This window comes from Rhodanobacter sp. BL-MT-08 (assembly GCF_054161255.1).
Window position 1 is genome coordinate 571379 of record NZ_CP167872.1, and the last position, 57671, is coordinate 629049.

Sequence of the window (57671 nt, forward strand, 5' to 3'; positions counted from 1 at the left end):
ATTTCTTGCCGCTCGCGCTGCCGCCCGAGGCGCTACGCAGCGCCTTCAGCAGCGCCTCGCCGTTCGGGCTGCCCAGGCCTGTGCAGGCATCCCAGCCGGCGGCCGCCTTGTACGTACCATTGTTGCCCTGGGTGATGTCGTGAAAGGCGGCCTTGCCGGCGCGATACAGCGCCGCGTGGCCATCGCCCAGCGTGGTGCCGAGCGCCTGATTGAGCCGCGCCACCAGCGCTGCCCACAGCGGCGCCACGGCGCTGGTGCCGCCGTACACCACGTCCTTGCCGTCGACGCGTATCTTGTAGCCCGTCAGCGGGTCGGCGTCGCCGGCCACGTCGGGCACCCCGCGCCCATTGAAGCTGGCCGCACCGGTTGGCACCTTCGATGAGGCTTGCCACGTGGGCAGCGGATAGACAGCACTCACGCCGCCCCCAGTCGCGCCGTTGCCGGTGGCGGTTTCGTTCCACACGACTTCGCTGGCTATCTTGCTGCCGCTGGCGGTGAGCCTGGTGCCGCCGCAGGCCAGCACGCTGGGACTGGAGGAGGGAAAGTCCACGTGCGGCTTGCCGTCGGTTTCGCCATCGGTAGAGCCGGCGTCGCCGGCGGCCACGGTCACGGTAATGCCGAGCGCGATGGCGTCCTGCAGCGCCGATTCCAGCGCATCGCGGCCCTGCGGTGCCCAGCTGTCCTCCGGGCCACCCCAGCTGATCGAGATTACCGTGGGCTTGTTGGTGGCGTCGTGCGCGGCCTGGGCGATGGCGTTGTAGAAGCCCTGATCCGTATTGGCTGCGAAGTAGACGACAAATTTCGCACCGGGCGCCAGCGCGCCGGCCACCTCGATATCCAGCATCACCTCGCCATCGGCATCGCCGCCGGGCGTATTGCTGGCGCCGTCGACCGACACGCTCGTCACCGTCGGCCCCTTGATGCCCAAGCCGGAAAAATACGTGTCCAGATCGGCCTGCTGATAGCCGCCGCCTAGCTCGATGATCGCAATGGTCTGACCGCTGCCATCGGTGCCGGCAGGAAACTGGTACAGCTCGCCCAGCTGCAGCGGCGTAAAGCCGTTGATCGGCTGCGCCAGCGGCTTGCGGAAGTGCGCGGTGGCGACCGGACGCTTGTCCAGGCCGAGCACCGCAATGATCGCCGGATCGGGCAGGGTGGGCTCCTGCGCACAGCCGACGAAGTGCGCGCCACTGCTGCCTATCGCGTACTGGCCCAGGTCCACGCCGAAGGCGTCCTTCATGCTCTGCGCGGTGCCGCTGAGATGCAGCGTGCGCCGATCCATGTGGCAATCCAGCTCGCGCATGCCGTGTTTCTTGCTGAGCGCACGCACGCGCTCCACGTCGGCCGGGTCCGCGCCGTGCTGGGCAGCGTAATCCGCGCGGGACATCGCGGCGTGTGGCCACGCGGCGGCGGGCGGCGCGGCGCGATGGCGAAAAACCAGGGTCACGTCGACAGTGGCGTTCGGATCATGCGGCCCGATGTAGCGGACGTCGGCGGGCAGGCTGGAGCGGGTCGTGGCATTCATGAACTTACCTCGGAGCAGTGGCGATCGATGGTGGACATGTCGAGCATGCGCAAGACTGCGCTCATGTGGCGAGATGCACGACACGTTCGGGTTCCGGCGTTCAGCGCCCGGTGAGGTCCGTGCAAGCCACGCATGCTGCGACCACTGCGGCCTGCCGTCGCGCATGTGTTGGCGCGATCTGGCCTAAAATGAGGACCTTATTCAAAGTCAGGATTCGCGATGAGCTTTCCCGCCATCCGCATGCGCCGCATGCGTCGCGATGCGTTTTCCCGCGCGCTGATGCGCGAGCACACCTTGCACAGCAGCGATCTGATCATGGTTGCCTTCGTGATCGAGGGCGAAAACCGGCGCGTTGCCGTGCCGTCGATGCCGGGCGTCGAACGGCTCTCGATCGATCTGCTGCTGGAGTTGGCTGGCGAATGCGTGCGGCTGGGTATTCCGGCGCTGGCGCTGTTTCCGATCACCGACGCGCCGAAAACCGAGGACGCCGCCGAAGCGTGGAATCCCGATGGCCTGATGCAACGCGCCACCCGCGCGCTGAAAGCGAAATACCCCGAGCTGGGCCTGATCGGCGATGTGGCGCTCGACCCGTACACCTCGCACGGCCAGGACGGCCTGATCGACGAAAACGGCTACGTCGTCAACGACGCCACCGTCGAGGCGCTGATCAAGATGTCGCTGGCGCAGGCTGAAGCCGGCATGGATTTTGTTGCGCCGTCGGACATGATGGACGGCCGCATCGGCGCCATCCGCGACGCACTCGAAGAAGCCGGCTACATCCACACGCGCATTCTCGCCTACTCGGCGAAATACGCCTCGGCGTTCTACGGCCCGTTCCGCGACGCCGTCGGTTCGTCCGCGAATCTCGGCAAGGGCAACAAGCACACCTATCAGATGGACGTGGCCAACAGCGACGAAGCTCTGCGCGAAGTCGAACTGGATATCCAGGAAGGTGCCGACGCCGTCATGGTCAAACCCGGCCTGCCGTATCTCGACATCGTACGCCGCGTAAAAGACGCCTTCGGCGTGCCGACCTTCGTCTATCAGGTCAGCGGCGAATACGCGATGCTCAAAGCCGCCACGCAAAATGGATGGCTAGATGAGAAGGCCGTGGTGCTGGAATCGCTGACGGCGATGAAGCGCGCGGGGGCGGATGCGATTCTTACGTATTTTGCGATTGATGCGGCGCGGTGGATTCGGGGGGAGTAGCTTTCAAATTTTATTGATGCTGCGTCGATTGCAGCGTTTGGGAAGGTCTGATCAACCCAACTTCGTAGGCGTCGTCAGTCTTCGGCTCGACGCACGGCCTCGGTGAGTGGCGTCCATGCGGTTAAACAGCCAATGCTCGCCGCGTTTTGGCCGCGTTTCGCTGCCAAAACGCGGCCTTCAGGCGCACCTATCTTGTCTTTGCAAGCAAATACTCGCGGGACATCCACAGGTTGCTCAACGCGAACAGCGTCAGCACCTGTGCACCGTTCTTGGCCAGACCACGATAGCGCGCCTTGACGTGACCGAATTGCCGCTTGATCACGCGGAAGGGGTGTTCGACGACAGCGCGGATCGATGCCTTGATGTGCTCGATCTGTTCGGTCAACTCGCGCAAGGTCTCATCCTCGATCGCCTTGACCTTGCTCCGCTTGGCGGCGATATACCACTGGCGCCCACGCTTGGCCTTGGCGTGGTTCTGCGCGCCGACGTAGCCGGCGTCGCCAAACACGGCGTGCTCTTTGCCGTGTAGCAGATCGCCCACCTGGGTGACATCGCCTACGTTGGCCGCTGTCGTCACCACGCTGTGAACCAGGCCAGTGGCTTCGTCCACACCAATGTGGGCCTTCATGCCGAAGTACCACTGATTCCCTTTCTTGGTCTGGTGCATCTGCGGGTCGCGCGCCTTGTCCCGATTCTTCGTCGACGACGGCGCGCCGAGAATCGTCGCGTCCACGATCGTGCCCTGCGAGAGCTTCAGCCCTTGATGGTGCAGATGCCGGTTCACCGCCTCGAAGAGCGTCTTGGCCAGCCCGTGCTTTTCCAGCAGGTGGCGGAACTTGCACACCGTCGTTTCATCCGGCGCCGGCTCGCGCCCCAGATCGATGCCCACAAACCGCCGCATCGACGCCGAGTCGTACAACGCTTCCTCCACCGCCGGATCGCTCAGCGCGTACCACTGCTGCAGAAAGTGGATGCGCAGCATGCGCTCCAAACCCACGGCCGGTCGGCCGCCGCCATCGGCGCGTGGCTTGGGGTAGAACGGCTCGATCACCGCGCACAGCTGCGACCACGGCACGACCTTGTCCATCTCCGCCAAGAACACATCGCGTCGTGTCGCCTTGCGGTGAGCTTCAAATCCTCCGTCGACTTGTGTCGCCAAGGTCAGCTGATCGGTCATCGTCTACACTCTCTCGCATCGGGTGCACGCTTCGACAACGAAGCAAAATCAGAGTTTCCTTTGCTCCATTGCGTAGGTTGGGTTGAGCCCGCGAAACCCAACTTGTTCGGAGCCTGCTATTGGGCATCGCTTTGCTCAGCCCAACCTACATGACGGCGCAATTCGAGGCGAGGTGTCTTCAGAAAATAGCAGCGGGCCTGGACTGAAAGATGACTAAAAGAAAGAGGCTGACCTTCTGGGGAGCCGACGAGAACGACGACAGTCTTCCGCGCAGCGTCATGGAAGGACGCAAGACGGTCACCGCCGAAACTGTCGAGGATTATTACAAGCCGTACGGCGACTATGGCGACGGGAGTTACGAACCAGGCGATATCATTGAAGTTTACGATCTGAAGTAGCGGCTTCGTTGCATCATCAGGGCGACCAAGGTCTACATCATTGAATTCGGCAACGTTCCGGAAGAAGTCTGGCGAGGCGAAACATTTTCGAGTGCAGAAGAGTTTCGGGAGTGCCATATTCGCTGCATGCCGAACGTTGATCTGCATGACCGCTTCGAGCTGGTGATACTTCACTTTGAACTGGTCGAGGTCATTGCGCGGGAAGTTGCCGACTGAGTTTTATTACAAGGTTGGTTGAGCCTGCTACCGTGGAGGCAGGATGCCGAAACGAACATTCGCGCGGCGAATGGCCCGCAGGGCGGCTCGCTGAGGCGAGCCGTCAACCCAACATGTTCGAAGCCTGATGTTGGGCATCGCTTTGCTCAGCCCAACCTACGACGATCCTTTCCGCTATTCACTACCTGAGTTTTGCCATGACACCCACGCGCCTTGAAATTACCCGCCCCGACGACTGGCATCTGCATCTTCGCGATGGCGATGCGCTGGCTTCGGTGATTGGCCATACCGCGCAGCGATTCGCGCGCGCGATTGTGATGCCCAACCTGAAACCGCCGGTGACCACGGTGGCGAAGGCTGAGGATTATCGTGGGCGGATTCTGGCGAGCCTGCCGGCCGGTATGCGCTTCGAGCCGCTGATGACGCTGTACCTCACCGAGAACACTTTGGCCCAAGAGATCGTGCGGGCCAAGGAGAGTAGCAGCGTGTTTGCGGTGAAGTATTACCCGGCGGGGGCCACGACCAATTCGCAGTCCGGCGTGCGCGAGCTGTCGCGGGTGTATCCCGTGCTCGAAGCGATGGAGCGGCACGATCTGCCGCTGCTGTTGCATGGCGAGGTCACCGATCCGGATATCGACATCTTCGATCGCGAACGCGTTTTCATCGAGCGTCATTTGCTGCTGCTGCAGGCCAGGTTTCCGGCGCTGCGCATGGTGCTTGAACACATCACGACGCGCGATGCGGTCGAGTTCGTGAGCGGTGCCCCGGCGAATGTAGCGGCCACGATCACGGCGCATCATCTGCTGCTGAATCGCAATGCGCTGTTCGAAGGCGGCATGCGGCCGCACAACTACTGCGCGCCGATCCTCAAGCGGGAGACGCATCGCACGGCCTTGCTGCAGGCGGCGACCAGCGGCGACACGCATTTTTTCCTGGGCACCGACAGCGCACCGCATCCGCGCGAAGCGAAGGAAACGGACTGCGGCTGCGCGGGGCTCTACACGGCGCACGCGGCGCTGGAGTTTTACGCCGAAGCGTTCGAGCAGGTGGGCAAGCTTGATCGGCTGGAAGCTTTTGCCAGCTTTCATGGCCCGGATTTTTATCGCCTGCCGCGCAATAAAGAACGCATCACCCTTGAGCGCACGCCGTGGATCGTGCCGGGCGAATATCCGTTGGCGGGATCGACCTGCAAGCCGATGCGTGCTGGTGAGTCAGTCGCCTGGTCCATCGCGAGGTAGGTTGGGGTGAGCGCAAGCGAACCCCAACGTCGCGGGAACGTTGGGCATCGCTGCGCTCAACCCAACCTTGTATTGTGATTTTGCCCGAGTCGCTCTTGGGCAAAGCGTGTCCGGATGCCGTGCCCAACCTTGGCTCCACGCCGCGGCGTAGATTGCGCACCGGACACGCGTTTCACCCTTGCTCGACCTCGAACAGTATCTTCGGCCCGGCCGTTGCCGGCAGCCTGCATTCACAAGGTGGAGGACGCAAGCGATGAGTAGCTCGATGGTTCCCCTGGGTATCGATGTGGCCAAGGCCAAACTGGATGTTGCCTTACGTATGGGAGACAAATACCGCACCAAGGTTTTTGCCAACACCCCGGCCGGCTTCGCCGAGCTGATTCGTTGGCTGGATCATCACGGTGTCTTGCACGCGCATGCATGCATGGAGGCGACCGGTATGTATTGGGAGGCTATAGCGGCGGATCTGGCCGATGCCGGTCATCGGGTGTCGGTGATCAACCCGGCGCTAGCCAAAGCGCATGCCAAATCCATGGGCTTGCGCAGCAAGACCGACCTCATCGATGCCAAGGTGTTGGCGGACTTTTGCCTGCACCAGCAACCCCCTGCGTGGACGCCACCGTCGGCGGCTGAGCGACGGCTGCGCGCGCTGGTTCTTCGCCATCAGGCCCTGATGGACATGCAGACGCAGGAAAAGAACCGCTGCGAAAGCCTGCGCGAGGAAACCCAGGCGAGCGTGCACGCGCATCTGGACTGGCTGGCTGCCGAGCTCAAGCGTATCGAGACGGCCATCGGGCAATCGTTGGACGATGATCCAGACCTGCGCGGCAAGCGCGATCTGCTGGCCTCAGTGCCCGGGCTGGGCAAGCGCACGATCGCGGTGCTGCTGGCTTATGGCGTGAGCAGCCAGCGCCTTGACACCGCCCGCCAGTTCGTCGCATTCGCCGGACTCAGTCCGCGGCTACACGAGTCCGGCAGCAGCGTGCGTGCTCGCCCGCGGCTATCCAAGATCGGCCACGCCGTCTTACGCCACGCGCTGTACATGCCCGCGATGGTCACCCTCTATCGTACCCACTGGGGCAGGCGCTTCCGCGAACGCCTCAGTGCCCGCGGCAAGCCCGCTAAACTCATCATCGGCGCCATGATGCGAAAGCTCGCCAACGTCGCTTTCGGCGTCATCAAGTCGGGAAAAATGTTTGATCCGAACCTGCACGGCGCTTGACGGGCGTAACAGTATCTACGCGATCTACAGCTAATCAGTACGCGAACTCGCGGAACACCGGGTCGACGCTGCCGTTCCAGGGGCCGTGAAAGAGCTCGAGCTTGCGTTCGGCCGGGGTCTGGTTGGCCTGCACGATTTCGATCATCGGTTCGAGGAAGATGCTTTCGTCAGCGCCGTGCTGATTAAGCATGGCGCGGCGCTTGAGGCCTTGGCTGGCGATCTTCAACGCTTCTTCGGACAGGTCGCGCACGGTGCCGTTGCGGAACGGCAGCTTGAGGCCATATTTCGGCACGCCGTCGCGCAAGGCGTGACGTTCTTCGCGGCTGAAGTCCTTGACCAGATCCCACGCAGCGTCCAGCGCCTCGTCGTCGTACAGCAGGCCGACCCACAGCGCGGGCAGGGCGCATAGCCGGTTCCACGGGCCGCCGTCGGCACCGCGCATTTCCAGGTACTGCTTGAGGCGCACTTCCGGAAACGCGGTGGTGAGGTGGTCGGCGAAGTCCTTCATGGTCGCCTTGGTGCCCGGCAGCTGCGCCAGTTCGCCGGCCATGAACTTTTTGAAGTCCTGCCCGGCCAGATCGATGTACTGGCCGTCCTGAAAACTGAAGTACATCGGCACGTCGAGGATGTAATCGACGTAGCGCTCGTAGCCAAAGCTGTCGTCGAAGACGAAGTCGAGCATGCCGGTGCGATCCTTGTCGGTATCGGTCCAGATGTGCGAGCGATACGACAGATAGCCGTTTGGACGTCCTTCCGTAAACGGCGAATCGGCGAACAGCGCGGTGGCAATGGGCTGCAGTGCCAGGCTCACGCGGAATTTCTTGATCATGTCCGCCTGGCTGGAAAAATCCAGGTTCACCTGCACCGTGCAGGTGCGCGTCATCATGTCCAGGCCGAGCGAGCCGACCTTGGGCATGTATTCGCGCATGATCTTGTAGCGGCCTTTCGGCATCCACGGCATCTCGTCACGCTTCCACTTGGGCTGAAAGCCCATGCCGAGAAAGCCCAGGCCCATGCCGTCGGCGATCGAGCGCACTTCTTCCAGGTGCGTGTTCACTTCGGTGCAGGTCTGGTGGATGGTTTCCAGCGGCGCGCCGGACAGCTCCAGCTGGCCGGCGGGCTCCAGCGTGATCGATGCCATGTCTCGCGACAGTGCCACCGGGTTCTCGCCCTCGCGCGTCACGTCCCAGCCGTAGCGGGTGGCGATGGTTTCCAGCAGATGCTTGATGCCGCGCTCGCCCTCGAAGGTGGGCGCGCGCAGGTCGTCGGTGCGGAAGCCGAACTTTTCGTGCTCGGTACCGATGCGCCACGCCTCGCGCGGCTTTTCGCCGGCGGCAAGGTAGTCGGTGAGCTGCTGGCGGCCCTGAATCGGCGTGTTCTTAACGGCGCTGGGTATGGACACGGGGACTCGCCTTGCTTGGATATGCACAGACTAATGGGGGTGCGACATGACAACAAAAGGGCATGCCGGCGGATAATTGTACGCGAGAGTTCAGATGATGCTCGCGCTCGAGGCGGAGCGGATTGGCGCAGCCACCCGCGCGCCCCGGCGGGCGATCGCCAGAAACCGAAAAGGCCGGCAAATCTGCCGGCCTCTCCGTCTAACGCCTGTGTCAGGCGATCAGCGCTTCATCGAATTGAAGAACTCGTCGTTCGACTTGGTGTTCTTCATCTTGTCCAGCATGAACTCGATGGCGCTGAGTTCGTCCATCGGGTGCAGCAGCTTGCGAAGGATCCAGATCTTCGCCAGCAGGTCGGGATCGATCAGCAGATCCTCGCGGCGGGTGCCGGAGCGGTTGATGTCGATCGCCGGGTACACGCGCTTCTCGGAAATGCGGCGGCTCAGGTGCACTTCCATGTTGCCGGTGCCCTTGAACTCCTCGTAGATCACCTCGTCCATCTTGCTGCCGGTTTCGGTCAGCGCGGTGGCGATGATGGTGAGGCTGCCGCCTTCCTCGACGTTGCGCGCGGCGCCGAAGAAGCGCTTGGGCCGCTGCAGCGCATTGGCGTCGACGCCGCCAGTCAGCACCTTGCCGGAGCTGGGGATCACGGTGTTGTAGGCGCGGGCCAGACGCGTAATCGAGTCGAGCAGGATGATCACGTCCTTCTTGTGCTCGACCAGGCGCTTGGCCCGCTCGATCACCATCTCGGCAACCTGCACGTGGCGTACGGCCGGCTCGTCGAAGGTCGAGCTGATGACTTCGGCGCGCACGGTGCGGGCGATTTCGGTCACTTCCTCGGGACGCTCGTCGATCAGCAGCATGATCAGGTGCGCTTCGGGATGGTTGTACTGGATGGCCTGCGCGATGTTCTGCAGCATCATCGTTTTACCGGACTTCGGCTGCGACACGATCAGGCCGCGCTGGCCCTTGCCGATCGGCGCGATCAGATCGAGCACGCGGCCGGTGATGTCTTCGCTGGAGCCGTTGCCGCGTTCGAGCTTGAACGCCTTGCGCGGAAACAGCGGCGTCAGGTTCTCGAACAGCATCTTGTTCTTCGACGCTTCCGGCGGATCGCCGTTGATGTCATCGACGCGCAGCATGGCGAAGTAGCGCTCGCCTTCCTTCGGATGACGCACGCGGCCGGTGATGTAGTCGCCGGTGCGCAGGTTGAAGCGACGGATCTGGCTGGGCGACACGTAGATGTCGTCGGGACCGGCCAGGTAGGACTCATCGGCCGAGCGCAGGAAGCCGAAGCCGTCCTGCAGGATTTCCAGCACGCCTTCGGCCCAGATGCCGCCGCCGGAGCGGGCGTGCGCCTTGAGCACGTTGAAGATCACGTCCTGCTTGCGCGCGCGCGCCACGCCTTCGTAGACACCCAGCGACTCGGCGAATTCCAGCAGCTGCGGCGCCTTCATGCGCTTCAGTTCGGTGAGGTTGATAACGCGGTCGTTGCTGCCCGGATCGGCGTTGTCGTCGTCCACCGGCAGGCCGTTGGGATTCGGCCGCGGATTGTTCTGCGGACGCTGCGAACCCTGCTGCGGACCGCGCTCGTTGCGCTCGTTGCGACGGCGGCGGCCGCGCGGGTCGCGGTCGCGCGGGTTGTTGGGGTTATTCGGGTTATTGCCCTGGTTCGGGTTACTGCCCTGGTTCGGGTGCTGCCCGGCGTTCTGGCCGCCGTTGGAGCCGCCGTTCGGATTCTGACCCGGGCCGCCGTTGGGCTGGCCAGCGTTTGAGCCATGCTGGCTGGGCTGGCCCTGGTTCGACGAAGGCGGCGTCGACGATGGCTGGCCGGACGAGGGCTGATTCGAAGACGCCGGTGAAGCGCCCTGATTCGATGAGCCCTGGTTGGATGACGCCTGGTTTGATGAATTCTGGTTGGCGCTGGAAGCGTGCGGCTGCGCCTGATTGCCATCGCGCGGAGTCGCGTTCGGGTTCGGCGCCTGCGCCGTATTGCCCGGCTGGGCGGACTCGTTGCCGTTGCCGTTGCCGTGAGACGGTGCCGATTCGCGCGGCTCATGCGAGGCGCGCGGCAAAGGCAGCGGCGGTTGGTGGGAAGACGATGCTGCAGGCGGGGGGTTTGCCGGTGCCGACGCCGGTGGTGCGGAGCGCTCTACGTTCGGCTGCTGGGCCGGCGGTGCGTGCGCTGCACCGGACTTTTCAGCCGCCGCGGCCCGCGCGGCAGCCATCTCCGCCGCGGTGCGGCGCGGCGCGCGCTGGCGCGGCTCGGGCTTGCCTTCGGATGCAGGCTTGGTATCGGCGCTTTTGGCGTCGTTGGGGTTTTTATTTTCGTTATCAGACACGGGCTATCCTCGCGGGGCGCCGTTGAACTTCAGGAGGGGTGTTTGTGCGTCGCGCAGAGGGCGCTCGGGGAACAGGACTGTTCCGACGGACTGATTGAATCTAGCACCCGTCAGGTGCCGGCGTAAAGCCTCATGCGCCTGCCGGACTCGGCCAGGCAGGCGCGGTAAAGCGGTTTGGCGCTGGGCTAGCTCAGATGGCCTTGTCGATCATCTGGGTCAGCTGACCCTTGCTGACGGCGCCGATCTGGGTCGCTTCGACCTTGCCGTTCTTGAACACCATCAGGGTGGGGATGCCGCGCACACCGTAGTTACGCGGCGTCTGCTGGTTCTGGTCGATGTTCACCTTGACCACGCGCAGCTTGCCTTCGTACTGCTTGGCCAGCTCGTCCAGCATGGGCGCGATGGCCTTGCAGGGGCCGCACCATTCGGCCCAGAAATCGAGCAGCACGGGCGTTTCGGATTTGAGCACCTGCTGTTCGAAGGCGTCGTCAGTTACATGGGTAATCAGGTCGCTCACGGGAATCTCCGAGGCTGTGGGGCGAAAAATCGCAGAAGGGATAAATGGGGCGGCGGGCGAATAAATGCAAGGAGTGACGGCGGCAGGCCTTCATCAGCTACACTCACGTGCCCATGAAGCCAGAGTTGGGGCTGAATAGAGGCATCGCCGAACCGGCGAAGCTTCATTGCAGCGTAACTCCGGGCACGATTCAAGGGCGGCCTTGCAAACCGCCCGTCGGACCGCCGTCAAACCCGGCGTCGCCAGCCGCGGCGCGACCTTGCCGACTATTCGACAGTGAACCAAGGCTTCACTGCGCCCCGCGCACCCGTCCTGCACCGCCATGCGCCGATACCGGCGAATGAAGCGGGTGCAGCGCATCACGTCGCCACGACGGCAAACTGCCGTTGCGGCCAAGGCCCTTATTCCACTTATGTCACAGACCGTACTCACCGATACCTTTTTCACCAACTTCGATCTTCATCCGCTGCTGCAGCAGGGCCTCGACGACAGCGGCTTCACCCGCTGCACGCCGATCCAGGAAATGACCCTGCCGCTGGCGCTTGGCGGGCGCGACGTCGCCGGCCAGGCCCAGACCGGCACCGGCAAGACCTGCGCCTTCCTGGTCGCGATGATGAATCGCCTGCTCACCACGCCCGCCGTGGCCGAGCGCAAGGACAGCGATCCGCGCGCGCTGATCATCGCACCGACCCGCGAGCTGGCCATCCAGATCGACAAGGACGCCAAGGCGATTGGCCGCCACACCGGCCTGCGCAGCGCGCTGATCTACGGCGGCGTCGATTACGACAAGCAGCGCCAGCAGCTGAAGGACGGCTGCGACATCATCATCGCCACGCCCGGCCGCCTGCTCGATTATCACAAGCAGGACGTGTTCGGCCTCAATGGCGTCGAGGTGATGGTGATCGACGAAGCCGATCGCATGTTCGATCTGGGCTTCATTGCCGACGTGCGGTTCATCTTCCGCCGCCTGCCGGCGCGCGAGCAGCGCCAGGTGCTGCTGTTCTCCGCCACGCTGAGCCATCGCGTGCTGGAGCTGGCCTACGAGCACATGCACAACGCCGAGAAACTCGTTGTCGAGAGCGACAATGTCACCGCCGACAAGGTGCGCCAGCTGGTCTACTTCCCGGCCAAGGAAGAAAAGCTGCCGCTGCTGCTCAACCTGCTCGAGCGCACCGCGGCCGAGCGCAGCATCATTTTCGTCAACACCAAGGCCGCGGCCGAACGCGTCACCGACCGCGTGAAGCGCCAGGGTTACCGCGCCGGCGCCATCTCCGGCGACGTGCCGCAGCTGAAGCGGCAAAAGCTGCTGCAGCGTTTCCAGGAAGGCCAGCTGGATATCCTGGTGGCGACCGATGTGGCCGCGCGCGGCCTGCACATTCCCGCCGTCAGCCACGTCTTCAACTACGACCTGCCGCATGACGCCGAAGACTACGTGCACCGCATCGGGCGCACCGCGCGTCTGGGTGCCGAGGGCGATGCGATCAGCTTCGCTTGCGACCTGTACGCGATGTCGCTGCCGGATATCGAAACCTATATCGGCCAGAGCATTCCGGTCGCCAGCATGGACGCCGATCTGCTGATCATGCCCAAGCCGAAGGCGATGGACGCCGAGTTCGCCGCTAACGCGGCCGCCGACAGCGCCGAGTTCGGCGACATCGTGCCGCCGCGTCCGGGCGAAAAGCCGCGCCGTCCCGGCGGCGCTGGTGGCAGCAGCCGCGACGGCAGCCGTGGCGCAGGCGGTAGCCGCAGCGCCGGCGGTTCGCGCTCGTCTTCCTCCGCGTCGCGTCCGCCGCGCGAGCGCCGGGCAGAAGTGGCGGCAGCGGCCGTTGAATCCGCGCCGATCGACGTGCCGGTGCATGCGACCGAAGGCGTCGCGGTTTCGACTTCCGCCACTGCGCCAACGCCCGTTGGCGAGGCAGGCGATGCGGCGCGCAAGCCGCGCCGTCGTCGCGGCGGCCGCAACCGCCGCCGCGAAGGCGGGGCGGAAACCGTCGGTGCAGCCGGCCCGAGCGGCGATGCTCAGACATCGGCCGTTGCGAAAGAAGGCAGCCGCGCCCCGCGCGGCGAGCGCCGTCCGCCGCGCGAGCGCAGTGGTGCAGAAGCTTCGTCGAACGGCAGCCGCCCGTCGCGGCAGGTCGCGGTGACCTCGGGCAACGCTTCGGGCAAGCCCGCCGGCGAAGCGCCGAGTGCGAAAAAGCCGGGCCTGTTCAGCCGGCTGACGCGGCTGTTCACCGGCCGCTGATGGCTGAATCTCCTTCGCGCTTCATTTCGCGAAGGGGACAAGAAACATCGTGAGCAGGATCGCAGTCGTCGCGGCTGAAGCTGCGGCGACTGCAACGCATGCAGGCCAGCCATTGGCCGCGCGCTTCCCTTATCCTTGCCGCTGGCAACACGACACGCAGGTTCGGGGACGCTCGGTGATCCATTTTGATCAAGTCAGCAAACGCTACGACGGCGGGCACGAAGCGCTGTCGCAGCTTTCCTTTGAGGTGCCTACGGGCGAAATGGCTTTCGTCACCGGCCATTCCGGCGCGGGCAAGAGCACCTTGCTCAACCTGCTCGGACTGATCGAACGGCCGTCGCACGGCGTGATCATGCTGGACGGACAGAACCTGGCGAAAGTTCGCGGCGGCGGCGTGCCCAAGCTGCGCCGGCGAATCGGCATGGTGTTTCAGGATCACCGCCTGCTGATGGAGCGCACGGTGTTCGCCAATGTCGAGCTGCCACTGACTATCGGCGGCGTTGCCCGCCCCGAGCGCGCCCGCCGCGTGCGCGCCGCGCTGGAGAAAGTCGGCCTGCTGGCCTATGAGCGTCAGCTGCCGGCGACCCTCTCTGCCGGCGAGCGCCAGCGCGTCGGTATCGCCCGCGCCATCGTGGCGCGGCCGACCCTGCTGATCGCCGACGAGCCCACCGGCAATCTCGATCCGCAGCTGGCGATGGAAATCATGGGTCTGTTCGGCGAATTCCAGCAGGTCGGCACCACGGTGTTGATCGCCAGCCACGATCTGCCGCTGATCAAGCGCATGAAGAAGCGCGTGATCGTGCTGGACCACGGACGCCTGGTGGCCGATCTGGCTGCGCAGGAGGTGCTGTGAGCATGCCGCCGGAGAACGTCCCCGTCGATCAGGCCTCATCGCCGCGCGCCGAAAAAACCCAGGGCCGACGCTTCGCCAGCTGGCGCGAACACCACGGCTGGAGCGCGGCCGCCAGCCTGCGCCGGCTCGGCTCGCGACCGCTGGGCAGTCTGCTGACGATCGCCGTGATGGGTCTGGCGCTGGCGCTGCCGCTGGCTTTCTATCTTTTGCTCGGCAACGTGCAGAAGCTGGGTGAAACCCTGGGCCAGAGTCAGGCCATCAGCGTGTTCCTGCAGCCCGATCAGAGCGCGCAGCAGGCGCAGCTGCTGGCCAAGCAGCTCGGCGAGCGGCCGGAAGTCGCCTCGGTCAGCGTCAAGACGCCGCAGCAGGGCATGGACGAGCTGGCCAAGATGCAGGGCTTCACTGGCGCACTGAAAACGCTGGACAGCAACCCGCTGCCCTACGTGCTGCAGCTGCAGCCGCACGAAGAGTTTGGCGCCGCGGCTATCGGGCAGCTGGTCACAGACATCCGCGCCATGCACAGCGTTGACATGGTGCAGGACAGCGGCATCTGGCGGCAGCGCCTCGATGCGCTGCTGGCGGTCGGCAATCGCGCGGTGCTGGTGCTGGCTTCGCTGCTGATCCTGGCGGCGCTGCTGGTGGTGGGCAATACGGTGCGCGTCGATATCGCCAGTCGCCATGAAGAGATCGGCGTGCTGCTGCTCATCGGCGCCAGCGGCGCCTTCGTGCGCAGGCCGTATCTTTATGCCGGCATCTGGTACGGCCTGTTCAGCGGCATGCTCGCGGCCCTTCTGGCGATCGGCATCGAATTTGCCCTGGCCGACCCTGTGGCCCAGCTCAGTCAGGCCTACAACGGCAAGCTGCAGGTCGGCGGCCTGCCGCTGTGGCTGCTGCTGGCCGTGCCGCTGGCCGCGGCCTTGCTGGGCTGGTTCGGCGCGCGGCTGGTCAGTGCCTGGCAGTTGCGCAAGGCGGCATGAGCGGCAGTCGGCTGGCACAGTGACGCCCGTCGCAGGTACGGCCGGGCGTTCCGGGCACTATCAAGTCCAAACGGCGGTTCAGGCCGCGCATGCTGGCGGTTCGTTCGCGTGCATGCTGAGATAGTCATGCTGAGATAGCAGGGTTGAAGAGTAACGTGGCACGTACGGCATCGAGCAAGGCAAGTTGAATAACGCAATGAGCGCGACCAACAGCAATCGTCTCACCACGGCAGCGCCTCGCGTGCTGGTTGTCGACGGCTCGCGCGTGGTGCGCCAGCTGCTGACCCGCGTGCTGCTGGCCGAACTGCCCGAGGTCGAAGTCATCGGCAGCGGCAGCGGCGCCGATGCGTTGAAGTTGCTGGAAGAGGGCGCCTTCGACTTCATCACCATTGCGCTGCGCCTGCCCGATATGGATGGGCTGGAGCTGGCGCGATCCGTGCGCGAAACCGCGTCGCAGACCTATGTACCCATCGTGGTGGTTTCCGGCGATGTCGACGATCGCCTGCTGCGCCGCTCGCTCGGCGAGGACGTCACCGATTATTTCGATAAGGCGCTGGGGCTGCAGGCGCTGGCCGAATTCATTCGCGGCTACGTCAGCCCGCAGATGCAGGCCGAGGGCACCGTGCTGTATGTCGAGGACAGCCGTGTCGTCGCGCTTGCCACGCGCCGCATGCTCGAAAAGATCGGCCTCACCGTGCGTCACGTGGTCAGCGTGGAAGACGCGCTGGCCATGCTCGAAACCGACAGGGCGCTGGGTTGGACCGGTGCCGACGTGGTGCTGACCGACGTGAGCCTGAAGGGCGAGCTCACCGGCGGCGATCTGCTCAAGCGCATCCGCAACGAGTTCGGCTACGGCAAGGGCCGGCTGCCCGTGCTGGTGATGACGGGCGATGAAAACCCGGCGAACCAGGCCGCACTGATCAAGGCCGGCGCCAACGATCTGGTCGAAAAACCGGTCGAGGAAAAACTGCTGGTGACCAAGCTGCTGTTTCAGCTGCGCGTGGCCCAGCATTTGCGCGCCCGCGCCAGCGGCGCCTGAGTTCGACCGCTTGAGCGACGCGCAGGCCAGACCCGATCAGACGAAACCTGATCAAATCAAACTTGATCAGGCCAAACTCGATCAGATCAGGCTGGAGCCTTCGTGGAAGGCGCGCATCGGCGACGCCCTGCTCGGTCCGAAGATGCAGTCGCTCGCGGCTTTTCTGCGCAGCGAAAAACAGGCCGGCAAGAAAATCTATCCGCCCGGTCCGGAGATTTTTGCCGCCTTCGATCACACGCCCTTCGACCAGGTGCGCGTGGTGATACTTGGGCAGGATCCGTATCACGGCCCCGGCCAGGCACACGGCCTGTGTTTTTCCGTGCGGCCGGGCGTGCGCGTGCCGCCGTCGCTGGAAAATATCTTCAAGGAGATCCAGCGCGATCTCGCCATCCCGCGCCCCGACCACGGCTGCCTCACCTCGTGGGCCGACCAGGGCGTGCTGCTGCTCAACAGCGTGCTCACTGTGGAGGAAGGGCAGGCCAACGCACACCAGGGCAAAGGCTGGGAAGACTTTACCGACCGCGCCATCGACGCACTCAACCGCGAGCGCGAAGGTGTGGTGTTTCTGCTGTGGGGTTCCTACGCGCAGAAGAAGGGGCAGCTGATCGATGCTACGCGTCACTGCGTACTGAAGTCGGTCCATCCCTCGCCGCTATCCGCCCATCGCGGCTTCATCGGCTGCGGACATTGCTCCGCGGCCAACCGCTATCTGGAAGAGCGCGGAAGTGTACCCATCGACTGGTCGTTGCCGCGCGTAGCGCGCTCATAGATATCGAAAATGGCGCGCTCGACGCATGGGAGTCTGCCTCAAGAACTTCAAGGAGCTAACAGCTTCCGCATCGCCCGACACACGCGGCTACGGTTCGCCGAAGGCGTGGCCGTGTTCGGTCATAGTGCTCAGAGCACAAAGGGCGTGGGGCTGTTCGGTAATGCTTTTCGTGATCTGTCCACCCTCTTCTGATGGAGTACATGCCTCATGTTGAAAACGCTACGGGCAGCATCGGTACTGTTTTTGGGTGTGACAACACTTTATTTTCATGCGCCGGACGTCCATGCGGCCCATGCCACTACCTCGAATGATCAGACCAGGGCTCAAGCCAGCGAGCCGGCGAAAGCCACGGCGTTGAAGTCAGGGGCCAATGGTGCGGCGTCGATGAACACATACAGGGACATCTTCGGCAAGAGCGTGCAGACCGATGTCGCAGTGTTCACCGACGCCGATCAAAAGACGGTCACTCCGGCGGTTTTCAAGGGTTACGAGCAGTACAACACATACTGCTCGCGCTGCCATGGTAAGGATGCGGTGGGTGGTTCGTTCGCGCCGAATCTGCGCAAGTCGATGGCCAACGGCATGCCGTACCCGCAGTTTCTCGCCACGGTGCTGGCCGGCAGGTCGGCCAAGGGCATGCCGTCATGGGCAGGAGTGTTGGAGGAAAAGGACATCCATGCCATCTACGACTACATCAAGGCACGCCAGCTCGATCTGATTCGCGGCGGACGTCCACCGTCCGACTGATGGATGGACGTCCAGACGTCCAAAAGCGGTTATGATGTTTCATTGAATTATCCATTGTTTGGTAAGGATATGTACCCATGAAGTCACGAGCCGCGGTTGCCTGGGAAGCGGGCAAGCCCCTGAGCATCGAAGAGGTGGATGTCGCCGCACCGAAGGCGGGCGAGGTGCTGGTGCGCATCGTCGCCACGGGCGTATGCCACACCGACGCCTTCACCCTGTCCGGCGCCGACCCCGAAGGCCTGTTCCCGGTCATCCTCGGCCACGAGGGCGGCGGCATTGTCGAGGAGGTGGGTGCGGGCGTGACGTCGCTGAAAGTGGGCGACCACGTGATTCCTCTCTACACGCCCGAGTGCGGCGAGTGTGAATACTGCCTTTCCGGCAAGACCAACCTGTGCCAGAAGATCCGCATCACACAGGGCAAGGGCCTGATGCCCGACGGCACCAGCCGCTTCTCGATGAACGGCAAGCCGATCCTGCACTACATGGGTTGCAGCACCTTCAGCGAATACACCGTGCTGCCGGAGATCTCGCTGGCCAAGATCAATCCGGCCGCGCCGCTGGAGAAGGTCTGCCTGCTCGGCTGCGGCATCACCACCGGCATCGGCGCGGTGCTGAATACGGCCAAGGTGGAGGCGGGCGCCACGGTGGCTGTGTTCGGCATGGGCGGCATCGGCCTGTCGGTGGTGCAGGGCGCGGTGATGGCAAAAGCCTCGCGCATCGTCTGTGTCGACATGAACCCCGACAAGTTCGAGATGGCCAAGCTGCTCGGCGCGACCGACTTCATCAACCCGAAGGATTACCCCGATACGCCGATCCAGCAGGTGATCGTGGATCTCACCAACGGCGGCGTGGACTATTCGTTCGAGTGCATCGGCAACGTGCATGTGATGCGCTCGGCGCTGGAGTGCTGCCACAAGGGCTGGGGCGAGTCGGTCATCATCGGCGTGGCCGGCGCGGGGCAGGAGATCAGCACGCGCCCTTTCCAGCTGGTGACCGGCCGCGTGTGGCGCGGCAGCGCGTTCGGTGGCGTGAAAGGCCGCAGCCAGCTGCCGGGCTACGTCGATCGCTACATGAAGGGCGAGATCAAGATCGACGAGATGATCACCGAAGTACTGCCGCTGGAGCGCATCAACGACGCCTTCGAGCTGATGCACGCTGGCAAGGTTATCCGCTCCGTCATCGTGTATTGAGGGATTTGGAGCGAGCCTCAACGCTGGCGCAAGAACGATACCAGGCATCCGCTGACGGCACGCCGCCTGGGTCGGCCCATGTCGTGCGCACTCAAGACCGGCGCCACGCTGGGCTTGGTCGATCATCGGCAGTAACCGGTAACAGGCTCGACGCCTTGATGATTTCCGGCCGCTTCTGTCGGCCCAGGCTTCAGTAACCACCCGGTCCGCAGGGCTGCTTGATTCGCTCATGCGGTTGCGCCCTGGCGTTCCCCACACGCTGGTTGGCCCTGCGCCCTCGCCGAGCACGCCACCGCCAGCTCCGGTGGAAGGTCGCCGCCGCGAGGTTTCTCGCCTTGCGCACGATTCGGCGGCATGACGGCGAAGGACGCCCGGGTGGCCTTCGCCCCGTCGCGTAGCGCCTGCTTGTGTTCCGAACGGTGAGCATTCCCTGACGGTGGTCAGCATTTTTCGAGGCGACCAGCGAGGGCGATCTGCGGATCGGCATTCGAACTGCCGCCGCGCTTTCGATTGTCATGTGGCCGGTACAGCGATGTACCGGATTCGTGACACCCATCGTGACAACCCCGGGATGGTGTCTCCAATGCATTGAATCTACTAGTTATTTCGATACTGGAATCTGGCACGCAATCTGCAGTTACCCAGCTCAGCAACGCAGCGGCTGCGTGCTGGCTGCCGGGTACGGCCTGCAGATAGCCGTGAGGTCGGTGCGCTACACAGAAGCAAAACCGGTGTGCGGCTATCCCTGGATCAACATCCAGAATGATTTTCAGTGACATGCAGAGGAGAGGAAATCACCATGAGTTCTCAAAACAGTAGCCGTTCGCGGCGGGTCAGGTGGGGCGTCGTCTTGCTGGCCAGCCTGGGGTTGGTTGTCGGCGCAACGGCGGCGGCCCAGACAGGCGAGATGAGCGCGACGTCAAGCATCGCCAAGACCGCAGCAAACCCGGATCTGTGGCCCGCGCCGGGTCGCAACAACGAGTTGACGCGTTTCAGCCCGCTCACCCAGATCAACGCCGGCAACGCGGGCAACATGCAGTACATGTGGAGCCAGTCGCTCAGTTCCATGCGTGGCCAGGAAGGCCAGCCGATCGTCGTGGACGTGGGCGGCAAGCCGATGATGTTCCTCGTCAGCGGCTGGCCGAACGTCGTGCAGGCGCTGGATCTGTCCGACCCGGACAACCCGGTGACGGTCTGGAATTACGTCAAGAAGGACGGCCGTGACGACAGCGCCGTCGCCATCGCGTGCTGCGATACCGTCAACCGCGGCCTCAACTATGCCGACGGCAAGGTGATCTTCCACACCCTGGACGGTTACCTGATCGCGCTGGATGCCTTGACGGGCAAGGTGGACTGGAGCGACAAGCTCGCCTCCCCGGAAAAGGGTCAGACCATGACCGGTGCGGGCACGATCGCCGGCAAGAACATCATCATCGGCTACGGCGGTGCGGAGCTTGCGGCGCGCGGCAGCATCGCGGCCTACTCGATCGACGACGGCAAGAAGGTCTGGGGGTTCTTCAACAACGGCACGGCCAAGGATGTCGGCATGACGGCAGACACCAACAAGGCCGTACCGAAGCATGGCACGCTGAAGACCTTTCGCGGCGTCGATGAGTATCCGGGGGATGAGCATACGCGCGGCGGTGCGACTGTCTGGGGCTGGATCAGCTACGACGCAAAGCTCAACCTGATCTATTACGGCACCAGCAATCCCGGCACGTGGAGCCCCTCGTATCGCTGCAAGTACGACACGTGGGAAAAGTGCAACGACGGCACTCAGGACAACAAGTGGTCGCTTTCGCTCATCGCGCGCAACGCTTCCACGGGTGAAATGGTGTGGGCGTATCAGCTGACGCCGTTCGACGAGTGGGACTACGACGCTGTCAACGAAAGTGTGCTCGTCAACATGGATATTGATGGCCAGAAGAACCGCCCGGTGCTGGTGCATTTCGACCGCAACGGCTTTGCGTACGTGCTGGATCGCCGTACCGGGCAGCTGCTGCGCGCGCACAACTTCGTTCCGGTGAACTGGGCCGAGAAGATCGACGTCGGCGGCACGGATCGCCCGATCAAGGTCAAGGCGCACTCGCCGTTTGCCGTAGATAAAGCCGTACAGGCCTGCCCGACGGCCATGGGCGGCAAGGACGAGCAGCCGGTGGCGGTGGATCCGAGCAATCCGCAGGTGTTCTACGTCCCCACCAACCAGTGGTGCATGGAAGATACGCCGCTGAAGCGCACCAGCACGCAGCAGGGCTCGGGTTACGCGTTTGCCAATGTGTACATGTACGAGCCTACACCGGGCCTTGCGGGCCAGTTCCAGGCGTTCGATGTCGACACCGGCAAAATCGTCTGGAAGAACCCCAACAAGTACCAGACCTGGAGCGGTGCGCTGGCCACCGCTGGCGGCGTGGTCTTCTATGGCGACATGCTGGGTGACTTCCGGGCCGTGGATGCCAAGACCGGCAAGGTGCTGTGGATGCGCAAACTGGGCTCGGGCATCATCGGCAACCCGATCAGCTACAAGATCAACGGCCAGCAGTATGTGTCGGTGTTCGCCGGCATCGGTGGCTGGAGCGGCCTGCCGGTTACCGCGGGTCTGAACTTCAGCGACAAGTACGGCGCGATCGGTGCAACCGCCATGGCCAAGTCCACCAACCTCAACCTCGTGCCGCAGGGCGGCACCCTGTACACGTTCCGCCTGGGCGGACCGGAGCATCAGGCCGTTGCGGACGCCGATACCGCAAAGTGACAGCCTGTGCACAGCTGGGTTGTAGAAGTTTACAGGCCACTGTTGCATCGTGAAGTCTGCCGGGGTTGCCTTGTGCAACCCCGGCTTCGATGCGGAAACGTCGCGTGTCGGCAACGAACGTGTGAGGTTCTTTCAAAGTGCGGTCGATGACATGAAATTCGCAATGGCAATATCCGCTGGATGCCTCGCGCTGATGGTGGCCGGGTTGGCATCGGCGCAGGAAAAAACCTATTACAACCTCGACCAGAATTTCAGCGAAATGACGGCGGCCGAACAGAACGCCGCAAAACAGGCCGCCCTGCATCAGCAGATGCGGCCGCTGACCGCGTGTGCGGACCCTGCCAACATGCCGTTTTCGGACCGCAATGGCGACGGCATCGACAACCAGATCGTCAAGGTGCTGGCCGCGGCCATGCATACGACGATCGGGTTCTACTGGATGTCCTACGTCAATTCAGGATTTCTGAAACGGGCGTTCGGCAACGCGGTCGAGCCGCTCGGCAACTGCGATCTGGTGATCGATATTCCGGACAGCGTTTCGGGCGTATTGATGACCGATCCGATCTACCGCTCGACCTACGTTTTCGCGTCCGGCGAGAACAGCGGCATTCATATCAAGAGCTTCAGCGACCCCGCGCTCAAAAAACTCCGCGTGGGCGTGTACCAGACCTCCGCCGTGCGCCAGGCGCTCGCCGACAACGGGATGAAGAACGATGTCCACGTGCTTACGGTCAGCTACGACACCGAAAGTAACCACGGCGCCCTGCAGCAGTGGCGGCAGGTTGAACAGATAGCGAACGGCCAGCTCGACGTGGTCGGAATATGGGGACCGTTTGCCGGTTACGCCAAGGCCAAGAAGCATGTGCCTATCGTGCTGCAGCCGGTGAACCTGATGTCCAACGACGTGCAGCTGGAATACGCCATGGCCATCGGCGTGCGCGAAAACGACGTCGTTCTCAAATATGCGTTGGACAACGCCCTGAATGCATCGGCAGACAAGATCAAGGCGATTCTCGACGACTTCGGCGTCCCGCTGGTCCAGTGCAGCGAATGCCTCGTCCAGGGCACCTTGCCCTCGCATGGTCCCTATTCCAAGGGAGCCAGCGCCTACGCGCGCTACCAGCAGCCGCTGGACGCGGACCTGATCCACATCGACTCATCGCAAACGACGCCAGGCGAAGTCGTCACCCTGCGTGACGTCAAGAAATCGGTTGCCGCGGGCGCCAGCCTGAACGCCGAACTGGCGCAAGCCGTGGTGGCCTCCGACGCCGCGCGCATCACGTTTCTGGCCTCCCACGGCGCGGATCTCAACGCACGTGACTCCATGGGCTCCACGCCACTGACCAGTGCAGCCAGCGCTCGCGATTCCGATACCGTCAAGCTGCTGCTTCAACTGGGCGCGGACGCCAACGCACGCAACGGGGATGACTTAACGCCGCTGATGGCGGCGGCTTATCGCGATCACGTGCCGTCGGTGGAGGCGTTGCTGCAGCACGGCGCCAGCCTCACCGTGAAAGATCCCAAAGGACTGACGCCGCTATGCCTTGCGATCGACAACCGCAGCTTTCTGGCTGCCACGGCACTGCTCAATGCCGGGGCCTCGCCGAATGTGGCGTGCGGTGCCAATCACCTGACGCCGCTGATGATCGTGGCGAGACATCTCGAAGCGGACAAGAGCGGCAATGTTCCGGTCGACGACGGGCTGTTCCTCAGCGACGGGGTTTCTCCGCAACAGGTTGGCCAGTTGCTGGTCAGCAAAGGCGCTGACGTGAACGCCCGCAGCACTAGCGGACTGACAGCGCTGATGGTCGCCGCCGGGCACGACAACGCACCGCTGATCGGCTTGCTGATCCAGGCCGGGGCGAAAGTCGATGCGCGTGCCGATGACGGCAAGACGGCGCTCGATATCGCCAAAGAAAACGGCAGCGATGCGTCCATACAGACACTCGACGTGATGAGCCGCTTCGCGCCTGCGCCAAGCCCGAGCGGTGCTGCGGCGGAGCCGCCACGATGAGGCGGGCGATCGCCACCATCCTCGCCGCCGTGCTTGCATCGACGCTCGCTGCGGCCGGCTCGGCGGCGCCAGTGACCAAGCCAGCCAGCAAGCAGGTCAACAAGCCAGCCGCGAGCAGCGCAGCGAAGAGCAACGATGTCGTTACGCATTACGCGTATCTGGGCAAGGCCTATCGGGAACCGGCGCCACTGTCGCTGCTCAAGCCCGCCGTCATTCCCGACGAAGGGCTTGCCGGTGTGCGTCTGGGAACCAACTACAACAACCAGGCGGGAAAATTCCTGGGCCTTAAGTTTGTGCTGGACGAGACGATGGTGCCGGAAGATGGCGACGTGGTCGCGGCCGCCAGAAAACTGCTGGCCTCCGGTCAGCACCTCATCATCGCTGACCTCAAAGCGCCGGATTTACTGGCGGTTGCCGATTTGCCGGAGGCGAAAGGCGCGATCATCCTCAATATCCGCGCGCGCGACGACGTGCTGCGCCAGACCCAGTGTCGCCTCGATGTCTTCCACCTGATCCCCAGCGACGCGATGCTGACCGACGCCTTGGCGCAGTATCTGGTGTGGAAGAAATGGACGCGCTGGTTTCTCGTGCGGGGCCAGCATCCGGCAGACGTGGAGTACGCCAACGACATCACGCGTTCGGCCAAACTCTACGGTGCCAAGATCGTGGCCGAACGCGCGTACGAGCTGCAGACCGGCGCGCGCCGCGTGGATACCGGTTACCAGGAGATCCAGACGCAGATGCCGATGCTGACGCGTGGCATTCCGGACTACGACGTCGCCTTCGTCGCCGATGAGACCAATTCATTCGGGCTGTACCTGCAATATCGGACCACCGATCCACGGCCTGTCGTGGGCACGGACGGCCTCGAAGCGACGGCGTGGGGCGCCGCGTATGAGTCTTATGCGGCACAGACGCTGCACGACGATTTCCTGAAGCTTGCGCATCGCGAGATCACGGTGCGGGACTACGAGGGCTGGCTTGCGGCCAATCTGTTGCAGATGGCCGTGATCCAGGGCAGCGCCCGCAATGTCGATGCAATCCGGAAGTACATCAGCTCCGACGGCCTCAAGCTCGCTGGGTACAAAGGCGAAGGCATGAACTTCCGCGCCTGGGACAACCAGCTGCGTCAGCCGATTCTGCTCATGGATGCGCTGTCTCTGGTGTCGGTCTCGCCCCAGCCGGGCTTTCTGCACGCCGTGTACAACACCGACACCCTTGGTTTCGACCAGCCGCAAAGCCAGTGCAAATTCTCGAAATGAAAATACCCATCCACCATCGACTTCATGCGCGCGTCGCCGCGGTGTTCCTGCTGCTGATGCTGGTGGCCTCACCGGCGTGGTCGGCGACGCTGTTTGTCACCAACGAGCGCGGCAATACCGTGACGGTGCTGGACAGCAACACGCTCAAGACGATCAAGACCATCCCCACCGGCCAGCGCCCGCGCGGCGTCGTGGCGTCGCCGGACGGCAAATGGGTGTACGTCTGCGTCGGCGACAGTAACCGCATCGATGTCATCGATGTCGCCAAGCTCGCCGTGACGCGCCAGCTGCCGTCGGGGGCAGACCCTGAGTTGCTGGCCGTGAGCAACGACGGCAGCCGGATCTACATCGCCAACGAGGACAACTCGCAGGTCACCGTTCTGGACTCGATGACCGGGAAGCTGCTTGCGGAGATCCCCGTGGGCTCGGAACCCGAAGGCATGCGCGTGAGCCCGGACAACCGGATCACGGTGGCGACCGCCGAAGGCAGCAGCCTGGTCCACTTCATCGACAACAAGACGCTGAAACTGGTCGGCACCGTACTGGTGGGCGCCCGCCCGCGCGTGGCCACGTTCACCCCTGACGGCCGCTACGTCTGGGCGTCCTCCGAGGTGGGCGGCACGGTATCGGTAATCGATGCGGGCACGCATCAGGTCGTGCAGACGATCAGCTTTGCCATCCCCGGCATGCGTGCCGAGTTCATCCAGCCGGTCGATATCACGATGTCGAAGGACGGCTCGCAGGCGTTCATCGCACTGGGGCCCGCCAATCACGTCGCCGTGGTCGACACGAAGACCTACAAGGTAAGCGACTACATCATCGTGGGACAGCGGCCGTGGCACATGGCGCTGTCCCACGATGGGTCGAAGCTCTACGTCGTCAACGGCTTCACCAACGATGTGACGGTTGTGGATACCAAATCGCTCAAGCCCGAGGTTTCGGTAAACGTCGGGCGCTTGCCATGGGGCATTGCTGTCGTGCCCTGAGCGATTGCCTCGCGAGGCGCAGTTACGGTGGTGCGCAAGCACCCGCAGAAGATGATTGATTCGTACGGCTATTCGAAGGAGAGTCAAATGTTACGCAAGACCCTGTATAGCTTCACTGCCGCTGCTTCCCTCGCCGTCGCCGGTATCGGCCTGGCGCTCGCCACCAACAGCTCGGCCAGTTCGACCGACGCTCCCGCCAGTGCCGCAAGCATCCATGTTCCGGCAACGTACGAGTCGATGGACACCAGTCACACCGGCATGGTGACCGAAAAGGAAGCCTTGGCGGCCATGCCTAACCTGAACTTCAAAGCCGCCGATGAGAACGGCGACGGTCAGCTCGATCGCGTGGAATATCTGGATTTGCAGTCCAAGGTCGCGGACGGGACCTGGACCAACGCAGTTGCCAAAACCGAAGTCGTCAACCAGATCACCGGCTACGATGACAACCCGGTGGATGTGGTCGCGAAGGCCCCGAAAGGCTCGTTGAAGAATCCCTACGATCCGGCAAACACCACCGTGGCTTCCGAGGGTCACGAGCAATTTCTCAATCACGGTTGCAACGCCTGCCACGGCGGCAACGGCGGCGGTGGCATGTGCCCGCCACTCAACAACGGCGTCTGGATTTACGGCCCGAGCGACGACACCTTGTTCCGTCTCGTTGCACTGGGAAGCAAGAAACTGCAGGAGGCAGGTTACGCGCGGACAAGCCCGGAGACTCCCGCCCTGATGCCGCAGCAAGGCGGCACGACGATTACCAAGGCGGGCGATCTCTGGAAGATCATCACCTGGATCAAGTCGATGAACACGAAGGACCAGGCAAGCATCGATCGGGCACCGATCCTCAATTCCCCTGCCGCCGTTGAAGTGTGGGCCGCCGAGCATCGCGCCATGGCCAAGGTATGTCATGGCACTCCTGCGTCGCCGTGGGACGGCGCGAATGCGCGGTAACTCTCGATGCCGGTGACGGTTCGATGGCCTGCGCTCCGTGGCCCGGCGCGACGTGCGTTGACCGTGGATGCGCCGCCGCGCCGGCAACACGGAGCAAGGTTCGCCCGAGCCCGCGGTGGGTGAGGGCGCGCTTCTGTCGTGAGCCTGATAACCGATCCGGATTTGAAACGGTGCACTGCCGTTGCAGTCGCACCGATTTGCCACCTGCAAGCGGCGCCCGACGGCGTTCGACGTTGTTGTTCCTCCAGTCTGCCAGTGTTGCCGGCCCAGCCATCGGGTGCGTGCCTGGGCTATGACACGCTGAGGTGCCTGGCTGCAGCCCGACTGACGAGACGCACCGGCGCACGCCAGCGCGGCGACCGACGTTGGACGGGATGCGACAGCGCTTGGCATATGTCGCCACGGATGCAGCCGGGTACGGCATGTCGGCTCCAGAACCGTTGCCCGACGATTCTTTCGCTTTTCGACCCGCGCGGTCCGCTACGCTGCGAGCAGGTCACGTTGGCCCGGATCGCTGAAGTTCATCATGCCCCGTCGGCAAGCGCAGGAAAGGTGGTTATATGAAAGGCTGGCAGGCAACCGTGAGCATGGCAGGGCCTCGTTTCATCCCACGCATTTTCGCGCTGGTTTTTGCCGCGCTTCTCGCGATGATGCCAAGTGCTGCTGCGCGCGCGGAAGGTGCGCACGACCTCCCCGAACTGCGGGTCGGGGTGCTCGAGTTCGGCTCGGTCGGATGGGAAATCGACACTGTTCAGAGGCTGGGTCTGGCAGGCAAGCACGGTATCCGGCTGCAGGTGGTGCCGCTGGCGTCGGAGAACGCGATGAACGTGGCGCTGCTGGGCGGCAGCGTCGACCTTGTCGTCTCGGACTGGTTCTGGGTCGCGACGCTCCGATCACGCGGCCAGAATTATCAGTTTGTGCCGTTTTCCCGCGCGGTCGGTGAGGTCGTTGCCAATCCGAAGGCGGGCATCCGTTCGCTCGCCGACCTCAAGGGCAAACGTTTCGGCGTGGCCGGCGGCCCGGTGGACAAGAGCTGGCTGATTGCGCGTGCCTACGCGCGCAAGGCGTACGGGATTGACCTGCAGTCCGCCGTGAAGGCGCAGTTTGCCGCCGCGCCGCTGATCAATCACCTGATGCTCGACGGCGAGCTTCCGGCCGCGATCAACTTCTGGCAATACAGCGCACGCCTCGTTGCACAGGGCATGCGGCCGGTGATTACGGTGGAGCAGATGCTCAAGGGGCTGGGCGTGCGCACCGACCCGCCGCTGCTGGGCTGGGTGTTTTCGCAGCGGTGGGCGGAAACCCACGGCGATGCCCTGCGTGCTTTCATCGCCGCCACCTACGATGCCAAGCAGGCGCTGGCAAGCTCGGATGCGGCCTGGCAGCCGCTGCGCAGCAAGATCAAACCTGAGAATGATGCGGTCTTCGCCGCGATCCGACAGGGTTACCGCAACGGCATCGTCAACCACTTCGGTGCGCCCGAAATCCAGGCCGCCGGACAGCTGTTCCATGTGGTCGCCGAGGAAAGCCACGGCGAACTCACCGGGGGAACGAGCGAGCTGCCGGCGGATGTGTTCTGGAGCGGATTTCGTCGGCCATGAGTTTCATCCGTCATCACGGAGGTCCTGATGACAGGCCCCGAACCGGCGGCAGGCCGCTGCGACATCCGGCAGTGCGATCGCGGAGGTTGCCCCGGCCGCACGGGCGCGGCTGGCTCTGGCGCGTCGCGTCGCTGATCGGTCTGGCGGCAGCTTGGGAAATCGCGGCGCGACTGGCGGGCAGCAACATGCTGCCCGCGCCGATCGCGGTGCTCGCCGCGGTGGTTCGCGACACGCGCAGCGGTCAGCTTCCGCTGGAGCTGGGCATCACCATGGCGCGGGTGCTCGCGGCGTTCGTCGTGGCCATGAGCGTGGGCACCGTGATCGGCTTCATGATGGGCCGTTCGCACAAGCTCAACCTCTTGCTGGATGGCCCGCTGACGCTTGTGCTCAACATACCGGCGCTGGTGATCATCATTCTTTGCTACCTGTGGCTCGGGCTCACGGAAGTCGCCGTGATCGTGGCCGTGGCCCTCAACAAGATTCCCGTCGTGGTGGTGACCGTGCGCGAAGGCACGCGGGCGATCGACGCGCGTTTGCTGGCGGTGGCTCAGGTGTATCACGTGCCGCGCACAACGACGTTGTACCGGGTGATCTTGCCGCAGCTTTATCCGTACCTTATCGCCTCGGCCCGAAATGGTCTGGCGCTGATCTGGAAGATCGTGCTGGTGGCCGAGCTGCTTGGGCGAAGCAATGGCGTCGGTTTTGAGCTGTCCGTCTTTTTCCAGTTCTTCGATATCACCAGCATTCTGGCGTACACGCTGGCGTTTGCAGCCGTCGTCATGGTCATCGAAGCCGGCGTGCTGCGGCCCTTGGAAAAACGCGCGATGCGGTGGCGCGAATGAAAGGCTTGCACATCCATGTCGTCGAAAAACGTTTCGATGATGCCGTGGTGCTGGCCGATGTCGACATCACCATCGCCGGCAGCGAATTCGTCGCCATTGTCGGGCCTTCCGGCGTGGGCAAGACGACATTGCTGAGTATGGTTGCCGGGCTGGATGCCGACTACACCGGCGCGATTCGCTACGATGGCACGCCGTTGGCCGCGCCCGGCAAGTCACCCTCGGGCCTGGGCATGGTGTTCCAGGAACCGCGGCTGATGCCGTGGCTCACGGTGGGCGAGAACGTGCGGCTGGCGGAAGCCGAGCGTCTGGCGCGCGATCGCAGCTATGTTTCGCGCGCGGACAGCCTGCTCGACGAGGTCGGGCTGCGCGCTTCCTGCGATGCCTGGCCAAACCACCTCTCCGGCGGCATGCAGCGTCGCACGGCGCTGGCGCGGGCGTTTGTGGTCGAGCCGTGGCTGCTGCTGATGGATGAGCCGTTCGTATCGCTCGACCCGCTGGCTGCCGATCAGCTGCGCGCGCTGCTGCGGCGGCTGTGCGCGCGCGTGCGGCCAACGGTGCTTTTTGTTACCCACAATTTGAATGAGGCGCTGGTGCTCGCCGACCGCATCCTGTTTCTCGGCGATACGCCGGCGCGCGTCGTACTGGACTATCGCGTCGAGCCGACGGATAGTCATGATCTGGACAGTCCCGAGATCGCTGCTCTCAGCCGTCAGCTGCTGGCACGCCATCAGGGGCTGCTTTCCGAAATGGCCGGGTCTGACCCGGACGAAAGCCGGCGTGGCAAGGAGGGTGTGTGAAGTCTGTTGCCTCGGTGTGTTGGTTGGCGCCATGGGCCGCGCGCCCGCGGCAGGGCGTGACGCGATGAATGCGCTCAGCGAGGCATCCATGCCCGCGCCGCCCCGATCGGAACAGGCTGCACTCGCGCTTGCGGTGGAGGAGGTCAGCAAGTCCTACGGCGCCGTCAAGGCGCTGGACCGCGTGTCACTGCACGTGGCGCGCGGCGAATTCGTGGCCCTGCTCGGCCCCAACGGCGCCGGCAAAAGTACGCTGTTTCAGCTGCTCACCGGATTGTTCGTGCCCGACGCCGGACGCATCGAGGTGGCCGGTTTCGACATGCGCCATCAGGCGCGCAAGGCGCTCGCATGCCTGGGCGTGGTATTCCAGCAGCCGACGCTGGACCTGGACTTGAGCGTGGTGGCCAACCTGCGCTTCCACGCACGGCTGCATGGCATGGGTCGCGGCGCGCGCGCGCGCATCGATGCCGAGCTGGAGCGCAGCGGTTTGACCGAGCGCGCCAAGGATCGCGCGCGGGCGCTTTCCGGCGGCAATCGCCGCCGCGTCGAACTGGCCCGCGCACTGCTGCACGATCCGGTGGTGCTGCTGATGGATGAACCGACGGTGGGGCTCGATCCCGCGTCGCGCGAGCAGCTGGTGGCGTATGTCCACTCGCTGTGTACGCATCGCGGCGTCGGCGTGCTGTGGGCAACGCATCTGGTGGACGAGGCCGAATCCGCCGACCGGGTCATCATTCTGCACAAGGGTCACTGGATCGCTTCAGGCACCGCGGCGGAACTGCGTGAGCGCACTGGCCAGCGTTCGCTGCGCGATGCCTTCCTCGACCTGACCGGCGAATCGTCGGTCGCGCACGAGGAGGCGGTCTGATGGCTACGAAATCCGAGTGGCAGCAAGGCGTGCCGGCAAGGCGCTCCGGTTCGATCGTGAGCCACGCGCTGCAGGCGCTGCTGGCGCTGTCCTCGCGTGAAACCATCAAGTTCCTGCACCAGCGCGGGCGCCTGCTTTCTGCGCTGGTACGGCCCAGCCTGTGGCTGCTCATTTTTGCAGCCGGCTTCCGCGACGTTTTCGGCGTCTCGGTGATTCCGCCGTACTCGACCTATATCGAGTATCAGGTCTACGTCGTGCCCGGACTGCTGGGCATCGTGCTGCTGTTCAACGGCATGCAGTCGTCGCTGGCGATGGTCTACGACCGTGAGATGGGCCTGATGCGGCTGCTGCTGACGGCGCCGCTGCCGCGCTCGGTATTGCTGACGTGCAAGCTGCTTGCGGGCACCTTTTTGTCGATCCTGCAGGCGTATGCGTTTTTCGCGATTTGCGCGCTGTTCCGGCTCGACCTGCCGTGGTGGCCCGGCCTGTTGCTGGCGTTGCCGGCGATGTTCCTGACCGGGCTCATGCTCGGCGCGTTGGGCTTGCTGGTCTCGGTGTACATCAAGCAGATCGAGAACTTCGCCGGGGCGATGAACTTCGTGATCTTTCCGATGTTCTTCCTCTCGCCGGCGCTGTATCCGCTGTGGAAGCTGCAGGAATCCGGCGCCACCGTGGTCTATCAGCTGGCCCGCTTCAATCCGTTTACCTACGGCATCGATCTGATCCGCTACGCGATGTACGGGCAGATGAACTGGCTTGCGTGTGGCGTGGTTGCCGGCTCGCTCATCGTCTTTCTGGGGCTTGCGATCTGGGGCTACGATCCGCAACGCGGCGCGGTACGGCACAAGCGCCAAGGCGGTTGAGCCGCTTCTGCAAAGCGGTCATCAGCCACCGCACAGCGCACTTCAATAATGCCGGCTGTGCCGCATGCGGCACACTGATCTGTCACGAATCCGATACAGCACGCATGCGACGCGGCGGCGTGCGCGCTGCAAATGGCGGAATGACTGCGTGCAGACGTTTTCGGAATGTGGCATCTGATGTGCATGGTACGTTCCTGACGACCCGCCTTGGCGGAGGGTCGATGGCTATAAGGAACGATTGATCATGAAGTCACGAGCCGCGGTTGCCTGGGAAGCGGGCAAGCCCCTGAGCATCGAAGAGGTGGATGTCGCCGCACCGAAGGCGGGCGAGGTGCTGGTGCGCATCGTCGCCACGGGCGTATGCCACACCGACGCCTTCACCCTGTCCGGCGCCGACCCCGAAGGCCTGTTCCCGGTCATCCTCGGCCACGAGGGCGGCGGCATTGTCGAGGAGGTGGGTGCGGGCGTGACGTCGCTGAAAGTGGGCGACCACGTGATTCCTCTCTACACGCCCGAATGCGGCGAGTGCGAATACTGCCTGTCGGGCAAGACCAACCTGTGCCAGAAGATCCGCATCACCCAGGGCAAGGGCCTGATGCCGGACGGCACCAGCCGTTTCTCGATGAACGGCAAGCCGATCCTGCACTACATGGGCACCAGCACCTTCAGCGAATACACCGTGCTGCCGGAAATCTCGCTGGCCAAGATCAATCCGGCCGCGCCGCTGGAAAAGGTCTGCCTGCTCGGCTGCGGCATCACCACCGGCATCGGCGCGGTGCTGAATACGGCGAAGGTCGAAGCGGGCGCCACGGTGGCTGTGTTCGGCATGGGCGGCATCGGCCTGTCGGTGGTGCAGGGCGCGGTGATGGCGAAAGCCTCGCGCATCGTCTGTGTCGACATGAACCCCGACAAGTTCGAGATGGCCAAGCTGCTCGGCGCGACCGACTTCATCAACCCGAAGGATTACCCCGACACGCCGATCCAGCAGGTGATCGTGGATCTCACCAACGGCGGCGTGGACTATTCGTTCGAGTGCATCGGCAACGTGCACGTGATGCGCTCGGCGCTGGAGTGCTGCCACAAGGGCTGGGGCGAGTCGGTCATCATCGGCGTGGCCGGCGCGGGGCAGGAGATCAGCACGCGCCCGTTCCAGCTGGTGACCGGCCGCGTGTGGCGCGGCAGCGCGTTCGGTGGCGTGAAAGGCCGCAGCCAGCTGCCGGGCTACGTCGATCGCTACATGAAGGGCGAGATCAAGATCGACGAGATGATCACCGAAGTACTGCCGCTGGAGCGCATCAACGACGCCTTCGAGCTGATGCACGCGGGCAAGGTCATCCGCTCCGTCATTCACTACTGATCGATGTCCCTCGTTCCGACCACGAGGCCGCTGGCGGCTAGTTTGATCTGCGCGGCGATCCCGAAAAGTTCTGGAAGGCCATCGCCTGCCAGAAGCCAGAAGGTTGACCGCACCCCGAGCAAGGCGTTGGGCCATGCCCCGTTTCTCGCTCATCACGCATATGCAGCTGCGGTGGGCATGCCCATCGCCGTTTGCAACGACATACACCGGCAGCATTACGTTGCCGGCACTACCCGTGCAGGCCAGTGACTCGGGCCAGTCCAAACCGGCGACACCATTGAAGGAGACACACCATGGCAACGCATATTCATCCCGCGGTCGATAACGGCGTCAAGCAGGGCAAGGACAATTTCGCCGGCGGCACGCTGAGCTGTCATTGCAGCGACAAGCCGGTCAAGGTCAAGGTGGGCGCACAGACCGCTCACAACCACGTCTGCGGCTGCAGCAAATGCTGGAAGCCCAAAGGTGCGACGTTCGCCCAGATCGCTGTCGTCGCACGCGACAAGGTCAGCGTGGAAGAGAACGGCGACAAGCTCGCCGTGGTCGATCCGAAAGCGGCCATCCAGCGCCACGCCTGCAAGGTCTGCGGCACGCACATGATCGGCCGCATCGAGGACACCGGGCATCCGTTTCACGGCCTGGACTTCGTGCACACGGAGCTGTCGTCCGAAGAGGGCTGGTCGGCGCCGACGTTTGCCGCATTCGTGTCCTCGATCATCGAGCAGGGCTACGACCCGAGCAAGATGGACGCGGTGCGCGGCCGTCTCAACGAGCTGGGCCTGACGCCGTACGACTGTCTGTCGCCGCCATTGATGGACGCCATTGCTGCGCATGTGGCCAAAACCAAGGGCACGGCCTACGCCGGCTGAGAACGCGTCATTGGAAAGCACCGCCAAACCCGCGCTGCGGGTCGTCCTTGCCGACGACCACGCGGTGGTACGCGCAGGATACCGGCGATTGCTGGAGCTGGAACCGGGGCTGCAGGTCGTCGCCGAATTCGCCGATGGCGAAAGCGCCTACCTGTGGCTGTCCGAGCATCCGGCCGACGTGCTGATTCTCGATCTTTCGATGCCGGGCCAGGGCGGTCTGGCCACCCTGCAACGTCTGCATCAGCGCGTGCCGCGGCTGCGCGTGCTGATCTTTACCATGCACGACAGCCCGGTGCTGGCCGCGCAGCTGCTCAAGGCCGGCGCCAGCGGCTACCTCACCAAGAGCAGCCCGCCCGAATCGTTGATCGATGCGGTGCATCAGGTAGCGTCCGGCGAGCAGGTGCTCTCGGCCGATATCGCGGCGGCGATGCGCAAAGCCGATAGCGAACTGCCGCATCAACAGCTGTCGCCGCGCGAGTTCGACGTTTTCCTGCTGCTGGCGCAGGGCATTGCGGTGGAGCAGATCGCCAGCCAGCGCTGCCTCAGCGTCAAGACGGCGGCCAATTATCAAACCATCGTTCGGCACAAGCTGGGCTTGAACAGCGCGCTGGAAATGTATCGTTACGCGCAGACCTGCGGGCTGCTTGCCCCGGCTCCCTGAGCAAACCGCCGACGCCATCGCGAGGCTTCAGGAAGGATCATCCGGCTCACCGTGAGCGAGTCGATCGTTCGCTGGCGGCTTCGCCGATACAGGCTGCAGCGGCAATCGCGCGCGGATGGTCAGCCCCGGTCGTGGGCTGTCCGGATGCGTGGCGAACATGTCGATCTCGCCGTGCAGCGCCCACACGCGTTCGCGCATGCCCACCAGGCCATTGCCACGGTACGCGGCCTGCCCCGGATCGGTCAGGCCGTTGCCGTCGTCGCTCACCGACCACTCCAGTCGACCGTCGTCGTGCAGCGCGAGCCGAATGACGACGCGCGTGGGCTGGGCATGGCGCGCGATATTCGTGAGCGCCTCCTGCGTCAATCGATAAAGCGTCAGCGCCACATCGCCGCCGACGGCATGCTCGTCGATCAGCATGTCCAGTTCGAAATGCGTGCGCTGATCGGGCACCTCGCGCCAGCTTTGCACCAGCTCCCGCAGGAGTCGATGCAGGGGCAGCGGTTCGTCCTCATCCTCGTACGGCTTGCGCGCGCGCAGGCGCTGAAGCAGATCGCGCAAGGCGTGCTGTACGTGCTCGCAGTGCTCGGCCAGTGCGTTGGCGACATCGGCGAGCGGCGGCTGACCGAGACTGCGGCGCACCAGCCATGCGGTGTCCGCTCGCATCGCCGTGAGCCGCTGGCCCAGCTCGTCGTGCAGCTCGCGTGCGAGCCTGCTGCGTTCGTCCTCGCGCAGGCTGCGCAGCTGCAGGTCGAGCCGGCGGCGCGCTTCCTGCGATGACGCCAGCGACTGCGCCATGTGGTTGAGCGCTTGCGCAATCGTGTGCAGCTCCAGCAGGCGCAGCGGCGGCAGCCGATAGTCGTAACGATCGCGCTGATACTGGCCGATGGCGTAGAGGATCTTGCGCATCGGCCGCAGCGCAAGCCGCAGCGCCACGTAGACGGCTAACAGCGTCAGCGCACCGTAGCCGAGCAGGAGGCCGAGCAGGCCGGCGATATCGGTCAGCGATTCGCTGCGCTCGCTGCCCGGGTCGAGCAGCAGGGTGACGTGATAGCGCCGGCCGTCCGCGCGCTGCAGGTTCCACTGCGGCGTGGTGGGCTTGACGCCGCCATAGGCGGGCGGCAGCAGCCACGCGTAGCCGCGCTGCAGCGGTGTGGGCGTTTCGGACGTCCGCGGCAGCAGATCGTTGCCGCGCTCATCCTGCAGGCGTAGCTGCAGATGCCGCAGCCGGCCTTGCGCGCTGATCTGACGCAGTGCGCCGAGATGCGCGTCAATATCAACCGCCGGTCCGCTCTCCAGGCCATCGAGCTCGTCGAACAGGCGGGCTGTCTCCGTAGCCCCGCGCTCTTCGCGCGCGATGTTCAGCCGAGCCTGCCACAGCGCCAGCAGCAGCGCGCACGCCATCATGGCGAGCGAAACAGCCGCGATGCGCAGCATCAGAAATCGCGATAGACGCATGCGGTGGCCGCTCGCTGTCAGGGACTCAGCGCATGGTAGCGGTTCGGCATTCGGGAGTTCTTCCCGTAGTCAAAAAGGCTTGCGCTGCTTTAGTTTTGCCGAAGGTATTTGCACGCCGTTGCATCGCGCAAGACACATGCGTTGACCGGCAAACCGACAAGCTTGGGGAACCAGATACGATGGGTCATGTCACGAACAACCATGCCGCGATGAGTGCACGTAGCCGCGTGCAGGCCTTGCCGCGGGCGCTGGTCTTTTTGGCATTGGCCGGCGCCGGCTTCGCACAAGCGCAAGAGGCGCCGAGCAGCAGCGAAACAACCGCTGGTGCAGCGGCGCCGCAGAGCTCCAATCCAAAGGCGCCGATCAATGCCAAGCAGCTGGCCACCGTCGTTGTTGAGGCTACCGCCGTACCGGGCGGCGCGGCGCTGGATGCCGACAAGGTGCCCGGCAACGTGCAGAGCCTGTCGGCCGCCGACCTCACGCGCAACGGTTCGGCCAGCCTGACCCAGGCGCTGAATTCGCAGCTCGGCAGCGTCAGCATCAACGACAACCTCAACGATGCGTATCAGCCGGACATCCTCTATCGCGGCTTCGAGGCGTCGCCGGTGCTGGGCACACCGCAGGGTTTGGCGGTGTATCAGAACGGTGTGCGCATCAACGAGGCGTTCGGCGATACGGTCAACTGGGATCTGTTCCCCGACATGGCGATCAACCGCGTGCAGCTGGTCAGTTCGAATCCCGTGTATGGATTGAACGCGCTGGGCGGCGCGATTTCGGTCGACATGAAAAACGGCTTCAACACTACCGGCGGCGAACTCGAGCTTTCCGGCGGCTCGTTCGGTCAGCGCGCTGCGGGTGCGCAGTACGGGGCCAACAACGGCACGTTCGGGATCTACGCGGCGGCCAAGACGCTGAACTCGGACGGCTGGCGCGATTTCTCTTCCGATGCACTGCGGCAGTTCTATACCGACCTCAGCCTGCGCACGGACAAGCTTTCGCTCGACCTCAGCTATACGCATGCGGAAAACCATCTGAACGGCCAGGGCTCGGCGCCGGCGCAGGAGCTGGCCGTCAGTCGACGGCTGGTGTTCACAGGCCCGCAGGCCAACGACAACGAACTCAACTTCGTCACCTTGAACGGCACCTACAGGGCTACCGACAACTGGTCCGTTCAGGGCGTGCTGTATTACCGCCAGTTCACTCAGCGCGTGTCCAATGGCAACGGCACCGATTACTCCGCCTGCACCGATGCGGCCCTGGCAGGCTCGCTGTGCCAGTCCGACGGCGTGACGCCGGTGAACAACGCAGCGGGCCAGAATCTGCCGGATATTTCGCAGGGCGGCACGGTGCCGATCGGCGAAAACGACTACGAGACCATCAATTCCTACAGCCACGGCGCCACGCTGCAGATCAGCAACGATCAGTCGATTTTCGGGCACGACAATCAGTTCACCGCCGGTGCGGCGTTCGACTATGCGCACACCCATTTCTATTCCGGTGCGCAGATCGGCGTTATCGATGCGCAGCTGGTGGTGCTGCCGTCCAGCCTCTATGCGGATACGCCGGAGAGCTCGGCGTTCGGTGCCGTGCCGGTGATTCTCGCCGCCAACAATCGCGATATCGGCAGCTATGTCACCGACACGTTCAACCTGACGCCCGATCTCGCGCTCACCGCCAGCGGCCGCTACGACGTGGCGCACATCGATCTGCAGGATCAGCGCGGCACCAGCCTCAATGGCAACAACCGCTTCAGCCATTTCAACCCGGCCGTCGGCGGTACCTACAAACTATCACCGACCCTCACCGCGTACGCCGGTATCGCCACCAGCACACGCACGCCAACGGCCAGCGAAATCGAATGCTCCGATCCACTGAAGCCGTGCCTGCTGCCGTCAAACCTCGCCGGCGATCCGCCGAACCTGCGTCAGGTGGTGGCGCACACGGCCGAGTTCGGTTTGCGCGGAAACATTCCGGACGCTTTTTCTGGCGGCGCTTTCACGTGGAACCTCGGTGCGTTTCGCACCAACTCGTTCGACGACATCTACGGCATTTCCACATCGGTCAGCAGCGGCTTCTATCAGAACATCGGCTCGACCCGGCGCGAAGGCATCGAAGCCGGCTTCAACTACACCACCGACAAGTGGTCGACCTACTTCAGCTACAGCTATGTCGACGCCACGTTCCAGTCCGCGCTGCAGCTGCCGTCGCCGTCCAATCCGTTTCAGGACGCGAACGGCAATATCGAAGTGCGTCCAGGCAACCGCCTGCCGGGCATTGCAAAGAATCGGGTCAAGGCCGGCGTGGACTATGCCGTCACGCCGCAGTGGAAGCTCGGTGCGCAGGTCATTGTCGTCAGCAGCGCGTACTACTTCGGCGATGAGTCGAACCAGAACAAGCCGCTGCCGGGGTATCACGTGGTGAACCTGCACGCGAGTTATCGGGTCGCCAAAAACGTGGAGCTGTTTGGTTCCATCGACAACGTGTTCAACGCCAAATATGCCACGTACGGCATCTACAGCGATCCGACGGGCGTGGGTGCGCCGGGTGTGCCGGCCGACGGCGTCAGCAATGGCCCTGGTGTCGACAACCGTTTCTACAGCCCGGCGTCACCGACCGCGGTTTACGGCGGCGTGCGCGTGACTTTCTGATCAGCCGGGCAGGGCGATATCGTGCTTGCGCATCTTGCGGTAGAGCGTATTGCGACTGACGCCCAGCACGCTGGCCGCGCGGCTGATGTTCCAGTGCAGGCGCTCGAGCTCGCGCAGCAGCGCATCGCGTTCGGCCGACTGCAGCGGCGCTGCGGCATCCTTGCTCGTGTGGCTGGCAGACGTCGATACGCCGCTCTCGGTGATTTCGTGCGGCAGATTGCCGACCCGGATCACGCTGTCGCTGCACAGCGCCGCGGCGGTGCGCAGGGTGTTGCGAAGCTGGCGGATATTGCCCGGCCAGTGATAGTCCAGCAGCAGCTGCATGGCGTCGTCTTCGATCGATGGAACCGGCTCGTCGCTATCGTCGTTGGCCAGCAGTGCGGTGATCAGCTCGCGCTTGTCGGTGCGTTCGCGCAACGTCGGCAGCTGCAGGGTGATGCCGTTGAGGCGGTAGTAAAGATCCTCGCGGAACTCGCCGGCCTGCACCATCTGCAGCAGGTCGTGGTGAGTCGCGCTGATGATGTGCAGATCCACTGGCACGGCCTGTTCGCCGCCCAACGGCACGACCTCGTGTTCTTCCAGCACGCGCAGCAGGCGCGTCTGCATGTGCAGCGGCATGTCGCCGATCTCATCGAGAAACAGGGTGCCGCCGCTGGATTGCCGGATCTTTCCCAGGTGACCTTCGCGCGCGGCGTCGGTAAATGCGCCGCGCGTGTAGCCGAACAGCTCGCTCTCGATCAGCGCCTCCGGAATCGCGGCGCAGTTCACCGCCACGAAGGGACGATCCGCCCAGGCGCTGGCCAGATGCAGCGATTTCGAAAACGCCTCCTTGCCCGTGCCGGTCGCGCCCTGCAGCAGCAGCGGCACCTTGCGGCCGAACAGATGATGTCCGCAGTGGATGTTGTGCTGCATGCGTGCATCGGCGACGACATGCTGGCGGGTGGTCTCCTGTACGCCGCTGGTTTCCTTTCGTGGCAGACGCGACGTGCTGGTTGACTGCGTCGTTGGCGTGCGCACGCGCGCAAAAAAGCGGCGTCCGTAGGCCACGTCGCGCACCGGCCAGAGCAGCGAGGCATCGGTGGCGGCGCGGCGCTGCAGGGTTTCGAAATCGAACGGGAAGATCGACGTCAGCGGCTTGCCGACCAGCTGCGCGCGCGACATGCCCAGCTGCGCCATCGCGCTGTCGTTCACCGCACGGACCATGCCGTCGCTGCCCACCGCCAGCAGCGCCTCGTGCAACAGCCCGACAAACTCCGGGCGGCTGTGAAAGCGCAAGACCCAGGTCGCGGCACATTCGCGCATGAACCGACAGCGCGAAATCAGGTTGGCCGACATGTTGACCAGCGCCATCGTATGGCGCTGGATCAGCCGCGTATCGCCCGCATTCACAGTGGACGCATCGAGCACGCCGAGCACCTTGCCCTGCGCGTCGACCACCGGCGCCCCCGAACACGACAGGCCGATATTGAAGCGGCGAAAATGTTCGTCGCGGTAGACGGTGACCGGCACGCCCTCAGCCAGACAGGTGCCCAGCCCGTTGGTGCCCTCGTACTGCTCGCTCCACATCGCGCCGATGCGCAGGCCCGCATCGCGGAATTCGCGTGTGAGCGTCGGATCGGTGATCGCGCCAAGAATCACGCTGTCGGTATCGCTTAGGATAACCGCGTAGCCGGAGCCGGCGATCATCTCGTACAGGCTTTCCATTTCGGCCTTGGCCACGTTCAGCAATTCGCCGAACTGCTGCTGCCGCTCGCGCACGGCCTGGGCGTTGAGTACCGGTGTCGCACGAATGGCGTCGGGTGCGGTACCGAAATCCTCCACGCAGCGCTGCCAGGATTTGGTCACGTGCGGCGCCACGTCGATGCTGCCCAGTCGTTCCAGCAACATCCCATCGACATGCGATGCCGCGTGCGTTACCTGCATAGTGCGATTCATTCGTGGCTCCCTCGACGCCGGACAGCCGTGTCCGATTTGCCACGCGGCCAGCCCATGATGTTGTCGTTTGGATCGATAGTGTTGAAGAATGGTCCCGCGCTCAGCGGTAAGCAAACTGCAGCGCAACATAAGCAAACTGCGGCGCAACATTTGGCACGAAGTGTCACCTGCGTCTGTGCCAGAACGGCGACAGTGGGCAAGTGTCCTGTCGCGCTCCAGAGCCTGGGGCCGCGTGCCCACAGACGAGGATTCGTTGGCTCGGCTTTTGCGTGCGTTCTTGTGTCCGCCCCCGGCGTGATCTCTCCGCAAGGCCGTTTGCCGAGGGAATGGATCGACCACAGGGCTGTTTTCCGCGCTTGAGATTCGGGCCGGATGATGCAGCGAGGGAGGAGGTATGACCGAGGTTCGGGTCGTGCAACACCTGGCCAACCGGGCCGATCTCGTGTGGGCCATGATCGGCGATTTCGGCGGCCTGCATCGCTGGCATCCGCAGGTCCGCGGCGTGGATCTGTCCTGGGAAGGGCGCATCCGTACCGTCCATTATGCCGACGGCAGCCGTGCGGTCGAACGGCTTGAGGCCCGCAGCGACGCCATGCGCCGCTACGTCTACGTGGTGGTTGATGGCAAGGTACCGGTCAACAACTGTCGCGCCACCCTCCACGTCACCGACAGCGACGGCGGCAGCACCGTCATGTGGTCCTGCGAATTCGAACCGCTGGGCGACGGCGAAGCGAGCGCCAGTGAGTCGCTGCAGGCGCATTATCACGAGGGGCTGAGGGCGCTGGTGTCGGCGTTGGAGGCGACGTAAAGCAGGTCGCTGACGCTTCAATTGTCCTGAGTTCGCCCGGCGTGTGAAGCGTCTTCAAGGAAATGCGGTCGACATTTGAGACGGCGATATCGATGGCACGGCGATGGCCAGCGCAGCTTCAGGCGCGACGTTGGGCATCGCTTCGCTCTCCCCCGACCTACATCGATTTGCCTGGTTGGCGCGGATTGGAAAATACAGCTTCGCTCACGAATAACTTTAGTTTGAGTGCCTTGGCAAATTTTGCAAACAGCATGTATCGACCTTGACGTTTTTGAAGAAAAGGCCGCGGTCACGGCATGGTGCGCGACTATTTCAATTCACCGCGCCGCCGAGGCTTTCCCCGAATCGCCAAGCTCGCTGGCCGACCAGCTGCCGCCGACGTCGCCGATCAGCGAGACGGTGTCGAGCAGGCGCTGCTGCTGCACGTTGAGCGCGCTTTGCTGGGTGCTGAGGCTGGTGGCCTGGGCGGTGGATACGGTGGTGTAGTCGACGGTGCCGGCCTGATATTCGTTGAAGGCGATCTCGGCGCCGCGGCGGGCGTCGCGTACCGCGGCGTCCACCGCGTCGCCCTGCTGGGCGAGGATGCGCAGGCCGGAGAGGTCGTCTTCCACGTTCTGGAACGCGGTCAGCACGGTACCACGGTAGTTGGCGACCGAGGCTTCGTAGGCGGCCTTGGCGGCGACCACATCGGCATGGCGCAGGCCGCCGTCGAAGAGGGTTTCGCTGACATCGGCGCCGAGCGACCAGATGTGGTTGGCCGCGTGCAGCAGGCCGGCCAGCGGCGATTGCGAGAAGCCGTCGGCGCCCGTCAGCGACAGGCTGGGGTAGTACGCGGCGACGGCAACGCCGATGGCCGCGTTCTCCGCCGCCATCTGGCGTTCGGCCACGGCGATATCCGGGCGACGCTGCAGCAGGGTAGAAGGCACGCCGGCGGGCACGGTCGGCAGCGCGGGCAGGCCGGTGCTGTGGGGAATGTCCAGATCTTCGGGATTCTTGCCGACCAGCACGGCGATCGCGTGCGCGTACTGCGCGCGCGTCACGCCGAGCGCGAGCAGGCTGGACTGTGCGTTTTCCAGCTGGGTGCGCGCGTTGATCACATCCGACGGCGGTATGGTGCCGGCCGCATCCTGATTGCCGACCACGCGCAGCGATTCCTTGTACGTGTCGACGGTTTTCTGCAGCAGGTCGATGTTCGCGTCGGCGATGCGCAGTTCGATCACCGCGGTCGCCAGCGCGACCTGTTCGGTCAGGGTGGCGTTCGCCAGGGTTGCCTCGCTGGCCTGCGCGGTCGCCTTGTTTTCCTCGATGGTGCGACGGACCTTGCCCCACAGGTCGGGCGCCCAGCTGACGTTGCCTTCGAGCGAGCCGGAGTTGATCACGCGGCCGCGTGCGTTGCCGGTCGTGTTGGTGGCGGTGCCGGTACTAAGGCTGCCGCTGCCGCTGCGTTCGCGCGTGCCCGAGCCGGTCACGCCAAGGGTGGGAAACAGGCCGCTGCGCGCCTGCTGCACTTCGGCCAGCGCCTGCTGGTAGTTGGCGTAGTCCTGGCGCACGGTCTGGTTGGACACCGACACCATCGGTTCGAGCTGGTCAAGCAGCGGATCGTTGAATCCGGTCCACCAGTCGGCCTTGGGCGCGGCGGCGGAGGGCTGCGCCACCGTCCATCCGGGTAGTTCCTTGTACTGCGTCGGCACGGCGATCTTCGGCCGCTGGTAGTCGGGGCCGACCATGCAGCCGCCGAGGAGCAGGGCGAGCGAAGCGGCTAGAGCCGTCAGTGGGATCTTTGTGTTCATACGTGTACGTCCGATCGTTTGTTCCACGGCAGCGTGTCCGACCACCGGGCCAGCCTGGCGCGCAAGCGGTCGAGGTAGAGGTAGATCACCGGCGTGGTGTACAGCGTGAAGACCTGGCTGAGGATCAGTCCGCCCATCACGGTGATGCCGAGCGGCTGGCGCAGCGACGCACCCTGGCCGATGCCGATGGCCAGCGGCACGGCGCCTAGCACGGCCGCGGCGGTGGTCATCATGATCGGTCGCAGGCGCACCACGGCAGCGTCGTGGATCGCCCGCTGCGGCTCATAGCCCTCGTCGCGCTGCAGGTGGATCGCCACGTCGATCATCATGATCGCGTTTTTCTTGACGATGCCGATCAGCAGGATGATGCCGATCATCGCGATCACCGAGAACGGCGTACCGAAAATCAGCAGCGCCAGCGTCGCGCCGATGCCGGCCGAGGGCAGGGTGGAGAGAATGGTGATCGGATGCACGGTGTTTTCGTACAGCACTCCGAGCACGATGTAGACGGCACCCAGTGCAGCAAGAATCAGAAGCGGCATGCTCGACATCGACTGCGCATAGACCTGCGCGGCGCCGGCGAAGCTGCCGTGAATCGATGCGGGCAGGCCGAGCTGCTGCGAGACCTGATTGATCGTTTCGGTGGCCTTGCTCAACGAACCGCCGGGTGGCAGGTTGAACGAAATGGTGGCGGCCACCAGACCGCCCTGATGGCTGACCTGCGTGGCGGTGTGATTGCTCACGTAGCTGGCCAGCGCGGGAAAGGGCACCAGCGTCTCGGCGGCCGTGCTGTCCGCGCTGCCGCTGGAGCTGCCGCCCTTGGCGTTGGAGATCGCATTGGTCAGCTGGTTCGCCTGCGCGTTGGCATTGAGCGCGTTGGTCGAGGACGAGGTCTGCGTGGCGTTTTCGGCCGACTCGGCGGTGACGCCCTTGACCAGTTTGCTGGACATCTGCGTCTGCGCCGTGCCGGTCGCGTTGCCGGCGGCGGTGCTGAAGCGCATGCGGTCGAGCATCTGCGGGAACTGCCAGTATTTCGGTGCCACTTCCATCACCACGTAATACTGGTTGAGCTGGTTGTAGACGGTGGACACGGTGCGCTGGCCGAAGGCGTCATACAGCACGGTGTCCAGCTGATTGGGCGCAAAGTTGTAGCGTGCTGCCGTGGCGCGATTCATGTTGATGTAAATCTGCAGGCCGTTTTGCTGCAGGTCCGAGTTGACGTCGGACATCTGGCCGCGCTGCTTGCCGAGCGCGTCCACCAGTTTGGGTACCCAGGTGAACAGCGCGGTGGGGTCGTCGCTGGTCAGCGTGTACTGGTATTCCGCCGCGGACGAGCGTCCGCCGATATGGAGATCCTGCGCGGCCTGCAGAAACAGCTTGGCGCCCGAGACGCCGTTGAGCTTCGGCCGCAGCCGATCCACCACCTCGCTGGCAGAGATTTTCCGCTCCGCCAGCGGCTTCAGCTCGATGAAGACGTTGGCGCTGTTGAGCGCGCGGCCGCCAGTAAAACCCGCTACCGATTCGACCGCGGGATCCTTCTTCACGATAGCCTGCAGCTGGGCCAGCTTCTTTTCCATCGCCTGAAACGAAATGCTCTGGTCGGCGATGATCTGGCCTATCAGGATGCCGTTGTCCTGCTCCGGAAAAAATGTCGACGGCAGCAGCTTGATCAGGAATACGTTCAACACGACAAGACCAATCAATGTCAGCCCGACCAGCAGCGCATGATCGAGCACGGTGGTCAGCGAACGGGAATACGCGTTCTGGAAACGCGTGAACTGCCGCTCGTACCACAGCGCCCAGCGCGCCTTGGAGTGCAGCGTCTTTCGGTTAAGCACGAACGCCGCCATGGTCGGCGTGATGGTGAGCGAGATCACCAGCGAGATCATGATGGCGATGGACAGCGTCACCGCAAACTCGTGAAACAGCAGGCCGACAATGCCGGGCATCAGCAGGATCGGCAGAAACACCGCGATCAGCGACAGGCTCATCGAGATCACCGTGAAGCTGACCTCGGCGCTGCCCACCAGCGCCGCCTCGCGCACATCCATGCCGGCCTCGACGTGGCGCACGATGTTTTCCAGAACCACCACGGCATCATCCACCACGAAACCGGTGCCGATGGTCAAGGCCATCAGTGAAAGGTTGTCGATGCTGTAGCCGAGCAAATACATCGGTCCGAACGTGCCGATGATCGACAGCGGCAGCGCCACGGCGGGTACCAGAATCGCGCGCGGCGACTGCAGGAAAATGAACACCACGCCGATCACCAGCAGCACGGCGATGAACAGCGTGCGCTCGGTGTCGCCCACGGCCGCGTTGACGGACTGCGAACGGTCGATGGCGATGCCGACGTGCACGTCGTGGGGCAGCGTGGCCTCGATCGAGGGCAGCACCTTGCGGATCTGCGCGACGGTCTTGACGATATTGCCGCCGGGCAGCGGAAACACGATGACCAGCACTGCATCCTTGCCGTTGTACAGGCCGGCGTTGCGAATGTTCTCCGCGGAATCCAGCACGTCGGCGACGTCGCGCAGCTTGACCGCCGCTCCATTGCGATAGGCGATGACCAGATCACGGTAGGGCGCGGCCTTGTTGATCTGGTCGTTCGAGGTGACCTCGAAGCGCTGGTCGCCCTGATCGATGTGTCCCTTGGCGCTGTTCGCGTTGGCGGCGCTGATCGCCGCGCGCACGTCTTCCAGCCCGATGCCATAGCTGTTGAGCTTGTCCGGCTGCAGTTCCACGCGCACCGACGGCAGCGCGCTGCCGCCCAGGGTGATCTGGCCCACGCCGTCGACCTGCGACAGCTGCTGCTGGATCACCGAATCGGCTGAGTCGTACAGCTGCGCCCGGGTCAGGGTTTCCGACGTCAGCGCCAGCACCATGATGGGCGAGTCGGACGGGTTGTATTCGCGATACGTGGGGTTGTTGCGCAGCGTCGACGGCAGGTCGGCGCGCGAGGCCTGCAGGGCCGCCTGCACGTCGCGGGCGGCACCGTTGATATCGCGATTCAGACCGAACTGGATAACGATGCTGGCCGAACCCACCGTGCTGGTGGAGGTGAGTTCGTTGACGTCCGCAATGGTGCCGAGGCGGCGCTCCAGCGGCGCGGCCACGGTCGAGGCCATGATGTCGGGGCTGGCGCCGGCCATGCTCGCCTGCACCACGATCACCGGAAAGGTGATGTTCGGCAGCGGCGCCACCGGCAGCTGGAAATACGCCAGCAGGCCGGACAGCAGGATCGCGACGCCGAGCAGGGTCGTCGCCACCGGCCGCTTGATGAAGACGCCTGGGATACTCATCGGCGCGCGCTCACGGGCGGTGCTCGATCGCCTGATCCGACGACGGTCCGGAGGAAGGTGCCGTCGGCTTGCGGCGGAAACGCAGCGACAGGCGGTCGAACAGCAGATAGATCACCGGCGTGGTGAACAGCGTCAGCACCTGGCTCAGGGTCAGGCCGCCGATGATCGCCAGGCCCAGCGGCCGCCGCAGCTCCGACCCGGTGCCGGTGCCCAGCAGCATCGGCAGCGCGCCGAGCATGGCTGCCAGGGTGGTCATCAGAATCGGGCGAAAGCGCAGCAGCGAGGCTTCGAAAATCGCCTCTTCCGGCGACTTGCCGTGCTCGCGTTCGGCTTCGAGCGCAAAGTCCACGATCATGATCGCGTTCTTCTTCACGATGCCGATCAGCAGCACGATGCCGATGATGCCGATCACGTCCAGATCCTCACCCGCGATCATCAGCGCCAGCAGCGCGCCGATGCCGGCCGAGGGCAGGGTGGAGAGAATCGTCACCGGATGGATGAAGCTTTCATACAGCACGCCGAGCACGATGTAGACGGCCACCAGCGCCGCGATCAGCAGATACACCTCGCTCGACAGCGAGTCCTGGAACGCCTGCGCGGCGCCCTGGAACGAGGAGGTGATCGACGACGGCAGATGCACCGCCTGCTCGGCCTGGTTCACGGCGTCCACGGCCTTGCTGAGCGAGGCGTCCTTGGCCAGGTTGAACGAGATGGTCACTGACGGGAACTGCGCCAGGTGGCTGATCGCCAGCGGCGACTTGGTGATCTGGATCGCCGCGATACCCTTCAACTGCACCTGGCCGCTGCTGCCAGTCTGGCTTGGCAGGTAGATATTGCCCAGCGATTCGATGGTCGGCAGGCTCTCGGGCTTGGCGACCAGGATCACGCGGTACTGGCTGGACTGGTCGAAGATGGTCGAGACGATGCGCTGGCCGAGCGCGTCGTACAGCGCGTTGTCGATCGTGGCCGGGGTGATGCCGTAGCGCGCGGCCAGCTGACGATTGACCTCGACGTTGACGCTGAGGCCGTCGTTATTCAAGTCGCTGGTCACGTCGGTGATCGACGGAATCTTTTTCATGCGTGCGACCAGATCGGGCACGTACTGCATGAAGGCCTGCTGGCTCGGCCCGCGCAGCACGAACTGGTACTGGTTCGGCGAGATGGTGGTGTCGAGCGTGAGATCCTGCTCGGGCTGCAGAAACAGCTTGATGCCCGAAACATTCGCCGCCTCGGTCTGGATGCGCCTGGCGATCTCGGCAGCGGTCGACGACCGATCGCCACGATCCTTCAGATTGATCAGAAAGCGGCCGTTGTTGAGCGTGGTGTTGGTGCCGTCGATGCCGACGTACGACGTAAGCCCGGCCACATCGGGATCTTTCAGAATCGCTTCGGCCAGCGCCGACTGCCGCTGCACCATCGCCTTGTACGACACCGAATTGTCGGCGACGCTGATGCCCTGGATCACGCCCACGTCCTGCGTGGGAAACAGGCCCTTGGGGATCACGATGTAGAGAATGACGGTGAGCGCCAGCGTGCCGAGAAACACCAGCAGCGTAAGCGTCTGCCGCGCCATCACGAAGCGCAGGCCGCGCTCGTAGCCTGCCAGCGTCTTGTCGAACAGGCCTTCGCTGATGCGCTCGAAGCGGCTCGGGTGGCGATCGACCTGCGCACGCAGCAGGCGCGCGCACAGCATCGGCACCAGAGTCAGCGAGACGATGCCCGACAGCACGATGGTCACGGCAAGAGTCACCGCGAATTCGCTGAATAGACGTCCAATCACGCCGCCCATGAACAGCAGCGGGATCAGCACCGCGATCAGCGAAATGGTCAGCGACAGGATGGTGAAGCCGATCTGTCCGGCGCCTTCCAGCGCTGCTTCGAGCGGCGTGCGGCCTTCCTCCAGATAGCGCACGATGTTTTCGATCATCACGATCGAGTCGTCAACGACGAAGCCGGTGGCGATGATCAGCGCCATCAGCGACAGGTTGTCGATCGAATAACCCAGCTGGTACATCACCGCCAGCGTGCCGATTAGCGAAACGGGCACCGAAATGCTCGGGATGATCGTGGCCGGCACGTTGCGCAGGAACACGAAGATCACCAGCACCACCAGCACGATCGCCAGGATCAGCTCGAATGCCGCATCGGAGACGGATGATCGGATCACGCCGGTGCTGTCCGACACGATCTCGACTTTCATGCCCGCGGGCAGGGTGGATTCCAGCTGCGGCAGCTGCTGCTTGATCTGGTTGACCGTGGCGATGACGTTGGCGCCCGGCTGGCGCTGCACGTTGAGCACGATCGCCTGGGTGGTGTTGTACCAGGCGCCCTGCTCGGTGTTCTGCGCCGACTGGGTCACGCGCGCCACGTCACGCAGATACACCGGCGCGCCGTTCTGGTACGCCACCACCGTGGCGAGGTAATCCTTCGGGTCCTGGATCTGATCGTTGCCGTTGATCGTGTAGTCGAGATTCGGGCCGTCGAAGTTGCCCTTGGGCTGGCTCACGTTGACGTTGGCGATCAGCGAGCGCAGGTCGTCGATATTGAGCCCGTAGGCGGCGAGCTTCTGCGGGTCCGCTTCCACGCGCACGGCCGGCACATTGCCGCCGGCCGGGGTGACCAAACCGACGCCCGACACTTCGGAGATCTTCGCACCGAGCCGGTTGTTGGCGACGTCCTGCAGCTGCGGCAGCGACATGGAATCGGAGGTGACGGCCAGCGTGAGGATCGGCTGGTCGGCCGGATTGACCTTGGCGTAGGTCGGCGGCGCGGGCAGTCCGGTGGGCAGCAGGCTGTTGGACGCGTTGATCGCCTCCTGCACGTTCTGCTCGGCGATATCGAGATTGAGCGACAGATCGAACTGCAGCGTGATCACGGAGGCGCCGGCCGAACTGCTCGACGTCATCTGCTGCAGGCCGGGGATCTCGCCCAGCTGCACTTCCAGCGGCGCTGTCACCGTGGTGGCCATCACGGTCGGGCTGGCACCAGGGTAGAAGGTCTGTATCTGGATCGTCGGGTAATCGACGTCGGGCAGGGACGACACCGGCAGAAACTTCACCGCGACCAGACCGACCATCACCACGGCGATCATCAGCAGCGATGTGGCCACCGGCCTGAGGATGAACAGGCGGGAAATATTCATCGAATTGCCTGCCTGCCGGTTACGAGGCGCTGTCGGCGGAGGCGTGTTTCCGCTTTCCAGGCGGCGGCTGTGCGCTGGTGCCGGCGGAGGCTGGCACCTCACTGCTGGCAGCTTGTGCAGGACTGGCCGACTTTGCGGAAGCGATCTTGATCTTGGCGCCGTCGCTGAGACGGTCCATGCCGTCGGTCACCACCTGCTGACCGGCGGAAAGGCCGGAAAGAATCACAGTGTTCTGTCCGTCGCTCGGCCCCGGCGTGATCTTGTGCACCGACACGGTGTTGTCGCTGCCCACCAGATAGACGTAATCGCCGGGCGCGCCGCTCTGCACGGCCGGGGTCGGTACCAGCACCGCGTTCTGCAGCGTGTCCACCAGCAGCTTGACGTTGACGAACTCGTTCGGGAACAGCGCCTCGTCGTCATTGGCGAACGTGGCGCGAAGATTCACCGTGCCGGTGCCCGTCGCCATCTGGTTGCCCAGCGCGTAGAGCGCGCCGGTGGCGATCTGCCGCGTGTTGTCGCTGTCGTACACGGTCACCGGCAGCGACGCGCTGGCGTTCCTGAAATGCGTCAGGACCTTGCCCAGCGCGTTCTGCGGCACGGTGAACTGCACCGTGGTCGGCTTCATCGTGGTGATGGTGACGATGCCCGGCGAGGTCGACTGGGTGACGTAGTTGCCGGGGTCGACCAGACGCAGGCCGACGCGGCCGGCCACCGGGGCGGTGATGTGGCAGTAGGTGAGATCCAGGTCGTATTGCGCGATGCTGGCGCGATCGGCCTGCACGGCGGCCTCGTCCTGCTGCACGGTGAATTTCTGATCGTTGTAGGTCTGCTCGGCGATCGACTTCTGCGCGTGCAGCTGGGCGTAACGGGCCAGGTCGGAACGGGCCTGGGCCAGCGTCGCCTGATCTTTCGCCAGCGTTGCCTGCGCCTGCTGCTTGCTGATTTCATACTGGCGCGGATCGATCTGCGCCAGGAACTGACCCTTGCTCACGTCCTGGCCCTCCTTATACCCCACGGCCGTGAGGTAACCGCTGAGCTGCGGCAGCACGTTGACCGTGGCGATCGGCGTCACCGTGCCCAGTTCGCTGAGGGTTTCCGGCATGCTGCCGAGCGTTGCCGTGGCCACGCTCACCACCTGTGCCGGTGCGCCGACCCGGGCTTTTTTGCCGTTGAGCAGATGGAAAACCACCACAACCACAAGAATGACGACCACCAGAATCGCGACCCACAGTCCCCGTCGCTTGCGCGGCGGTTGTCCAGCCGCCGCGGTTGCCGGGCCGCTCATGCGCGTGCGGCCAGGTGGGTGTGGGTCATGGCTAAAGCGCTTGCATTGATCAAAACAGCGTCTTCCCGAACGGCGCGTAGCCGTCATCAGTAATGGTCGACAGGGTAGCGGCAACAACCGAACTTTAACGGTTCGATGCCGATCCGGTTGACACGCCAGCAGCGCAGAGGCAACCGCTACCCAGCGGCGTGCCGCAGGATGAATTGCCGCACTAGCGCCACGTACACGTTCACAGGTTCATGCTGCAGTTGCAGCATTTGCATGTCACCGGTATGGCCGGGCTTATCTTGTCATCTTCGTTTATCCCGTTGACATGGACTTGCCGGAGCATTTGTTGTACCATCTAGTTCATTAAAGGCCGAGAACTTGTGCGGCCTTTGGCACTCATAGATGGCGAGTGCTAAATTGACACCCTAGTTTTGGAGGTTCGACCCATGTCTCAATCTTTGGTGACCGCCAGCCTGCCACTGCCTAGCGTCGTAGGCAGCCTGGATGCGTATATTTCGGCCGTTCACCGCATTCCGGTGCTGACGGTGGAAGAAGAGCAGTCGCTGTCGCGCGATTATCTGGAAGAGGCGAATCTCGCCTCGGCCAAGAAGCTGGTGATGTCGCACCTGCGCTTTGTGGTGCACGTGGCGCGTGGGTACAGCGGCTACGGCCTGCAGCTGGCCGACCTGATCCAGGAAGGCAATATCGGCCTGATGAAGGCGGTCAAGCGCTTCGACCCGGATCAGGGCGTGCGTCTGGTGAGCTTCGCAGTGCACTGGATCCGCGCCGAAATGCACGAGTTCATCCTGAAGAACTGGCGCATTGTGAAAGTGGCCACGACCAAGGCCCAGCGCAAGCTGTTCTTCAACCTGCGCAAGAGCAAGAAGCGCCTGGGCTGGATGAACGCCGCCGAGGTCAGCACCGTGGCAAAGGATCTGGGCGTGCCCGAGGCGACGGTGCGCGAGATGGAGTCGCGCCTGTCCGGTCGCGACATCGGCTTCGAGGCGCCGACCGACGCCGACGACGATGCCAAGCCGGCACCGGCCGCGTTCCTGATCGACGAGGGCGCGGACCCTTACGAGAACGTGTCCGACGCCGACCATGCCGACAACCAGATGCAGAACCTGACCGACGCGCTGGCACATCTCGACGAGCGTTCGCGCCACATCGTCCAGCGCCGCTGGCTCGACGATGACAAGGCCACGCTGCAGGATCTGGCCGACGAATACGGCGTGTCCGCCGAGCGGATTCGTCAGGTCGAGGCCAACGCGATGAAGAAGATGCGCACGCTGTTCGCCGCCTGAGCACTGGCGCATCGCTGACGACGAACGGCCTCCCTCGGGAGGCCGTTTCGTTATGCTAGCCGCTGTCTCCCCCGCATAGATCCACATCGATGCCGCGCATTCTGGTGATCGAAGACGACGACGTCACCGCCCGCGAGATTGCCGCGGAGCTGACCGGTCACGGCATCGACGTCGATCGCATCGCCGACGGCAGCGAGGGGCTGCTGCGCGCGGCCGACCCCTGCTACGACGCCATCACGCTGGACATGATGCTGCCCGGCATGGATGGCTTGAGCGTGGTGACCCGACTGCGCGCGCAGGGCGTAGCCACGCCGGTGCTGATGATCAGCGCGCTGTGCGATGTGGACGAGCGCGTGCGCGGCCTGCGCGCCGGCGGCGACGATTATCTGACCAAGCCGTTCGCCCCCGATGAAATGCTGGCGCGCGTCGAGGTACTGCTGCGCCGGCACCGGCCGCAGCCGCCGCAGACCGTGCTGACGGTCGCCGATCTCGAGCTGGATCTTGTGCGCCACGTGGCGCGTCGCGCTGGCAAGGAACTGTCGCTGCTGCCGACCGAATTCAAGCTGCTCGAATTCCTGATGCGCAACGCCGGGCAGGTGCTGACCCGCACGATGATCTTCGAGACCGTCTGGGGATTTCATTTCGACCCCGGTACCAATCTGATCGACGTGCACATCGGCCGCCTGCGCCGGAAAATCGATGCCGCAGGGCTGGCGCCGCTGATCCACACCGTGCGCGGCTCGGGGTACTGCCTTGCGCAGAATGACTGAACGATGGCGCTCCACTACCGGGCGCCTGATCATGATCTACGGCGTCTTTTTCGCGCTGTGGGGCGGCGTGGTCATCGGTCTGATCTACTGGCAGGCGGCCAGCTATCTGGGCCGCGTATCGGATGACCTGATCGGCCGCCAGGCCGCGTATTTCTCGATGCTCGACGAGCCCACGCGCCTGCGCGCCCTGAAAGACTACGACATGCTGGAGACGCGACGGCTCAATGCGTGGGGCGAGTTCGATGCGCGCGGCAATCATCTCGCTGGCACGATCACGGCACTGCCTGCCCGTCTGCCGATCAATGGCAAAGTGGAAATCCTTTCCGAAGGCGTTTCACGCAACGACGTCAGCGGCAACGATCACGGCCGTGTGCGTGCGGCGGCCGTCAGTCTGCGCGACGGGCGCGTGCTGATGATCACGCGCGATACCAGCATCGTCGATCGCATCGGCAGCATCGTGCTGCAGGCGCTGCTGTGGGGCCTGTCGCTCACCGTGATTCCCGGGTTTTTCGGCGGGTGGCTGCTCAGCCGGGGGCCGTGGCGTCGCGTGCATGCGATCCGCGAGGCGACGCTGCCGATCATGCAGGGCAACCTCTCGCAGCGCCTGCCGGTCGGTCGCCGTGGCGACGAACTGGACATGCTGGCCGGCATCGTCAATGCGATGCTCGACGAAATCGAGCGTCTGCTCGGCGAGGTCAAGGGGGTGTGCGACAACATCGCGCACGACCTGCGCACGCCGCTGACCCGGCTGCGCTCGCGGCTTTACCGCCTGCAGCAGCGGTTTGGCGAGGGCAGTGACGAGGCTGCCGCGATCGACGCGTGCATGATCGATACCGACGCGCTGCTCGATCGGTTCCGTGCGTTGCTGCGCATCTCTGAACTCGAAAACCAGCGCCGTCGCGTCGGCTTCGACGAAGTCGATCTGGCCGAAATCCTGCGCGAAGTGCATGCACTTTACCTGCCGCTTGCGGAGGATCGGGGCCAGCAGCTGGCGCTGGAGCTTCCCGCGCTTCCCCGCATTCATGCCGATCGGCATCTGCTTCTGGAGGCGCTGAGCAATCTGGTCGGCAACGCGATCAAGTTCACGCCGGCGGGTGGTCTGGTGGAAATCCGCGCGCGCCCGGCGCACGACGGCCCTTGGGTCGACGTCAGCGACAGCGGTCCGGGTATTCCGCCGGATCAGCGCGATGCGGTGATTCGCCGCTTCTACCGCGCCGAGAGCAGCCGCAGCACGCCCGGCTCCGGGCTGGGTTTGAGCATCGTCAACGCGATCGCGCGACTGCACGGCTATACGCTGGAGATCGCGAACAGCGAGCGGGGTGCCAGGCTGAGCCTGCACTGCATCGAAACGCGGGCCGCGTGAGCGATTTCCCCACGTGCCGCTTGCCGGATGCGCCGCCGTTGACTGTTGCAGGCGGTCACCGTATGAAAATATCTTCATGCCCGGAATCGGCGTGGAAGCGCCGCCGCATGGCAAACTTCGCTGCTACGCAACATCCCCGCGGGATACTCCATGCAGGCCCTTGTCCGGATCGCGCTGTCGCGACCCTACACCTTCGTCGTACTGGCGCTGTTGATCCTGATCATCGGGCCGCTGTCGGCGATGCGCACCCCAACCGATATTTTTCCGGACATCAACATCCCGGTGATCGCCGTGGTGTGGCAGTACACCGGCCTGCCGCCCGACCAGATGGAAGGCCGAATCACCTCGCCGTACGAGCGCGTGCTGACCACCACGGTCAACGATGTCGAGCACATCGAATCGAAATCCATCGCCGGCTTCGGCATCGTCAAGATATTCTTTCAACCGACCGTCAACATCGCCACCGCGAACGCGCAGGTCACTGCCGTATCGCAGACCCTGCTCAAGCAGCTGCCGCCCGGTACCACCCCGCCGCTCATCCTGAACTACAGCGCCTCGACCGTACCCATCATCCAGCTCGCGCTGTCGGGCAAGGGGCTCAGCGAACAGAACCTGGGCGACCTCGCGCTCAATATTCTGCGTCCGCAGCTGGTTTCCGTAGCCGGCGCAGCGGTGCCGTATCCGTACGGTGGCAGGACGCGTCAGGTACAGATCGACGTCGACCCATCCGCGCTTCAGGCGCGTGGCTTGTCGGCCAACGACGTCGCCAACGCGCTGGCCGCGCAGAACCTGATCACGCCGGTGGGCACGCAGAAGATCGGTGATTTTGAGTACACGCTGCAGCTCAACAACTCACCCGGCGAGCTGGAGGGCCTGGCCAATCTGCCGGTGAAGACGGTCAACGGTACGACCATCTACATCCGCGATGTGGCACACGTGCTCGACGGCGCGCCGCCGCAGACCAATATCGTTCACGTCGACGGCGGCCGCTCGGTGCTGATGAGCGTGCTGAAGAACGGCTCGGCCTCGACCCTGGCCATCGTCGCCGGCATCCGCCAGCGGCTGGAAGATGCGAAGGCCACGTTGCCGGACAATCTGAAGATCGCGCCCATCGGCGATCAGTCGATCTTCGTGCGCGCAGCGATCTCCGGCGTGGCGCGCGAAGGCATCATCGCGGCGGCGCTGACCAGCCTGATGATCCTGCTGTTCCTCGGCAGCTGGCGCTCGACGGTGATCATCGCGGTGTCGATTCCGCTGGCAATTCTTTCCTCCATCGCGGCGCTGTCGGCGATCGGCGAAACGCTGAACATCATGACCCTCGGTGGGCTGGCGCTGGCGGTCGGTATCCTCGTCGACGACGCCACGGTGACCATCGAGAACATCAACTGGCATCTGGAGCAGGGCAAGCAGGTCGAGCAGTCGATCCTCGACGGCGCGCAGCAGATCGTCACGCCAGCGTTCGTGTCGCTGCTGTGCATCTGCATCGTGTTCGTGCCGATGTTCTTCCTCGAAGGCGTGGCGCGGTTCCTGTTCGTGCCGATGGCGGAGTCGGTGATCTTCGCGATGATCGCCTCGTTCATCCTGTCGCGCACGCTGGTGCCGACGATGGCGAAATATCTTTTGCATCCGCACGTCGACGCGCACGGCAACCACGTCGAGGCGCCGCCGACGCGAAACCCGTTGGTGCGCTTCCAGCGCGCGTTCGAGGCCCGCTTTGAAAAAGTGCGGGCCAGCTATCACGGACTGCTGGCGCTGGCGATGGAGCACCGGCGCATCTTCGTGATCGGCTTCATGGCCTTCGTGGTGCTGTCGTTTGCGCTGGTGCCCACGCTGGGCCGCAACTTTTTCCCCGACGTCGACGCCGGCCAGATCCTGATGCACGTGCGCGCACCGGTCGGTACGCGCCTGGAGCAGAGCGCGGAGCTGTTCGCGCGGATCCAGCAGAGCGTCAAGCGCATCATTCCAGCCGCAGAGCTCGGCACCGTGGTAGATAACATCGGCCTGTCCAACTCCGGCATCAACAACACCTACAACAACACCGGCACCATCGGCGAGCAGGATGGCGATATCCAGATCGCACTGAACGAGGGACACCACCCGACCGCCGACTATGTGCGCCAGATGCGCGAAAAACTGCCGCACGAGTTTCCGGGCGTGACGTTCTCGTTTCCGCCGGCCGACATCGTCAGCCAGATTCTGAACTTCGGTTCGCCCGCGCCGATCGCGCTGCAGATCCGCGGCCCGAAACTGCCGGCCAACTTCAAGTATGCCGACACGCTGCTGCGCGAGATCAAGCGCATTCCCGGTATCGCCGACGCGCGCATCCAGGAGTCGCAGGCGAATCCCGGCTTCAAGATCGACATGGATCGCACGCAGGCGCAGCTGCTTGGCATCACCGCGCGCGACGTCACCAACAGCCTGGTGGTGAACCTGGCCGGCTCCAGCCAGGTGGCGCCGACCTTTTGGCTCAACCCGCAGAACGACATCTCCTATCCGATCGTGCTGCAGACGCCGCAATACTCGCTCGATTCGCTCGCTGCGCTGCGCAACCTGTCGATCACCGGCAGCAATGGCAACTCGCAGGTGCTCGGGGGCATCGCCACGGTCAGCCGGCAGGCGACCGATGCGGTGGTCGATCAGTACAACATCCAGCCGGTGGTGCAGATTTTCGCCACCACGCAGGATCGCGACCTCGGCGGTGTCTCGGCGGACATCCAGAGGGTGATCGCCGCGCACGCCAAGGAGCTGCCGAAGGGTTCGCACGTCGAGCTGCTCGGTCAGGTCAAGACGATGAACAGCGCGTTTTCCGGCCTGTTGTTCGGCCTGCTCGGTGCGCTGGTGCTGATCTACCTGCTGATCGTGGTGAACTTCCAGTCGTGGGCCGATCCGTTCGTGATCATTACCGCCCTGCCTGCGGCGCTGGCCGGCATCATCTGGATGCTGTTCGTCACGCATACCGCGCTGTCGGTGCCCGCGCTGACCGGTGCCATCATGTGCATGGGC

Annotated in this window: 42 protein-coding genes (2 of these 42 running past the window's edge); 31 read left to right on the forward strand and 11 right to left on the reverse strand. The window is 64.1% G+C overall.

Annotated elements, in window-relative coordinates:
• On the reverse strand, positions 1-1525 hold the 5' portion of the coding sequence (locus ACDK93_RS02320) for a S53 family peptidase (RefSeq protein ID WP_458070977.1). Its footprint begins 2 nt before the window's first position; 1525 of the gene's 1527 nt are visible here — the first part of the coding sequence; it begins with the start codon at positions 1523-1525; only part of the stop codon is in view: it crosses the left edge, with 1 base visible at position 1.
• A 219-nt stretch (positions 1526-1744) separates the two neighbouring features.
• On the opposite strand from ACDK93_RS02320, the gene hemB reads away from it, so the two are divergent.
• Positions 1745-2734, forward strand: coding sequence for a porphobilinogen synthase (hemB, locus tag ACDK93_RS02325; RefSeq protein WP_458070978.1), 990 nt, complete (start codon positions 1745-1747; stop codon positions 2732-2734).
• Positions 2735-2921: 187 nt separating this feature from the next.
• On the opposite strand, the gene ACDK93_RS02330 is transcribed toward hemB, so the two are convergent.
• A complete protein-coding gene (locus tag ACDK93_RS02330; protein WP_458070979.1) occupies positions 2922-3911 on the reverse strand; it encodes an IS5 family transposase in 990 nt (329 codons plus the stop codon).
• A gap of 209 nt (positions 3912-4120) precedes the next feature.
• On the opposite strand from ACDK93_RS02330, the gene ACDK93_RS02335 reads away from it, so the two are divergent.
• From ACDK93_RS02335 to ACDK93_RS02350, 4 genes are all read left to right on the forward strand, one after another.
• Positions 4121-4309 (forward strand): hypothetical protein, encoded by a 189-nt coding sequence (locus ACDK93_RS02335; RefSeq protein ID WP_458070980.1) that lies wholly within the window; start codon positions 4121-4123, stop codon positions 4307-4309.
• Between the two features lie 15 nt (positions 4310-4324).
• Positions 4325-4525, forward strand: coding sequence for a hypothetical protein (locus tag ACDK93_RS02340; RefSeq protein WP_458072323.1), 201 nt, complete (start codon positions 4325-4327; stop codon positions 4523-4525).
• Between the two features lie 197 nt (positions 4526-4722).
• Entirely contained in the window at positions 4723-5763 is a 1041-nt protein-coding gene (pyrC, locus tag ACDK93_RS02345) for a dihydroorotase (RefSeq protein WP_458070981.1), read from the forward strand.
• A 253-nt stretch (positions 5764-6016) separates the two neighbouring features.
• Positions 6017-6985 carry an IS110 family RNA-guided transposase gene (locus tag ACDK93_RS02350; protein WP_458070982.1) on the forward strand — a complete coding sequence of 323 codons (969 nt, stop codon included), beginning with the start codon at positions 6017-6019 and terminating at the stop codon, positions 6983-6985.
• A gap of 34 nt (positions 6986-7019) precedes the next feature.
• On the opposite strand, the gene ACDK93_RS02355 is transcribed toward ACDK93_RS02350, so the two are convergent.
• The 3 genes from ACDK93_RS02355 to trxA form a co-directional block, all read right to left on the reverse strand.
• On the reverse strand, positions 7020-8387 hold the full coding sequence (locus ACDK93_RS02355) for a glutamate--cysteine ligase (RefSeq protein WP_458070983.1): 1368 nt from the start codon (positions 8385-8387) through the stop codon (positions 7020-7022).
• Between the two features lie 219 nt (positions 8388-8606).
• Positions 8607-10727, reverse strand: a complete 2121-nt coding sequence (gene rho / locus ACDK93_RS02360; protein ID WP_458070984.1) for a transcription termination factor Rho — start codon at positions 10725-10727, stop codon at positions 8607-8609.
• Between the two features lie 190 nt (positions 10728-10917).
• Positions 10918-11244, reverse strand: a complete 327-nt coding sequence (trxA, locus tag ACDK93_RS02365; protein WP_458070985.1) for a thioredoxin TrxA — start codon at positions 11242-11244, stop codon at positions 10918-10920.
• Between the two features lie 412 nt (positions 11245-11656).
• Between trxA and ACDK93_RS02370 the strand changes: the two genes are divergently transcribed.
• From ACDK93_RS02370 to ACDK93_RS02465, 20 genes are all read left to right on the forward strand, one after another.
• Positions 11657-13486: a DEAD/DEAH box helicase gene (locus ACDK93_RS02370; protein ID WP_458070986.1), complete on the forward strand. Its 1830-nt coding sequence runs from the start codon at positions 11657-11659 to the stop codon at positions 13484-13486.
• Between the two features lie 175 nt (positions 13487-13661).
• Positions 13662-14339 (forward strand): cell division ATP-binding protein FtsE, encoded by a 678-nt coding sequence (ftsE, locus tag ACDK93_RS02375; RefSeq protein WP_179478152.1) that lies wholly within the window; start codon positions 13662-13664, stop codon positions 14337-14339.
• Positions 14340-14341: 2 nt separating this feature from the next.
• Positions 14342-15316 carry a permease-like cell division protein FtsX gene (ftsX, locus tag ACDK93_RS02380; protein WP_458072324.1) on the forward strand — a complete coding sequence of 325 codons (975 nt, stop codon included), beginning with the start codon at positions 14342-14344 and terminating at the stop codon, positions 15314-15316.
• 196 nt (positions 15317-15512) lie between these two features.
• Complete coding sequence (locus ACDK93_RS02385; RefSeq protein ID WP_458070987.1) at positions 15513-16355, forward strand: response regulator; 843 nt, start codon at positions 15513-15515, stop codon at positions 16353-16355.
• 55 nt (positions 16356-16410) lie between these two features.
• A complete protein-coding gene (ung, locus tag ACDK93_RS02390) occupies positions 16411-17124 on the forward strand; it encodes a uracil-DNA glycosylase (protein WP_458072325.1) in 714 nt (237 codons plus the stop codon).
• 384 nt (positions 17125-17508) lie between these two features.
• Entirely contained in the window at positions 17509-17871 is a 363-nt protein-coding gene (locus ACDK93_RS02395) for a c-type cytochrome (RefSeq protein ID WP_458070988.1), read from the forward strand.
• 77 nt (positions 17872-17948) lie between these two features.
• Positions 17949-19061, forward strand: a complete 1113-nt coding sequence (locus ACDK93_RS02400; protein ID WP_458070989.1) for an S-(hydroxymethyl)glutathione dehydrogenase/class III alcohol dehydrogenase — start codon at positions 17949-17951, stop codon at positions 19059-19061.
• Between the two features lie 799 nt (positions 19062-19860).
• A complete protein-coding gene (locus ACDK93_RS02405; RefSeq protein ID WP_458070990.1) occupies positions 19861-21810 on the forward strand; it encodes a PQQ-dependent dehydrogenase, methanol/ethanol family in 1950 nt (649 codons plus the stop codon).
• 163 nt (positions 21811-21973) lie between these two features.
• Positions 21974-23824 carry an ankyrin repeat domain-containing protein gene (locus ACDK93_RS02410; protein WP_458070991.1) on the forward strand — a complete coding sequence of 617 codons (1851 nt, stop codon included), beginning with the start codon at positions 21974-21976 and terminating at the stop codon, positions 23822-23824.
• A complete protein-coding gene (locus tag ACDK93_RS02415; RefSeq protein ID WP_458070992.1) occupies positions 23821-25086 on the forward strand; it encodes an ABC transporter substrate-binding protein in 1266 nt (421 codons plus the stop codon). The genes ACDK93_RS02410 and ACDK93_RS02415 overlap by 4 nt, the downstream gene beginning before the upstream one ends.
• Complete coding sequence (locus ACDK93_RS02420; protein ID WP_458070993.1) at positions 25083-26072, forward strand: PQQ-dependent catabolism-associated beta-propeller protein; 990 nt, start codon at positions 25083-25085, stop codon at positions 26070-26072. Before ACDK93_RS02415 ends, ACDK93_RS02420 begins: the two co-directional genes overlap by 4 nt.
• Positions 26073-26159: 87 nt before the next feature.
• Positions 26160-27020, forward strand: a complete 861-nt coding sequence (locus ACDK93_RS02425; RefSeq protein ID WP_458070994.1) for a c-type cytochrome — start codon at positions 26160-26162, stop codon at positions 27018-27020.
• A gap of 587 nt (positions 27021-27607) precedes the next feature.
• On the forward strand, positions 27608-28621 hold the full coding sequence (locus ACDK93_RS02430) for an ABC transporter substrate-binding protein (protein WP_458070995.1): 1014 nt from the start codon (positions 27608-27610) through the stop codon (positions 28619-28621).
• Positions 28622-28707: 86 nt separating this feature from the next.
• Positions 28708-29463: an ABC transporter permease gene (locus ACDK93_RS02435; RefSeq protein WP_458070996.1), complete on the forward strand. Its 756-nt coding sequence runs from the start codon at positions 28708-28710 to the stop codon at positions 29461-29463.
• Positions 29460-30260 (forward strand): ABC transporter ATP-binding protein, encoded by an 801-nt coding sequence (locus ACDK93_RS02440; protein ID WP_458070997.1) that lies wholly within the window; start codon positions 29460-29462, stop codon positions 30258-30260. Before ACDK93_RS02435 ends, ACDK93_RS02440 begins: the two co-directional genes overlap by 4 nt.
• An 88-nt stretch (positions 30261-30348) precedes the next feature.
• Positions 30349-31125, forward strand: a complete 777-nt coding sequence (locus ACDK93_RS02445; RefSeq protein ID WP_458070998.1) for an ABC transporter ATP-binding protein — start codon at positions 30349-30351, stop codon at positions 31123-31125.
• Positions 31125-31988 carry an ABC transporter permease gene (locus ACDK93_RS02450; protein ID WP_458070999.1) on the forward strand — a complete coding sequence of 288 codons (864 nt, stop codon included), beginning with the start codon at positions 31125-31127 and terminating at the stop codon, positions 31986-31988. The genes ACDK93_RS02445 and ACDK93_RS02450 overlap by 1 nt, the downstream gene beginning before the upstream one ends.
• A gap of 244 nt (positions 31989-32232) precedes the next feature.
• Positions 32233-33345, forward strand: coding sequence for an S-(hydroxymethyl)glutathione dehydrogenase/class III alcohol dehydrogenase (locus ACDK93_RS02455; protein ID WP_458071000.1), 1113 nt, complete (start codon positions 32233-32235; stop codon positions 33343-33345).
• A 293-nt stretch (positions 33346-33638) separates the two neighbouring features.
• Positions 33639-34214 (forward strand): S-(hydroxymethyl)glutathione synthase, encoded by a 576-nt coding sequence (gfa, locus tag ACDK93_RS02460; protein ID WP_458071001.1) that lies wholly within the window; start codon positions 33639-33641, stop codon positions 34212-34214.
• A gap of 10 nt (positions 34215-34224) precedes the next feature.
• Positions 34225-34875, forward strand: coding sequence for a response regulator (locus tag ACDK93_RS02465; RefSeq protein WP_458071002.1), 651 nt, complete (start codon positions 34225-34227; stop codon positions 34873-34875).
• Positions 34876-34902: 27 nt separating this feature from the next.
• Here ACDK93_RS02465 and ACDK93_RS02470 read toward each other — a convergent pair whose 3' ends face one another.
• Positions 34903-36333, reverse strand: a complete 1431-nt coding sequence (locus tag ACDK93_RS02470) for a sensor histidine kinase (protein ID WP_458071003.1) — start codon at positions 36331-36333, stop codon at positions 34903-34905.
• 209 nt (positions 36334-36542) lie between these two features.
• Between ACDK93_RS02470 and ACDK93_RS02475 the strand changes: the two genes are divergently transcribed.
• Positions 36543-38981 (forward strand): TonB-dependent receptor, encoded by a 2439-nt coding sequence (locus tag ACDK93_RS02475; RefSeq protein WP_458071004.1) that lies wholly within the window; start codon positions 36543-36545, stop codon positions 38979-38981.
• On the opposite strand, the gene ACDK93_RS02480 is transcribed toward ACDK93_RS02475, so the two are convergent.
• Positions 38982-40916, reverse strand: a complete 1935-nt coding sequence (locus ACDK93_RS02480) for a sigma-54-dependent Fis family transcriptional regulator (protein ID WP_458071005.1) — start codon at positions 40914-40916, stop codon at positions 38982-38984. It abuts the gene before it with no gap.
• 394 nt (positions 40917-41310) lie between these two features.
• Between ACDK93_RS02480 and ACDK93_RS02485 the strand changes: the two genes are divergently transcribed.
• Complete coding sequence (locus ACDK93_RS02485) at positions 41311-41724, forward strand: SRPBCC family protein (protein WP_458071006.1); 414 nt, start codon at positions 41311-41313, stop codon at positions 41722-41724.
• 317 nt (positions 41725-42041) lie between these two features.
• On the opposite strand, the gene ACDK93_RS02490 is transcribed toward ACDK93_RS02485, so the two are convergent.
• From ACDK93_RS02490 to ACDK93_RS02505, 4 genes are read right to left on the reverse strand one after another with little or no spacing between them, the layout of a single operon-like run.
• Entirely contained in the window at positions 42042-43514 is a 1473-nt protein-coding gene (locus ACDK93_RS02490; protein ID WP_458071007.1) for an efflux transporter outer membrane subunit, read from the reverse strand.
• The gene (locus tag ACDK93_RS02495; protein WP_458071008.1) at positions 43511-46816 is read right to left on the reverse strand and encodes an efflux RND transporter permease subunit; all 3306 of its coding nucleotides are present in this window, start codon (positions 46814-46816) and stop codon (positions 43511-43513) included. Before ACDK93_RS02495 ends, ACDK93_RS02490 begins: the two co-directional genes overlap by 4 nt.
• A 10-nt stretch (positions 46817-46826) precedes the next feature.
• Positions 46827-49958, reverse strand: a complete 3132-nt coding sequence (locus ACDK93_RS02500) for an efflux RND transporter permease subunit (RefSeq protein ID WP_458071009.1) — start codon at positions 49956-49958, stop codon at positions 46827-46829.
• A 19-nt stretch (positions 49959-49977) separates the two neighbouring features.
• Complete coding sequence (locus ACDK93_RS02505) at positions 49978-51243, reverse strand: efflux RND transporter periplasmic adaptor subunit (RefSeq protein ID WP_458071010.1); 1266 nt, start codon at positions 51241-51243, stop codon at positions 49978-49980.
• Between the two features lie 434 nt (positions 51244-51677).
• Here ACDK93_RS02505 and rpoH point away from each other — a divergent pair, with 434 nt between their 5' ends.
• From rpoH to ACDK93_RS02525, 4 genes are all read left to right on the forward strand, one after another.
• Positions 51678-52535, forward strand: a complete 858-nt coding sequence (gene rpoH / locus ACDK93_RS02510; RefSeq protein ID WP_184508739.1) for an RNA polymerase sigma factor RpoH — start codon at positions 51678-51680, stop codon at positions 52533-52535.
• An 89-nt stretch (positions 52536-52624) separates the two neighbouring features.
• Entirely contained in the window at positions 52625-53305 is a 681-nt protein-coding gene (locus ACDK93_RS02515; RefSeq protein WP_458071011.1) for a response regulator transcription factor, read from the forward strand.
• Complete coding sequence (locus ACDK93_RS02520) at positions 53298-54668, forward strand: ATP-binding protein (protein ID WP_458071012.1); 1371 nt, start codon at positions 53298-53300, stop codon at positions 54666-54668. Before ACDK93_RS02515 ends, ACDK93_RS02520 begins: the two co-directional genes overlap by 8 nt.
• A gap of 150 nt (positions 54669-54818) precedes the next feature.
• A protein-coding gene (locus tag ACDK93_RS02525) for an efflux RND transporter permease subunit (protein WP_458071013.1) crosses the window boundary here: on the forward strand, positions 54819-57671 show its 5' portion. It continues 354 nt past the right edge of the window; only the first 2853 of its 3207 coding nucleotides appear in the window; its start codon is at positions 54819-54821; the stop codon falls past the right edge of the window.

What these genes read in the sequence shown, in the direction of transcription:
- hemB (WP_458070978.1), top strand. Translation starts at nt 1,745, where the DNA reads ATGAGCTTTCCCGCCATCCGCATGCGCCGCATGCGTCGCGATGCGTTT.
- ACDK93_RS02330 (WP_458070979.1), bottom strand. Translation starts at nt 3,911, where the DNA reads ATGACCGATCAGCTGACCTTGGCGACACAAGTCGACGGAGGATTTGAA.
- ACDK93_RS02335 (WP_458070980.1), top strand. Translation starts at nt 4,121, where the DNA reads ATGACTAAAAGAAAGAGGCTGACCTTCTGGGGAGCCGACGAGAACGAC.
- pyrC (WP_458070981.1), top strand. Translation starts at nt 4,723, where the DNA reads ATGACACCCACGCGCCTTGAAATTACCCGCCCCGACGACTGGCATCTG.
- ACDK93_RS02350 (WP_458070982.1), top strand. Translation starts at nt 6,017, where the DNA reads ATGAGTAGCTCGATGGTTCCCCTGGGTATCGATGTGGCCAAGGCCAAA.
- ACDK93_RS02370 (WP_458070986.1), top strand. Translation starts at nt 11,657, where the DNA reads ATGTCACAGACCGTACTCACCGATACCTTTTTCACCAACTTCGATCTT.
- ftsX (WP_458072324.1), top strand. Translation starts at nt 14,342, where the DNA reads ATGCCGCCGGAGAACGTCCCCGTCGATCAGGCCTCATCGCCGCGCGCC.
- ACDK93_RS02385 (WP_458070987.1), top strand. Translation starts at nt 15,513, where the DNA reads ATGAGCGCGACCAACAGCAATCGTCTCACCACGGCAGCGCCTCGCGTG.
- ACDK93_RS02395 (WP_458070988.1), top strand. Translation starts at nt 17,509, where the DNA reads ATGAACACATACAGGGACATCTTCGGCAAGAGCGTGCAGACCGATGTC.
- ACDK93_RS02400 (WP_458070989.1), top strand. Translation starts at nt 17,949, where the DNA reads ATGAAGTCACGAGCCGCGGTTGCCTGGGAAGCGGGCAAGCCCCTGAGC.
- ACDK93_RS02405 (WP_458070990.1), top strand. Translation starts at nt 19,861, where the DNA reads ATGAGTTCTCAAAACAGTAGCCGTTCGCGGCGGGTCAGGTGGGGCGTC.
- ACDK93_RS02410 (WP_458070991.1), top strand. Translation starts at nt 21,974, where the DNA reads ATGGCAATATCCGCTGGATGCCTCGCGCTGATGGTGGCCGGGTTGGCA.
- ACDK93_RS02415 (WP_458070992.1), top strand. Translation starts at nt 23,821, where the DNA reads ATGAGGCGGGCGATCGCCACCATCCTCGCCGCCGTGCTTGCATCGACG.
- ACDK93_RS02420 (WP_458070993.1), top strand. Translation starts at nt 25,083, where the DNA reads ATGAAAATACCCATCCACCATCGACTTCATGCGCGCGTCGCCGCGGTG.
- ACDK93_RS02425 (WP_458070994.1), top strand. Translation starts at nt 26,160, where the DNA reads ATGTTACGCAAGACCCTGTATAGCTTCACTGCCGCTGCTTCCCTCGCC.
- ACDK93_RS02430 (WP_458070995.1), top strand. Translation starts at nt 27,608, where the DNA reads ATGGCAGGGCCTCGTTTCATCCCACGCATTTTCGCGCTGGTTTTTGCC.
- ACDK93_RS02440 (WP_458070997.1), top strand. Translation starts at nt 29,460, where the DNA reads ATGAAAGGCTTGCACATCCATGTCGTCGAAAAACGTTTCGATGATGCC.
- ACDK93_RS02445 (WP_458070998.1), top strand. Translation starts at nt 30,349, where the DNA reads ATGCCCGCGCCGCCCCGATCGGAACAGGCTGCACTCGCGCTTGCGGTG.
- ACDK93_RS02450 (WP_458070999.1), top strand. Translation starts at nt 31,125, where the DNA reads ATGGCTACGAAATCCGAGTGGCAGCAAGGCGTGCCGGCAAGGCGCTCC.
- ACDK93_RS02455 (WP_458071000.1), top strand. Translation starts at nt 32,233, where the DNA reads ATGAAGTCACGAGCCGCGGTTGCCTGGGAAGCGGGCAAGCCCCTGAGC.
- gfa (WP_458071001.1), top strand. Translation starts at nt 33,639, where the DNA reads ATGGCAACGCATATTCATCCCGCGGTCGATAACGGCGTCAAGCAGGGC.
- ACDK93_RS02470 (WP_458071003.1), bottom strand. Translation starts at nt 36,333, where the DNA reads ATGCGTCTATCGCGATTTCTGATGCTGCGCATCGCGGCTGTTTCGCTC.
- ACDK93_RS02475 (WP_458071004.1), top strand. Translation starts at nt 36,543, where the DNA reads ATGAGTGCACGTAGCCGCGTGCAGGCCTTGCCGCGGGCGCTGGTCTTT.
- ACDK93_RS02480 (WP_458071005.1), bottom strand. Translation starts at nt 40,916, where the DNA reads ATGAATCGCACTATGCAGGTAACGCACGCGGCATCGCATGTCGATGGG.
- ACDK93_RS02485 (WP_458071006.1), top strand. Translation starts at nt 41,311, where the DNA reads ATGACCGAGGTTCGGGTCGTGCAACACCTGGCCAACCGGGCCGATCTC.
- ACDK93_RS02490 (WP_458071007.1), bottom strand. Translation starts at nt 43,514, where the DNA reads ATGAACACAAAGATCCCACTGACGGCTCTAGCCGCTTCGCTCGCCCTG.
- ACDK93_RS02495 (WP_458071008.1), bottom strand. Translation starts at nt 46,816, where the DNA reads ATGAGTATCCCAGGCGTCTTCATCAAGCGGCCGGTGGCGACGACCCTG.
- ACDK93_RS02500 (WP_458071009.1), bottom strand. Translation starts at nt 49,958, where the DNA reads ATGAATATTTCCCGCCTGTTCATCCTCAGGCCGGTGGCCACATCGCTG.
- ACDK93_RS02505 (WP_458071010.1), bottom strand. Translation starts at nt 51,243, where the DNA reads ATGAGCGGCCCGGCAACCGCGGCGGCTGGACAACCGCCGCGCAAGCGA.
- rpoH (WP_184508739.1), top strand. Translation starts at nt 51,678, where the DNA reads ATGTCTCAATCTTTGGTGACCGCCAGCCTGCCACTGCCTAGCGTCGTA.
- ACDK93_RS02515 (WP_458071011.1), top strand. Translation starts at nt 52,625, where the DNA reads ATGCCGCGCATTCTGGTGATCGAAGACGACGACGTCACCGCCCGCGAG.
- ACDK93_RS02520 (WP_458071012.1), top strand. Translation starts at nt 53,298, where the DNA reads ATGACTGAACGATGGCGCTCCACTACCGGGCGCCTGATCATGATCTAC.